Here is a 57,671-nt window from a genome sequence, read left to right as displayed (position 1 = left end):
TCGTCTTTGGTCAAATGATGGAAAACGGTTTTTATTTTGGTTTTCAATTCTGTATCTACCTCATGGTTGGGTTTTGTCTTGAAGATTTGTTTTGCCCATAAAAGGGCGTTGTTTTCTTCGATGCTTAACGCGCTTGGTTTTTTAAACTCGGTGAATTTGATTCCTAGTTCTTTTTCAAAATCGGCAATTTCAACTACTTCTTCCGGTTGTAAAACAGTCAAAGAAAGTCCCTTTGCTCCTGCCCTTGCGGTTCTCCCGCTTCGGTGAACATATGCTTCGTACACATCAGGTAAATGGTAATTCACCACATAAGAGATTTCCTTAACGTCTATTCCTCTTGCGGCTAAATCTGTTGCGACTAATATATTGATATGTCCTTCACGGAATTGCTCCATGATTCGGTCACGAATTCCTTGCGATAAACTGCCGTGCAAAGCGCCTGATGAAAAGCGATTGATGGCTAAGTTTTTGGCTAATTTATTAACCGCCGCTTTGGTTTTACAAAAGATGATTCCGCGTTCTCCATCTTTCGAATTCAAGAAATGCATCAAAACATCAAGTTTTTCAATAGGATCTACTACAATGTATTCGTGGTCAATGCCTTGATTTCCTACCGTTTCCATGTTGGCCCGAACTTCTACTACATTTTTATGTAAGTAATTCTGAACTAATTGTTTGATTGTTCCGGGCATTGTTGCTGAGAACAATATTGTTTTGTGTTCTTTTGGCAATTCGGCAACAATTTCGTCTAAGCTTTCTTTTAATATGGTTACCATTTCATCAGCTTCATCAAGCACGAGGAATTTGGTTTCTTTTAGGTTGATTGCTTTGCGCTGAATCAAATCGATTAAACGACCTGGAGTTGCTACCACAATGTGCGTAGCCAATGCAAGTCTTTCGATTTGTGGTTTTATTGGGATTCCACCACAAGTTGCTGCTATAGAAACTTGTGGTAAATATTTTGCAAAATCTTCTAAGTTTCTAAAAATTTGATGTCCTAGTTCGCGCGTTGGAACTAAAATCACAGCTTGTAATACTGGTAAATCAGTATCTATTAATTGTAAAATAGGCAATCCAAAAGCCGCCGTTTTTCCGGTACCGGTTTTAGCCAATCCAACCAAATCCGTTTCATTAGCTAAAAAAAGTGGAATTGTTTTTTGTTGAATTTCTGTTGGTACCACAATTTTCATTTCGGTAAGCGCTTGTACTAGTGGTGCTGAAATTCCTAAATCAGAGAATTGTTTTGGCATTTTTTTGGATTTTGTGTTTTTATAAAAAATAGTTGTTATGTTACGGTAATTTTTAGCCCCGATGGAAACGACATCCTGTTGTGGCGGGGTTCGCCACAACAGATATAGTGTACAGCGGGATTAGCTCCTAAAAACGGTTCTCTATACATTTTTTGTTTTGCTTCGCTACAAAAAAACACTTGAACTGATGTTATTGATACTTAAACCTGAGCGTTAGTGTTAATCTTCGTCCGGTTCGTTCATGATTTTTTCACGATATTTTTTCCCGGTTAACAATATCAGTTTCAATTTGTAATCGTCAACAAGCCACTCGCGGTAATTTTTGCTGCACTGACTTAAACATTTGGAGTAGCGTTTGATGCGGCAATCAATGTCATCCTCTAACAATTTTCCCAATATTTTGGCCTCTTGCAAAGTATCCGAATTATCTACACACATAGCAGCGTGTTGTTCTAAGGATTTTTCCAGCACTTCTTTGGAACGCAAATTTTGTTTAATGATGAGTTTGTGCTCTTCATCAACATCAAAGGCTACAACGGCCGTTTTGCTAAATTTTTCACGCAATTCAGGTGGCATGCTGTATTTAAAATACAATTCAATTTCCGTATCATCACGTAAATTTTCCAAGTAAAACTCGGGTGATTTAAAGATGTGTTGCCAGTTAACCGGCTCGCTCCACAGTCCAAATCTTGCCGCATTATTTCCTAAATCGATTACGTTAAAAACATCTTTATTAGGCAATTTTCTGGAACCACGACCAATCATTTGATAGTATAATGTCAAAGATTTTGTAGCTCTATTCAATATTATAGTTTCTACTGTAGGCTCATCAAAACCGGTGGTAAGAATCCCAACTGACGTTAAAATAGCATCCGGCGTGTGTTTGAACCAATGTAAAATATCTTTTCTCTCCTCGTTATTGCTGGTATTATCTAAATGGCGAATGGCATAACCGGCTTCTCTAAATGTTTCATAAACATATAATGATGTATTGATTCCATTATTGAAAATTAGGGTTTTCTTACCTAACGATTTCTCCGTGTAGGCATGCAATAATTTTTCCTGCATGGCCATATTGGTATATAAATCATCTGATGATTTTACCGTATAATCTCCGTTGATTCCTACTTTTAAGGAGGTCAAACCCACATCATAACTATATGTGACTGCTTTTGCTAAAAATCCATTAGCGATCAAAGAGCTAATGGTATCGCCTACGATTAATTCATCGTAGCTTTCATGCATTGGCAACTTAATATTTGAACTTAAAGGTGTTGCGGTAACTCCTAAAATGAAAGCATTTTTAAAAGAACTTAATAATTTTCTAAAAGAGTTGTAATGCGCCTCATCGATGATTACTAAACCTACATTATCTAAATGTAGTTTTTCATCGTTGATACGGTTTTTCAAGGTTTCAACCATGGCAACAAAACAAGAATAATCGTTTTGGTCCGGAAGTTCTTTTACTTTACTGTTGATAATTTTGTTTTTTACGTCAAAACCCTTCAGCATTTTTGAAGTTTGCTTGCACAACTCAATTCGGTGTGTTAAAACAACTACTTTTTTATCATGTTGTGATAAATATCGGCGAACGATTTCTGAAAAAACTACTGTTTTTCCGCCACCAGTAGGCAACTGGTATAATAAATGGTGCTGAGGAGGTGCATTATCTATGCGCTCAAATATGGCATCAATATCGCCTTTTTGATAGGCGTAAAGTTCTTTTTTGTCTTCGATTTCTATTTCTGAAGTGTTTTGGGACATTGCTTATTGTTGGATTTTTGCAAAAATACGCCTAAAAAACAGTTTAACTGTCACTTTTAATTAAAAAAAAAGGGGATAGATTAAATAAAATTCAATTATAACACCATTTAATACTCAATACGTTCTAAAACGGCATTAAATTCAGGTTCATTATACCATTTCTGGTTGATTGTTTGCTGATGAATGACTTTTAATCGGGATTTGAACTCCTGCAGTATTCCATTTGAAATCAAAAAAATAACGGCTTGTTCAAAGGAATTGAACATACTTTTAAAAAATAATTCGTGCTTGATTACATTTTCCAAAGCAAATGTTTGAGCAATTTCAATATTGTAAAGCATAACATCGGCAATTACAAAGGGATCTACACCCAAAAGAATGAAATGTTTGATGTATTTTTGAGCAACGGAGCGTCTCATTTTTGGTTTGCTGCGTCTCCCCGATTTTTTTAGAGGATAGTATTCGTTTGAAATTTTGAGTTTGCATTCCTGTAAAAGTGTTTCTTCCTTTGGATTAAAAACAAAATTATAATACACTTTTACGGGACTGAATTTCTCATACAATTCGATAATTTGTTCTTCGAGTTGCTCTTTATTTAATTCAGACAAATATTTTTTTAAATCGCGTTTGCTCATTATCAAAGTTTAAGGATACAAAAGTAATTTACTTTAGGAATCAATGTGCCGTAAATCAAGGATATTACTTAATTTTACACAAATAAAGGTAAATGTTCCTTTTTTCAAAACCTATTTTTTTACTTTTATACCTAAATTTAATCTTATGCTCAAAATTTTCAAAATTGTCGCTATACTCGAAGGCGTTTCTTATTTGGCTTTATTTTCAAATATGCTAGCCGTAAAACCAACTAATTTAGTTCTTTATAAAACATTGCTTTTCCCAATAGGAATGGCTCACGGAATCCTATTTGTAAGTTATATCATATTAGCTATTATGCTGAAATTTGAACAAAACTGGGATTATAAAAAATTTGGAATTATCAGTTTGGGTTCTCTAATTCCTTTTGGAACTTTTTATGTAGATAAGAAATATTTACAAAATGTATAAATTTATAGAGAAAATATTCACTTTTCTATATCCTGTTTTTCGTAAATGGGGATTGGGAAGCAGCACCGCTTCGTATCTTAGTTTAGTATTGAATATTATTGTTTTATGCTTGATGGCGTATGTCATCTATGTTATTTTTCGTCTTGTTTTAGTTACTATAATGGCCGTTATTGCTCAAAAAACTAAAACTAAATTTGACGATTTATTAGTTACAAATAAGACAGCCAAATATATTGCGCACTTAATTCCACTTTTATTTATTTACAAATCAGTTCCCATAATTTTGGATCGATTTGTTTATTGGGAAACTTTTTTTGGCAAGCTCGTCGGAATCTACATCATCATTTTAGTGCTATGGATTATACGCACTATTTTTAATGCGCTGCGGGATTACTTAAAGTTAAAACCCCGCTACAGCGATAAGCCAATCGATAGTTTTATTCAGGTCATTATGATCATGCTATGGGTGATTGGAATAACCTTAATCATTTCAAAATTGTTTGAAATTGATCAAAAAGAGCTATTGACGATTTTAGGAGCTGTTTCGGCGGTAATTATCTTAATTTTCAGAGATACTATTTTGGGTTTTGTATCCAGTGTTCAGGTTTCTATAAATGATATGGTTCGAATTGGAGACTGGATCACAATGGATAAATTTGGAGCCGATGGCGATGTCATCGAAATCAATTTAGCAACGGTAAAAGTTCGAAATTTTGATAATACCACCACTACTATTCCTACCTATAGTTTGAGTTCGGATTCGTTTCAAAACTGGCGAGGCATGCTGAATTCTGACGGTCGACGTATTAAAAGACATATACTTATTAAAACAAGTAGTATTCGGTTTTTAGAAGAAGCAGAATTGGATAATTTAAAAAAAATTCATCTAATATCGGATTATCTTGACAACCGAAAAGTAGAAATTGATGAATACAACGCAGCAAATAAAATAGACAAATCACTTGCAATTAATGGTCGAAACATGACCAATTTAGGCTTATTTCGAAAATATATAACAGAATATTTACTAAATTATCCTGAATTAAATAAAGACATGTTGATGCTTTGTCGCCAGTTGCAATCTACTTCGCATGGTGTTCCTCTGGAAGTTTATGCGTTTTCCCATGACAAACGATTTGAGAATTACGAATACATCATGTCTGATATATTTGATCATATTATTGCCTCAGTAGGTTATTTTGATTTGGAAATTTTTGAAACTATCTCTGAAACTGATTTCAAAATATAAAGAAAATACCAAACACGTACTACTTTAATTTACAATCATATAGCTTAACGTTGATATATTCTATTGCCGATTTTCCATGGGCTTTTGGTTTTCCATCCGCGTCTAAATCTACCATTGTAGTATGATCAAATGTGATAATCGTTTCGCGCTTCATCATGTTTCTTGCCTCACACTTTAAAGTCTGGGAAGTAATTCCAAATTTGATGACATCAATACCAATTTCGATAATATTACCTTGTCTCGCTGACTTCTAAAATTGATTTTTGACCTGTTTTTAGTTAAGATTCGGGTGTTTTGTAGATGCATAATGGTGTGCACAGCTAATTCTTCATCGATCCAAGTTCATAATTTACCTCAAAATAAAGTACCATTGGGGGTTTAAATCTTCGGATTTTACTCGTTTTCGGGTATGAAATCTCATAATTTTTTATTTATAAGTGTAAAATTAAGCTATTCCTATTTCATTTTTTTTTAATTTTAAAGAAAAAAAAATGAACACACGAGATACATTTTTAAATGATTTTAGAGGACAAACAATAGGTTCAGTAACCACACAATCTACAACAGAAGAATCATTTCAAAATGAGGTACTTCGCCCTATTCTAAAGTTACAAAATGACTTATTTATTGCTTCTTTCCTCAATTATGCAAGCAAAAATAAAACTGATTTTCAAACCTATACCATCGAAAAAAAAATGGCTACTATGGAAAATGCAGTACAAAAAGATACCAAGTTTAGAAATATCTTAAAAGGAATGGTAATCGGTTTATTTACCGCAACGGAATACGATATTTATTCAAAAAACGCCTCTAAAATAAACAAGCGAATGATGAGTATGTTAGTGGAACGATTAAAAAGTCAAGTACAACTCTTTGAAACAAAGTCAAAGTAGAGAAGCAATTTTCACCTTTTTTATTTTTATTACTTCAATTACATAAAAAGGAAATAATTGATTTAGTCAAGATGCTTAATTTTGGCTTACAAAATATTTTTTTTAGCATAACAAGCGGTTAAACCGATTTGGGTTTATTGATTTTAATTTAAAAAACAGGGCCTTATTTATCTAAAAATTACCATTTATTTCCAATTTGGTAATCCTAATCTCTTTTATAATAAATAGTAGTTAAGTATGCTATTATGTGCTTTTTGTATGATTTTTTTCATTATAATTGTTAAAAGTAAATAGTATGAAAGAAGAGTATTTCAAATGGTATTCTCCAAATTTAAATAGAGATATTGAAATGTTGGTTTTTGGACATACTGGATATCCTGTGATCTTATTTCCAACTTCGATGGGAAGTTACCATGAAAATAAAGATATGGGATTGATCGGATCCGCAAAATGGTACCTTGAGCAAGGTTTAATCCAAATATTTTGTCCGGATAGTATTGACAAAGATAGTTTTTACAATAAAAATATTCATTCTGTTCATCGCATAGAAAATCACGTCAGATATGACAAAATGATTTGCTATGAAATTGTTGAGATGATAAAAAACAATACTTCCTCAGGAAAAGTAGCTATGGCAGGTTGCAGTTTTGGGGGCTATCATGCCGCAAATTTTGCATTTAGACATCCTTGTTATGTAAGTCACCTATTTTCTATGAGTGGTGCTTTCAATATCAAGAGTTTCTTGGATGGTTTTCATAATGACGATGTATTTTACAATAGTCCTGAAGATTATTTGTATGGACTAGACGACCGCGAATTATGGAATATGGACATTGTTCTTGGCACCTCTAATTGGGACATTTGTTTTGACGCTAACCTAAAAATGAGTAAAGTGCTTACGGATAGAAATATCCACCATTGGTTAGACATTCGTCAGGAACGAAAACACGATTGGCCTGTTTGGCAAGAAATGTTTCCCCACTATTTATCAAGAATCAAGTTTTTTTAAAAGTAGCAAGAATCGAGTATTAAGTATAAAGACCAGCAACAAGATGAAAAAAATTGGGATATTATTTGGAATGGAAGATACGTTTCCACAAGCATTTATAGATCGTGTGAATTCAAAAAATGAAAAAGGAATAATTGCAGAAGCAGTCGCTATTGATAAAGTAGTTCAAAATAAAGATGGAGAATATGCTGTAATTATTGACCGAATATCACAAGATGTCCCTTTTTATCGTGCCTATTTAAAAAACGCTGCTTTAACAGGAACCAATGTAATCAACAATCCGTTTTGGTGGAGCGCTGATGACAAGTTTTTCAACAATTCATTAGCGGTCACGTTGGGCGTTCCATTACCTAACACTGTAATTCTTCCTTCGGCTGAACATCCTACAGACACGACTGGAAAATCATTTCGCAACCTAAAATACCCAATGGATTGGGAAGGAATATTTCAATATATTGGCTTTCCTGCGTATATGAAACCCTACGCTGGCGGTGGTTGGAAAAACGTATACCGTTTAGAAAACATTGAAGAATTTTGGGAAAAACATCAGGAAACAGGACAATTAGTAATGATGTTACAAGAGGAAATCGTTTTTACGGAATATTTTAGAGTGTACTGTTTGGGTTGCAAAGCCGTTAGAATTATGCAATACGAACCAAGGAATCCCCATCATTTGCGTTATGTAATTAATGGTCCTCCAGTAGATACAAAATTATTAGCCACTATAAAAGACTATACTTTAAAACTGTGTAAAGGCTTAGGATACGATTTTAATACCGTAGAATTTGCCGTTCGTGACGGGATTCCGTATGCGATAGATTTTGGAAATCCTGCCCCTGACGCTGAATTAACTTCAGTTGGTGCTGAAAATTTTGAGTGGGTCGTTGAAGAGGCTGCGAAAATGGCTATTGCTGCCGCAAAAAAACAAAAAGCAGGAAAGATGAATTTGACTTGGGGAACTTTTATTAAAGATGCAGTAAAATAGTTTTCAGCCACAGTATTCAGTAAACAGACTGAAAACTGCGACTGCGACTGAACACTAAAAAAATAATTATGTTAAAGAAACTACCTGTTTTTACACTTGGTGTAGAAGAAGAATACCAAATTATAGATCCTGTTTCAAGAGATTTGCGGTCGCATTTATCTAAAATTGTGGATGGTGCTAAAATTATTTTGAATGAGCAGGTAAAGGCTGAAATGCATCAATCTGTAGTGGAAGTGGGAACTAATATTTGCAATAATGTAAATGATGCTAAAAATGAGATTCGGTTTTTGCGCTCTAAAATTGTAGAATTGGCCGACAAACAAGATCTAATTGTTGGCGGAGCTGGTACACATCCTTTTTCGAAATGGCAAGATCAGCCTATCACTGACGATCCAAGATATCACGATATAGTCAATGAATTGCAGGATGCAGCGCGTTCTAATTTAATTTTTGGAATGCATTGCCACGTAGGAATTGAAAATCGAGAAATTGGTTTACAATTGATGAATCAGGCCACTTATTTTTTGCCGCATATCTTTGCGCTTTCGACTAATTCCCCATTTTGGGAAGGAAGACAAACCGGTTATAAATCCTTTAGAACAAAGGTTTTTGATAAATTTCCGAGGACAGGATTGCCAGAATATTTTGATTCTGTTAGTTCGTATGATAATTATCTGGAAACTCTGGTAAAAACTAATTGCATTGATAACCCTAAGAAAATTTGGTGGGATTTGCGTCTGCATCCGTTTTATAACACGATTGAATTTAGGATTTGCGATATGTCATTGACAGTCGATGAAACGATTTGCATTGTCGCTATAATTCAAGCAATTGTAGCCAAATTGTACAAATTGAACATGAACAATACTAGTTTTAACGTCTATCGATTGGCTTTAATTAAGGAAAATAAATTTCGAGCTGCACGCTACGGAATTGAGAATAACATGATTGATTTTGGTTTGCAAAAGGAGGTGGAAACAAAAATGCTAATTTTAGAATTACTAGATTTTATTGATGATGTAGTGGACGAATTAGGCAGTCGAGACGATATCAATTACGTTCATGAAATTCTGAAACATGGAACCGGAGCCGATAAGCAATTGGCTGTTTTTCAAGAAACAGGAAGTCTGTCAAGTGTGGTCGACTTTATAACAGGTGAGTTTACCAAGGGATTATAAAATATAAAGTACCTTTGCTTATTATTTTTTAGAACTACGATTATGTTAAATAAAATTATAAAAATTGCACTCTTAGATATGTACAACGGAGAACCCAATCAGGGCATGCGCTGTATTATTGATGTGGTGAACAGATTTAGTCCTGTAGTGAGTTTTGAAATATTTGATGTTCGAGGAAAATGCGAATTACCAGATATCAGTAAATTCGATATTTATATTTCTACTGGAGGCCCCGGAAATCCTTTGATAGGAGATGGAAATTGGGATACCAAATACTATGAATTCATTGATTCGTTGACAAAGTGGAATAATGAAAACGAAATAAAAAAGCATGTGCTGTTTATTTGTCATTCGTTCCAAATGGCTTGCTTGCATTTTGGATTAGCGACAATTACAAAAAGAAACGACACCTCTTTTGGAGTAATGACTATTCATAAAACAAAAGAAGGCATTACCGATCCTTTATTTGAAGGTTTGGCTGATCCTTTTTATGCAATTGATTCTAGAGATTATCAAGTGGTACAACCAAAACTCAGTATTTTCGCTAAAAAAGGAGCTAAAATTATCTCTTTGGAGAAAATTAGAGATCATGTGCAATACGAACGCGCAATTATGGCAGTTCGGTTTACTGATTATTTTGTAGGTACACAATTTCATCCTGAAGCAGATCCAATAAGCTTTGTTTCACACATGAGAAATAAAGATGCGAAGGAGAAAATCAAGAATATGAAAGGAAAAAAGAAGTTTCGCAACATGTTAGAGGATCTAATGGATGATGATAAAATTTACAGAACCAATGAAACATTAATCCCTAATTTCCTTCGGATAGCGATAAATGACTTGATGAAAACAAAAAAAATGCTTTCTAATTAATACCATCTATTTCAAATGATTGCAAAATATCGGGAGTTATTTAATACTCAATTTACAGAAAAAAAATATCAGGAATTCAAAAATGATATTGCTTCCGATTTTAATTATTTGCCTACATTCCGGTTAGGAGAAACCCCTTTTTTTATTTCGAAGGACTTAAAAAATCAATTGATTGAGGGCTGTAATGATGTTATAGCTTTTATTAAAAAGAATGACTTTAAATCATTTACAGACAAGTCTTTAGAAATAAATCAGAAAGTACCTAATGAAGATGAACACACTACTTTTTTAGCCATTGATTTTGGTATTTGCGAAGAAGACGGCGTGGTTATCCCAAAATTAATCGAGGTACAAGGATTTCCATCTTTATACAATTATCAAGTCAATTTGTATGAGAAATTTAAAAATCACTATCCCTTTCTAAAAGAGTTAACTCCTTTCATAACGGATGTTGATCAGCAAGAGTATATGTCTATTCTTGAAGACGCAATTTGCAACAATCATCCCACAGAAAATGTCATTCTGCTTGAAATAGAACCTGAAAAACAAAATACCAAAATTGACTTTTATTATTGTCAAAGGGATATCGGTATTCCAATAGTATGTGTTACAGAATTGATAAAAAAAGGCAAACAACTGTATTACAAAAATGATAACGGTGATGAGATTTTGATAAAACGAATCTATAATCGGGTTATTTTTGATGAATTAGATTTGCGTACAGATTTAAAACTTGATTTCAATTTCTCCGATGATGTTGATGTCGAATGGGCTGGTCACCCCAATTGGTTTTTCAGAATCAGTAAATTTATATTACCCTTTTTAAAAGGAAAATATTTTATTGAAACCACACTCTTAAGCGAGCTAAAGGAAATTCCTGAGGATTTAGAAAATTATGTTTTAAAGCCCTTATTCTCCTTTTCAGGAACAGGCGTTATTTTCCATGTTACTCAAGCGGATATCGAAGCAGTAGTAGAAAAAGAACTTTATATATTGCAAAAAAAGGTACACTACCTTCCTATTGTTCAATCTCCTGACGGCAAAGTAAAAGCAGAAGTGCGCATCCTTTGCGTTTGGAAGAAAGAGGATAAATCCCCTACTCTACTGTGTAATCTTGTAAGATTGAGCCGTGGTGAAATGATAGGCGTAAAGTTCAATAAAGATAAAGATTGGGTTGGTGGTACTTTGGGTTTATTTGAAAGATAACTATTATCCTCGTTGGGGTCTTACATTTTTTAAGAAACAAACTGAAATTTTATTTGTTTTTTTATCGTATTATCACGTTAGTTGATCTTAATTTACAAAAAAAATATTTGAACATCAATAGACTACATTTTTTTGGTGTAAATGTCATTTTAACGCATTGAAAGACTTTTTATCGAATTTATATCTATTTTTTATAAATAATAACTTGTTAATAAAGTATTAATTTAAATTTAATACTGACTTTTCTTCCTTTTTTAATTTCCTGAATGTAACTTTTTAGAAGATATCATCCATTTCAATGATACTTTAATGAATTTTTTTGTCTGATTTCCTTAATAATTTGAAAAATATGGAATTATTCAATATTTTAACATAAAAAAAATCAACCTGTTTTTTTTTTCTTTATTATTGTAAAGTTATACTAAATTTTGAATAATCATTAATTTTAATAATTAGCAAATGAATAGAAGAGAAGCACTTAAAAGCGTTGCGTTTTTAATGGGAAGCGCAATCTCCGCAACTACAATGGGAGTTTTATTTGAAAGTTTTACTTTGCCCGAAAAAGAGAAAAACCACGTGTCTTTTTCTGCTACGGATGAAGAAATTTTGGCTGAATTCGCCGACATTATTATACCAACTACAGCCTCTTCACCAGGAGCTAAAGCTGCAGGATTGGGTGCTTTTATTCCAATGATTATTAGAGATTGCTATCCTGCGAAGATGCAAGAAATTTTTGCATCAGGATTAAAAGCAATGCAATACCAAAGTTCAAAAGATTTTGGTAAAGATTTCTTGTCAATGTCTGTTGAAGAACGTCAAAAACTGATGACTTCCTTGCGTGATGAGGCAATTGCCAGCAACAGAGCTCCTTCTTTCTTTTTAATAGCTAGAGACTTAACGCTTTTAGGATATTATTCATCTGAAATAGGATGTACACAAGCGCGTGAATATTTACCTGTTCCCGGACGTTATGATGGAAATGCTACTTATGTACCAGGACAAAAAGCTTGGGCAACAAATTAATTGTCAGCGATGATCTTAAATTATTTTAATAAATAAAAAATACTACACGTGAATATAAATACCAATTTAAAAGCGGAAAATACATATGATGCTATTGTTGTAGGATCAGGAATTAGTGGCGGTTGGGCTGCAAAAGAACTTACTGAAAAAGGATTAAAAGTTCTGATGCTAGAACGCGGAATGAACATTGAACATATTACAGATTATGAATCTGCCATGAAAGCTCCCTGGGAATTTGAGCGCGCAGGTAAACTTACTGAAGAACAAAAACGAACACATCCAGTACAAACGAGAGATTATCCATACAATGAGGCTACCGAAAAATGGTGGGTTAATGATTTAGAATGTCCGTACACAGAAGACAAACGTTTTGATTGGTACAGAGGATTTCATGTGGGTGGAAAATCGTTGATGTGGGGTCGCCAAAGTTACCGTTTTAGTGACCATAACTTTGAAGATAATGCTAAAGATGGTCACGGTAACGACTGGCCTATTCGTTATAAAGACCTTACAAAATGGTACGATTATGTAGAAAAATTTGTAGGAATCAGTGGTCAAGCCGAAAATTGGCCATTATTACCAGACGGTAAATTTTTACCTCCAATGGATCTAAACTGTGTAGAAAAATCAGTTAAAGAAAGACTTGAAAAACATTACAATAAAACCCGAATTCTTACTATTGGACGTACCGCTAATTTAACGGTACCTCATAAAGGACGCGGTAGTTGTCAATATAGAAATTTGTGCAGCCGTGGTTGTCCGTTTGGAGCTTATTTTAGTACACAATCATCAACATTGCCTGCTGCTATGGCAACCAATAGATTAACTGTAAGACCCTACTCCATCGTAAATCACATCATTTATGACAAAGACACCAAAAAAGCAAAAGGTGTAATGGTTATTGATGCAGAAACAAATGAAACCATGGAGTTTTTTGCTAAAATTGTTTTTGTGAATGCTTCTACTTTAGGTTCTACTTTCTTATTATTGAACTCAACTTCAGAGGCACATCCAAATGGAATGGGTAACGCCAGTGGACAATTAGGACATAATTTAATGGATCATCATTTCCGTTGTGGTGCTGAAGGAAGTGCTGAAGGTTTTGAAGATAAATATACCTACGGAAGAAGAGCCAACGGAATTTACATTCCACGATACCAGAATGTAGGAAATGACAAACGTGATTATTTAAGAGGTTTTGGTTACCAAGGTGGTGCCAGTAGAGGATCATGGCATAAAGAAGTTGCCGAATTAGCTTTTGGTGAAAACTTTAAAGCGACTATGTCATTACCTGCTGATTCCTGGAGTATGGGATTAGGTGGTTTTGGAGAAATGCTACCGTATTATGAAAATAAAGTATATATCGATCATAATAAAAAAGACAAATGGGGACAACCTGTTTTGGCTATTGATTGTGAATACAAAGAAAATGAAGCAAAAATGCGCGAAGACATGATGAATGATGCTGCGGAAATGTTGGAAGCATCTGGAATCAAAAATGTACAAACCTATGATAATGATTGTTATCCTGGAATGGCTATTCACGAAATGGGTACTGCCAGAATGGGGAACGATCCTAAAGATTCTGTACTAAATAAGTGGAATCAATTACATGAAGTAAGTAATGTTTTTGTTACAGATGGTGCATGCATGCCTTCTATTGCTTGCCAAAATCCATCATTAACATTTATGGCTTTAACAGCAAGAGCCTGTGATTATGCAGTAAAAGAATTAAAAAAAGGAAATATTTAGGTTCATCATTATGAGAAAATTAAGAATGGGAATGGTCGGTGGTGGCCAAGATGCCTTTATAGGTGCAATTCACCGCTTAGCTGCCAATATGGATGGACTAATTGAATTAAAGTGTGGAGCATTAAGTATAAAACCCGAAACAGCAAGAGCCTCAGGTAAAGCCTTGTTTCTTCCGGAATCAAGAACATATTTAACGTATGACGAAATGATTAAAGCGGAAGCGGCTTTACCTGCTGACGAAAGAATCGATTTTGTCACTATTGTTACTCCAAATTTCGCACATTTTGCACCTGCAATGATGGCTTTGGAGCATGGTTTTAATGTAGTAATTGAAAAACCAATGACTTTTTCATTGGAAGAAGCAAAACTATTGAAACAAAAAGTGGAAGAAACAGGACTGATACTTTGCTTAACACATACCTACTCTGGTTATCCAATGGTCAAGCAAGCGAAAGCAATGGTTAGAGAAGGGAAACTGGGTAAGATCAGAAAAGTTTTAGTTGAATATCCTCAAGGTTGGCTGAGCACACTTTCAGAAAGAGAAGGAAACGCGCAAGCAGCTTGGAGAACGGATCCTAAAAAATCTGGAAAAAGTTCTGTAATGGGTGATATTGGAACTCATGCCTCACATTTAGCTGAATATATTATCGGTGCTAAAATTACTGATGTTTGCGCAGAATTAAACACATTAGTTGAAGGCCGCCTGATGGATGATGATGGCGCTGTTTTGCTAAAATTTGACAATGGTGCTAAAGGAGTTTTAATCGCATCGCAAGTTGCAGCCGGAGAAGAAAACGCTTTGAAAATCAGAGTTTATGGCGAAAAAGGTGGAATCGAGTGGTTTCAACACGATCCAAACACTTTAACAGTAAGATGGCTAAATGAGCCAGCTCAAATTTTAAGAGCTGGATCCAATTATAACTATTTATCATCTTTTGCAACTCATAATTGTCGTACGCCCGGCGGCCATCCAGAAGGTTATTTAGAAGCATTTGCTAATATTTATCGCAACTTTGCTTTAACATTAGGCTGTAAACTAGATGGCATCGAACCTACTCCTGAAATGCTAGACTTCCCTTCTGTCGAAGATGGATTAAGAGGAATGGCGTTTATAGAAAATGTAGTAGCATCATCTCAATCGGATAAAAAATGGACTCCTTACCTTTTATAATAAAGTAGGAATTCATAAAAGTTTTACACAAAATATAATATGACAACAATACAAGGTCCTGCAGTATTTTTAGCGCAATTTATCAGTGATGAAGCTCCTTTTAATTCCTTAGACGGAATTTGTAAGTGGGCAGTTGATATAGGTTTTAAAGGGATACAAATGCCTACAACTGATAGCCGATTTATTGATTTGCAAAAAGCTGCAGAAAGTAAAACCTACGCTGATGAACTCAAAGGAACAATTGCTTCTTACGGATTAGAAATCACTGAATTATCAACTCATTTACAAGGTCAATTAGTGGCTGTTCATCCTGCCTATGATGACTTTTTTGATGCTTTTGCACCGAAAAATGTTCATGGGAAACCAAAAGCAAGACAAGAATGGGCCGTTCAACAATTGAAATATGCTGCAAAAGCATCCCAAAATTTAGGATTAAATGCACACGCGACTTTCAGTGGTTCATTGCTTTGGCAATATTTCCATCCCTGGCCACAAAGACCTCCAGGTTTAGTGGAAGATGGATTTGCTGAATTGGCTAAACGCTGGTTACCCATTTTAAATGAGTTTGATCAAAATGGGGTTGATCTTTGCTATGAAATTCATCCAGGAGAAGATTTATTTGATGGTGAAACGTATGAAATGTTTTTGAAGGCTGTAAATAACCATTCTAGAGCTTGTTTATTATATGATCCCTCACATTTTGTATTGCAGCAATTAGATTACATTCAATATATCGATTTTTACCATGAAAGAATCAAAGCTTTTCACGTAAAGGATGCCGAGTTTAATCCTACCGGAAAGCAAGGAACTTTTGGAGGATATCAAAGTTGGGTAAACCGTGCTGGACGCTATCGTTCCCCGGGAGATGGTCAGATTGATTTTAAAACCATTTTCAGCAAACTGGCACAATATGATTTCAAAGGTTGGGCCGTTATGGAATGGGAATGTTGCATTAAAAACCAAGAAGATGGTGCGCGTGAAGGTGCCGAATTTATAAAAAATCATATTATAAAAGTTACCGACAAAGCATTTGATGATTTTGCTGCGGTGGAAACAAATAAGGCCTTTAATAAAAAAAACTTAGGATTATAAAACTTAAATTGAAATGAAAATGAAATTAAAATATTTGCTTTTTGGGGTCGCTTTAATTGGCTTAACCTCATTTTCTAATGATAATTCAGACACAAAATATACTACTGCAAGAAAAGGAACAAATACTGTTTTTCAAGCATCAGAAGGTGAAAAACTTATTGCTAAATCGGATTGTATTGGATGTCATAAATTAGACAAAAAACTGATAGGTCCCTCCTATTTAGAAATCGCTAAAAAATACTCTCTAACTGATAAAAATGTTGCCTATCTAACTGGTAAAATTATAAAAGGGGGTTCTGGAGTTTGGGGTGCTATACCCATGTCAGCTCATGCGTCATTAAAAAAGAATGATGCAAAATCAATGGCAACCTATATTTTATCACTAAAAAAATAATTTCGATACTGTATTCATACCAATAACACTTTTTAAGCTATTGAAGAACAGCTCTTTTATTACTATTAACTAACCGAATTAAAATAAATGAAAGAAAAAAAAGACGAAAATAAAATCATAAATAACCGACGTGATTTTATAAAGACCACTGCAATAGCAGCTGCAGCTTTTATGATTGTTCCGCGCCATGTTTTAGGTAGAGGATTTGTTGCTCCAAGTGATCGTTTATCAATAGCAAGTATTGGCGTTGGTGGAAAAGGAAAATCTGATATTGCGATGTTTGCTAAAAGTGGAAAAGCTGATATTTCTTTTTTATGTGATGTTGATAGCAGAAGAGCTGCTGCAAGTGTAAATGCATTCCCAAAAGCTAAATTTTACACAGACTGGCGTGAAATGTTAGACAAAGAACATAAAAATTTCGATGCAGTTTCTGTTTCAACTCCAGATCATAATCATGCCATTCAAGCACTTGCTGCGATGCAATTAGGTAAACATGTTTATGTTCAAAAGCCTATGGCACATGATATTTATGAAGCTCGTATTTTGACAGAAGCGGCAAAAAAATATAAAGTGGTAACCCAAATGGGAAATCAAGGTGCCTCAAATGATGGTACCAGAATTATGAAAGAATGGTATGAAGCGGGTTTAATTGGAGATGTTCACACGATTCATGCTTGGACAGATCGTCCGGTTTGGCCTCAAGGAATTCCTTGGTCTGCTAATAAAGCAGATATTCCAAAAGAATTAGATTGGGACTTATGGTTAGGAACAGCTCCTTATAAAGACTATGTAAATAAATTAGTTCCTTTCAATTGGCGCGGTTGGTGGGATTATGGCACTGGCGCATTAGGAGATATGGGTTGCCATTTATTAGAAGCTCCATTTAGTGTCTTGAACTTACAATATGCTAAAGACGTTCAATGTAGCGTAGGTTCTGTTTATGTAGATGAATTTCAAAGAGGGTATTTCCCTGAGAGTTGTCCACCTTCAAGTCACGTAACTTTAACTTTTCCAAAAACAGAAAAAACAAACGGTGACATAGCAGTACACTGGATGGATGGAGGAATTCAGCCTGAAAGACCTTCTGAATTAGGTCCGAATGAAATTTTTGGAGATGGTGGAAATGGAACCTTGTTCACTGGAACTAAAGGAAAAATGATGTGTGACACGTATGGTTTAAATCCTCGTCTGCTCCCTCTTAGCAAAAATGAAAATTTAAATATAGCTCAAAAGTACGCGAGGGTTAGTGATGGCTCTGAAGGCCACTATAAACAATGGGTTGAAGCTTCAATAGCTGGTTACGGAAAAAAAGAGTTGAGTTCTCCTTTTGAAATTGCGGGTCCCTTAACCGAAGCTTTGTTAATAGCAAATTTAGCAATTAGAGGATATGATCTAAAAATAGATGAACTTGGAGAAGATGTTTACCCTGGACGTTCTGCAAAATTATTATGGGATAATGACGCCATGAGAATTACAAATTTTGATGAAGTAAATCAATTTGTGAAACGTGATTATCGTCCAGGTTGGAAAGCTTTAACTTTATAAGCAAGATTAATTATTAATTCAAAAATAAAAAAATGATTAAAAATATTTGTACAACATTACTAGTTATGATATTGATTCAAACTGCAAATGCACAACAAGCACCCGTACCAAAAGGATTTAAATCAATATTTGATGGACAATCAACAGCCGGATGGCACAGTTACGGAAAAAAAACAGTTGGTTCTGGTTGGAAAGTAGAAGATGGCGTCTTACATTTTGATCCAACTGCTGCACAAAATGGACAAGGGGGCGATCTTGTAACTGACCTAGAATACGAGAATTTTCATTTGAAATTAGAATGGAAAGTGGCAGCAAATGCCAATAGTGGTATTATTTTTTATGTGAATGAGGATTTGACAAAATTCAAAAACACTTATGAAACTGGTCTTGAAATGCAAGTATTAGATAATAATGGTCATCCAGATGCTAAAATTGAAAAACATAGAGCTGGTGATTTGTATGATTTAATCAAAAGTACATCAGAACCAGTAAAACCAGTTGGAGAATGGAACTCTGTTGATATTGTATGTAAATTCGGAAAATTAACCTTCTTGCTAAATGGAGTAAAAATTGTAGAGACGACACTTTGGGATGCTAATTTCAAGACAGTAGTAGCAGGAAGTAAATTCGCTACTTGGTCAGGTTTTGCAGCATTCAAAAAAGGTAAAATTGCGCTACAAGATCATGGAGATAATGTATGGTTCAGAAACATCATGATTAAAGAATGGAATACTATGAAAATTACAACTGGATGTGAAGCCGGAATGTAAGTAATATTAGAAAATTAAAAAAATAACCAAAACCAAAAAATAAAAAACCAATCCACCAATGAATAGTACTATCCGAATTAAATTATCCATAATGATGTTCCTGGAATTTTTTATCTGGGGCGCATGGTTTGTAACTCTTGGAACGTTTCTGGGAAATAATTTAAACGCTTCCGGTTCAGAAACTGCCGCTGTATTTTCGACACAATCATGGGGTGCCATTATAGCTCCTTTCATTATAGGATTAATAGCCGACCGATATTTTAATGCGGAGAAAATTTTAGGAATACTGCATCTTATTGGTGCATTTTTGATGTACCAAATGTATCAATCCGAAGAAGTTGGAATGTTCTACACATACGTTTTTAGTTACATGATTTTATATATGCCAACATTAGCATTAGTAAATTCAGTTTCTTTTAATCAAATGAAAGATCCGGAGAAAGAGTTCGCAAACATTAGAGTTTGGGGAACTATTGGTTGGATTATTGCAGGTTTATCAATCAGTTATTTCTTTCATTGGGATTCTGCTGAAGGAATAAGTTCAGGTTTACTTAAAAATACTTTTTTACTAGCAGGTATTGCTGCATTTATATTAGGTGTGTTTAGTTTTTCATTACCAAAAACACCACCAAAGGTGAGTGATGAAAAAATAAAAATCGGAGATATTATAGGCCTTGATGCTTTAAAACTATTGAAAGACAAGAACTTCGCCATCTTTTTTGTCTCATCTATTTTAATTTGTATTCCTCTAGCTTTTTATTATCAAAATGCTAATCTCTTTTTAACGGAAGCAGGAGTTGAAAATCCCACAGGAAAAATGGCCATTGGTCAAATTTCCGAAGCCTTATTCTTATTATTGATTCCTGTATTTTTTACCCGTTTTGGTTTCAAAAAAACAATTTTAATCGGAATGTTAGCATGGGCAATTCGTTACGTTTTATTTGCTTATGGAAATGGTGATGATTTAAGCTACATGCTGATTATAGGTATTGCGCTGCACGGTATTTGTTATGATTTCTTTTTTGTTTCAGGGCAAATTTATACTAATTCAAAGGCGGGAGAAAAATATAAAAGTGCTGCTCAGGGTTTAATCACTTTAGCTACTTACGGTATTGGAATGTTAATTGGTTTTGCAGTTGCAGGCTGGATAACGGACAATTACAAAATGGCTAACGGTGCTGTAAACTGGCAAATGGTATGGATTATTCCTGCTGGAATAGCTATCGTTGTGTTTGTCCTTTTTGCTATTTTATTCAATGATAAAAACAAAGCAAAAGAAATTTCTTCTGCTGTATAAAAATAAAAAATGAGTACTAACGTAAATAGGAGATCTGCCATAAAAGGAATATTAGCCGGAACAGCTGTTTTGGGAATTCCATCTGGATTTTCTGCTTTGGCTTTGCCAAAAAATGATTCAGGAATTCCTGTAGGTTTACTGAAAGGAAATATTAATCATTCCGTTTCTCGCTGGTGTTTTGATAGTCTTGATTTGGATACACTTTGTATTGAAGCTAAGAAAATTGGAATTACAGGTATTGATTTAGTAGGTCCAAAAGATTGGCCCGCATTGAAAAAATATGATTTAGTATCGACCATGTGTAATGGTGCCGAGATTAATTTAGTGGATGGTTTTAATGATTTGAAATTCCACGAAACACTATTAAAAAACTATACTGAAATGATTCCGCTCGTGGCAAAAGCAGGTTACAAAAATCTAATTTGCTTTAGCGGAAGCAGAAGAGGAATAACAGATGAGGAAGGTTGGAATAACTGCGTTGTCGGTTTACAGAAACTGCTTCCACTGGCTGAAAAGCATGATGTGGTTTTAGTAATGGAATTGTTGAACAGCAAAATTGATCATAAAGATTATCAATGTGACCGAACATCATGGGGAGTAGAATTAGCAAAACGTTTAAATTCCGAAAACTTTAAATTGCTTTATGATATTTATCACATGCAAATTGATGAAGGTGATGTGATTAGAAATATTAGAGACAATCATCAATATATTGCTCATTATCACACGGCCGGCGTTCCTGGACGTAATGAAATTGATGACACACAAGAATTAAATTATGCTGCAATTATGAAAGCAATTGCAAAAACTAGTTTTAAAGGTTTTGTAGGTCAAGAATTTATTCCTAAAAACCCAGACAAACTAGCTTCATTGAAACAGGCCATTGCAATATGTGATATTTAACTAATCTAAAAAATAACCCATGATAAAAAGAAGAGAATTTTTAATAAATACTGGTTTAGCTTTAGGCGCATTAGCCATTGCTCCTTCATTTGCATTTGATTCAAAAAAGAAAGCTATTGGAATTCAGTTATGGACATTACGAGATACATTACCAAAAGATGTCAAAGGAGTTTTGTCCCAAGTTGCTAAAGCTGGATTTTGTGAAGTAGAAACTTTTGGTTACTCAGCTGATAAAGGTTTTTTTGGAACTTCAGTACGTGATTTTAAAATGATATTGGATGATAACGATTTAAAAGCTACAAGTAATCATTTTGATTTTAATTCGATGATCAAAGATGGTTCTACTAATTTAGTTCAAAATTACATAGAAACAGCTAATTTATTAGGCAGCGAATACGTAACAGTACCTTATATAGTTTCCGAATTGAGAGGAACTACAGGTGATGCCTATAAAAAATTAGCTTTACAAATCAATAAAGTGGGTGAACTTTGTAAAGCTGGAGGTTTAAAATTAGCGTATCACAATCATGATTTTGAATTTACCAAATTTGGTTCAACAAATGGATATGAGATTTTATTAAATGAAACGGATAAAAATTTAGTTGATTTTGAATTGGATTTGTATTGGGTAGTTCGTTCTGGAAATGATCCATTACAATTATTCAAAAAATATCCGGGACGCTTCAAAATGTGGCATGTAAAGGATATGGATAAAGTAAATCCGGATTGGAATGCTGAAATAGGAACGGGAACTATCAATTTTAAATCAATTTTTGCAGAGGCTAAACTGTCTGGAATGAAACGTTTCTTTTTGGAACACGAATCCAACTATAAACCAAATCCAATAGAATCTGCTGCAACAAGTTTTAATTATATTAAGAAAAACTTAATCTAAATATTTTATAAAAATAAAATAAAAAAGGGATACTCGACGTGTCCCTTTTTTACATTATTTTATAGCTTACTCCGTAATATTAAAACTGGCTACATAAAAGTTTTTATCTATTTCCAGTACGGAATTTTGAGTATTTGCGGGAACACGCTTCCATTCCATTTCTGGTTGAAGTAATTCTTCTTTTCCATTCAAAGTTACATTAACAGGCATATTAAATCCAGCAACACAATTCGTCCATCGATAGCCCAACTGATTATCCTTGAAAAAATATTCTAATGTTGGAATTCTCGTATCTCTTAAATACTGATTAAAAACGGTAGACAAATCAATTCCAACTTGCTGACTTAAATAATCCTCAATTTGTTTAGTAGTTACCGTTTGGTGATAAAACGTATTGTTCAAGCCTCTCAATATTCCTCTCCATTTTTCATCGCTATTTACTAATTGGCGTATAGTATGCAACATATTCGCGCCCTTAGGATACATGTCCCCTGAACCTTCATTGTTAACATCGTATTTCCCAATGATAGGTTTATCATTTTTTATTCCTTTTCTGGTTCCTCTAACATACTCGAATCCAGCTTCTTTTCCATAGTAGTATTCTACAAAAAGACTTTCAGAATAGTTGGTAAAACTCTCGTGAATCCACATATCAGCAATGTCTTTATACGTAATATTATTGGCAAACCATTCATGTCCAGATTCATGGATAATGATAAAATCAAATTTTAATCCCCAACCCGTTCCACTTAAATCGCGTCCTAAATATCCGTTTTGAAATTTATTTCCATAGGTCACTGAACTTTGATGTTCCATTCCTAAATACGGAGCTTCTACTAATTTATAACTGTCTTCATAAAATGGATAAGGTCCAAACCAGTGTTCAAAGGCTTTCAACATCTTTGGGACATCCTGAAATTGTTTTTTGGCTTTCGCCAAATTGTCTCGTAAAACGTAATAGGTACAATCTAAGTCGCCTTTTTCTCCTTTATACTTTTCTGAAAACGAAACATAGTCCCCTACATTTATATTTACTCCATAATTATTGATTGGATTAGAAACATACCAATTGTAGGTTTTGGTTCCGTCCTTTAATTGCTTAACACTTAACAAGCGACCATTGGATACATTTGTCAAATTTTTTGGAACATTTACACTAATCAACATATTCTCCACTTCATCATACATGTGATCTTTGTTCGGCCACCAAACACTGGCTCCCAATCCTTGACAGGAAGATGCAATAAAAGGGTTACCGTTATTGTCTTTCTTCCAAGTGATTCCTCCATCCCAAGGCGGATTTACAGCAACTTTTGGTTTACCTCCATAAAAAATCGTCAATTCTTTTACAGCACCTTTGGTTTGATGAGCAATTAAGTCGACAAAAAAAGCATTTCCTTCTCTGCTGTATTTTAGAGCCTTTCCATCCTGAATGACTTTATAAATTTGCATTGGATTTTGCAAATCAATTTGCATCGTCTTATATTCCTGAACAACTTGATATTTAATAGTATTAGAACCTGAAATAGTGCTATCTGCAGGATTTACTTTTATATCAAGATGGTAGTTTTTTACGTCCCACCACGCTCTTTCTTTGGTGATACTGCCACGTAAAGTATCTTGTCTGGTGAATATTTCCTCTTTCTTTTCCAAGAGTCCTTGCGCACTTACGCCATTAAAAATAAGGAAAGAGATAAAAATAAGACTGAAATGTTTTTGCATAGTGAATGTACTTTGGACAAAAATAAACTTTAAAACTGTAGAAATAAACTTCCTGAAATTTATTTTCCAGAATAGATTTGAACATATTCTTGCAAGAGCGCATTTTCTTTTCCACGAATTTCCATGATCACTTTATCATTTTTAAAGTCAAATTTTAATAAACCAAAATTAATGTCTTTGATAACTTCTCCTTTTACATAAGGATTCTCTTCTCCTGAAAAAGAAGAATAGGTATGCGTTAATCCACTTGAAGTAAAATCAATTAAAGGATAGGACAAACCACTTACCTTTTTAGAAGAAAATGTAGCAATATGGCGATCACCGGAGATTATAAAAGTACCTTTCGCTTTGGTGGAAATTATTAACTTTTCCATCTTTTCTACCTCATGAGGAAAATTCCCCCAAGCTTCAAAACCATGTTTATTGGAAATAAATTGAATACTGCTGACGATTACATTAAATTGTGCATCAGAATTTTGAAGTTCTTTTTCCAACCACTTCCATTGTGCATTTCCTAATACAGTTCCTTCACCATATGCATTGGGTTGGAAACGTTTTTTAGAATCAGTAGCACTTGTTAAGGCCGTTCTGAAAAAACGGGAATCCAATACAATTATTTTGACTTTATTTCCATTTACAGCAATAGTTTTGGCAGTATAAACGCCATCTCTTTTTCGCTCAGGATCACTTTTTAAAGTGCCTAAAAAATCTAAGAAAAGCTGTTGACTTTCTCTTTTAAAAGGATATTCTTCCCCGCCGTCATTTACACCAAAATCGTGATCATCCCAGGTTCCCAATACGATTTTGTCTTTTATAAATTTGAGATACTCAGCATCTTGTTTCTGAATTTCATAATTCTTTTTAAGAAACTGCATATCCTCAGTATCTGAATAGACATTATCACCGCCCCAAATCCAAACGGACGGATGATTTTCATCTATCACTGGCCAAAGTTCGTTTTTAATTTTTTGATCATCGCAAGAACCGAAAGCAACGGTGAAGAAAGTATTTTGAACCGGTTTTTTAGTTACAATAGTTGGTGTTGTATTCTGAGTTTTGCAACCAATAAAGGACAAAAAACCAAAAATAAAAAGTAATTTTTTCATGTGGTATTATTATAAAATCTATTTAAATTCTAAATTTTGCTACGAAGATATAAAAATCAGTTCAGTTCAACTTTAAGTAAAGTTTAATAAAAAAGCGACTATTCTTCATGAGATAGTCGCTTTTTATAGATTTAAACCAAAAATTAATGAAGGTTTGTCACTTTACTTTGTTCAACTACAGCAGTAAAATCATTTGCTAAGCGATTGCCATAATCCTCTAACAATTCTAAAACTCTTTCTTGCTTATCTGATTTAACAATAAGACCCGCATGATATTCTAGTGGAACTTTAAAACAAACTTCCGGATCTGAAAACGATGCTAAATTAGGATGTTGGAATTTTGACAATGTCAAAACAATACCGGCATATCCTTTTTTTACTTTTGGCAAAATGTATTTAGATTCTTTGACCAATCCATTTTCAATTGCTGCCCATTCATTCCATAAATTGATATTGGAAGCTTCCGCAACCATTTCGGCCAAATGTGCTCCTCCTACTCTTGAGGATGTTTCCAAAAAGTAAATCTGACCATCATCATTACTTTTTATAAACTCCGTATGAGTAGCTCCATGTTTCAAGCCAAAGCCTTTCATCACTTGCTCATTTAGTTTTTTTATCGCTTTGTCATCCTCTGAATTGTATTTAATATTAGCAGAACGGAAAACACCGCCTCCTTGTGAAATTTCCATTGGTGTAGCCAAATATTTTGATGCCAAACTAAAGATTACTTTACTTTCAGAAATCAAACTATCACAATGATATACATCGCCTGGTTTGAATTGTTCGATTAAATATTTGAATCTGTTGTTTCCCATTTCATTGATATGAATCCACAAGCTCTCTTTATCAAATACTTTTATAATACCCGATGCAGATGCTTCTGAACGTGGTTTCAGAACCCATGGAGCTTCAATTGTATCTGCGAAAGTGTTAATGTCATGATCATTATATAAGGAACAAAAAGCCGGAATAGGAATTCCACAACTTTTGGCTCTCATTCGCATGGCTAATTTATCCCTAAAATAACGTCCCGTGGTTTGTCCCATTCCATCAATGCGGAGATTTTCCCTAAGATAAGTTGCTTTTTCAACATCATAATCGTCCAAAGCGACGATGGCATCAATTTTAGTTGACTTCATAAAATTACCAACACCTAACAAAAGATGTTCTAAATTCCAATCGACATCCTGCCCTTCCATATAAAAAATTTCATCAATATACTGATGCGGCCATGGTTTATCCCTCAGTTTTTCGCTCGTCACTAAATAGACTTTGTTGCCTAACTTTTTTAAATTAATTAAAAAATCGGCCCCTTTGAAATAATTTGAAATACAAAGAAACGTTTTAGAATTTTCCATAGGTTATAAATTTTCAATGAATTTAGTTAATAAATGGACACCAAATGCTGTTGCATGCTTACTTTTAGCAAATTCATCATCGCCAAATGATACACCAGCCACATCCAAATGAGCCCAAGCTTTATGTTCCTGTGTAAAATATTCTAAAAATTTAGCCGCACTTATTGCTCCAGCAACGGCTTTTCCACTAAAATTCTTGACATCGGCAATATCACTTTCTATATCTGATTTGTATACATCCCAAAGCGGTAATGGCCACAAACGCTCCCCAATTGCATCTCCGTTTTCTTGTAGTTTCTTAGCCATTTCTTCGTTATTGGTAAACAAAGCACCGCATTCAAAACCAAGTGTAGCCACGCTGCTTCCCGTTAATGTAGCAATATCAACAATATATTCTGGTTCGAAATTTTTAATCAAATAGGACAATCCATCAGCTAAAACAAGTCGGCCCTCCGCATCTGTATCGATTATTTCTATAGAATGTCCGCTGTAACTGTGGATTACATCACTGGGCAAAAATGATTTTGCATCCACAGCATTTTCGGCACAAGGTACAATTGCGGTTACTTTTACAGGTAATTGCAAATCAGCAATGAGTTGCATCGCACCAAAAACAGCGCCGCCGCCAGCCATATCACATTTCATGTGGACCATCCCGGCTGTTTTTATGTTTAATCCTCCGGTGTCAAAAGTGATTCCTTTTCCAACAAGTCCAACATGTTTTAGGTGTGGCACTTCTTGTTTAGGAGTATAATTCATGATAATGAACTGAGGCTCATTTTCACTTCCTTTTCCAACTGCTAAAAAAGCACCAAGACCAGCAATTTTTGAAGCATCGTAGCCCAGAACTTCAACTTCAAATCCATATTGATCTCCTGTTTCTTTAGCCCATTTTGCCAAATATTTTGGATTAACAGTATTTGGTGGCAAATCGACTAAGCTGTATGTTGCTAATTGTGCTTTGGCAATTTTAAGTCCTTTTTTGGCTGCAGCCAAATGATCTTTTTCTGAAATCAAACTCAAATTAAAATCGGGTTCTATAAAGGGATGTATTTTTTTGTCTAATTTAAAATGACCTAAATCATACGTACCCAAAAGCAAACCTGAAACCATAGCTTCAATCTGGTTTTCAACGAATTCCTCCGGTATAACTAAACCTACATTCGAACTGAAATTATCTTTTTGTTTCGATGAAATACGTCGAAAAGTAGTTTTCAAAGATTTATAATCTATAGTTTTTCCTAATCCAATGAAGAGATATGTATTGTCATTTGCTTCAGCTACATAGTGTGAATCTTTTTTTCCATAAAAAACTTTAGAAGAAATTTCTAAGGAATTAAATGCGATAGGAACTATACTTTTTGCATAAGTCTCAAAAACCGGAATTATAATTGTTCCTGAAAAATTATCTAAGTTTTTAATGGTATTTATTTTCATGATTTCGATTTTTAGTTATTTAGAAAACTCAATATGTAGTTATTTATTTCTCTTTTTTGTTTTCTGCTGCCGTTATCATTCATATCATTATGAATGGTATTGTTAAGTTTAATTATAGTCATTTCAAATTTTTGTTGTTCTTCAATGGTTGGTAAAACTCCTTCATCAGCAGGTTGATCCATAGACCGTAGCGAATAAATTTTCGGATGTATTGTTCTCGGTATTTTCATTCTGCGATTGTCCAATGAAATTATTTTATCAACTAAATCTGGATATTTTTGTGCAAACAAAACGGTCATATCGCCACCATTAGAGTGTCCTATCAATATTAAATGCTTAAAATCTAGTTCCGAATTCTTTTCTTTTATTTCCTTAATAACCAACAAAATATTTTCACTACCTCGTTCCCAGAATGGTAGTCAAACAAGTTGAGGAATACCCGTTTTAGGGATTAATTCATCTGTTGGTAATTCGTGCTGTATGCTTACTACAAAATATCCCTTAGATGCTAAATTTTCCGTTAAATAAGAATAGGCTTTATTTGCTCCAAGTCTGTTTTCTGCATATCCATGGCTAAAAATTACTACTTTTTGGTCAATAATTTTCTTCTTTGTTTTTGGCAAATAAAAAGCAACTGGAATTAATCGCTTTCTTAAAGTATCGTATAAATTTATGGAATCTACTCTGATTTCAAATTTTTGAGTTGCAATTTTAGAATTTGGAACCCTCTTATTGGAAATACAACTAATTAACAGTATGCAAAATAATAGATGTATGTATTTACCCATATTTATAATTACTTTATTTGATTCTTTAGCATCCGTTAGCAAATAAACAGACTTGATAAATAGTGTCTTAATATTATTTTGTTTGAAAAAACAACCATTCAATTGCTTTTGGAAATTCATCACTCCAATAGGTTTCACTGTGCTTTCCTTGTCTGTTTATACTCAAATTAATCTTCAAATTGTCTTTAATAAATTCACTGTCAATCAAATCTTCCTTAAGCTTTTTTGTATGCTCGATCATAGTTGCGCTTTCGTCGCCGCCAGCATACAAATAGATTTTCGTATCCTCAGCATTAGTTTTTTTATGTTTTATTTTTAAATCTTGTATTACCCAAAGTGAAGGCGAAAAAATCATCAATTTGCCATACACTTCAGGATTTCTTAAACCACTAAAAATACTTACTAATCCACCCATCGAACTTCCTCCTATTCCTGTGAATTCACGTTCCTTTTTGGTTCTAAAATGACTGTCTACATAGGGTTTTAATGTGTCCGTTACAAAGCGAATGTATTTCTTACCTTGTCCTTTTCCCAGAATTGTTTTCCCAACATTGTATTCTTTTATGCGATCTTCTTCAGCGTGTTCTATTGCAATAATTATAATTTTTCCAATTTTATACTCAGACATAACTGCCAATTTCTTATCAATTTCCCAATTGCCAAATTCAGCTGTTTCATTGAATAAATTTTGGGCATCTTGCAAATACATCACCGGATAACTTTCACTTGAATTGTCATAATCATGTGGTAAAAGTGCCCAAATTTTTCTAGTTTTGTTGAGTTGCGGAATTTCAAATTCATCAGATATTAACTGCACTTGTGGCAAAAAAGATTGTTTAAAAGGCAACCAATTTTTTCTCCATCTTTCAACGTGTTCTTTTTGAATGCCGGTATGCGCTAATGTAGAACGATTTTCGGTTCGATTTCCATGGCTGTCAATCTCTACTTCACTCCAATCCCCTTTTGTAAATTTATATAAAAGCTCAGCTGGGTAATCAAAATCATGTGAAAATTTATAATGATACGAACTATTTCCTATTTTCTCCATCAGAAAATCTTTGTCCTGCGTGCGCCAATTATTAAAATTTCCAGAAATATAAACCGGTCGCGCATCATCTTCATCAGTAGTCATGATTATATGCAGTCCGGTATTTATTGTGGAATTATTTAAATCAGGATTAAATGTGGTATTATATGAATTCATTACTTGCATGCGCTACTTTAAATTTTTAAATAATAGTAAATATAGTGGATTGCATTTGGAAATAAAAGAAAAAAGAAAACCCAATAGCAGATCAATTTTGCTATTGGGTTTTTATAAATGAAATTTAAATATACTAATTTTTCTTTTGCCGACTTTTCAAAACTTCAACAACATCATCTAGTTTAAATCCTTTGGCTTGCAGTAAAATAAGATAGTGAAAAAGTAAATCGGCACTTTCTCCTAAAAATAAATCGTCGTTGTCATCTTTGGCTTCGATAACCACTTCTACTGCCTCCTCACCTACTTTCTGTGCGATTTTGTTCATCCCTAATTTGAATAACGAAGCCACATAACTTTTTTCAGAATCCGCATTTTCTTTTCGGAGTTGGATGGTATCTTCTAAATCTGAAATAAAACCATATTTCCCTTTATTTTCACCATTCCAACACGTATCTGTACCTTTATGACAGGTTGGCCCTTCTGGTTTAACCTGAATCAATAACGTATCATTATCGCAGTCGTTTTTGATGTCAATCAAATTTAAAAAGTTACCACTTTCCTCTCCTTTTGTCCAAAGTCTTTGCTTGGTTCGACTATAAAATGTTACTTTTTTAGTGTCAACTGTTTTTTGGTAGGCTTCGGCATTCATAAAACCTAGCATCAAAACCGTTTTAGTTTCGCTATCTTGAATTATGGCTGGAATTAATCCATCGGTATTTTTTGAGAAATCTATGTTCATATTTTTAGTCTAAAGTTTAAAGTCGAATGTCTTAAAGTCAAAAAATTAAATCCGTACTTCGATATTGTTATTTTTAAGGGCTGTTTTTAATGTCTTGATTTCAATTTCTTTAAAATGAAATACGCTCGCGGCCAATGCTGCATCTGCTTTTCCATCCAAAAAAGTATCTACAAAATGTTGTATGTTTCCCGCACCACCAGAAGCAATAATAGGAATATTTACTAATTCCGAAAGTCTAGACAAAGCTTCATTAGCAAACCCGTTTTTAGTTCCGTCATTATCCATTGATGTGAATAAGATTTCACCCGCACCGCGATCTTCGACTTCCTTTGCCCAATCAAATAAATTCAAATTTGTAGGCACTTTCCCTCCCACTAAATGCACCATCCATTGACCATCAATTTGTTTGGCATCAATTGCAACAACTACACATTGGCTTCCAAATTTCTGTGCCAAATCATTAATCAACTGCGGGTTTTTGACTGCCGATGAATTAATAGAAACTTTATCCGCACCATTCTGCAATAAAACTTCAACATCTTTTACAGATGAAATTCCTCCTCCTACAGTAAACGGAATATTAATAGTTGAAGCGACTTTACGAACCAAATCAACTAAGGTTTTGCGTCGTTCTTCGGTTGCTGAAATGTCTAAAAACACCAATTCGTCTGCTCCTTCATCAGAATAGATTTTAGCTAATTCTACGGGATCACCAGCGTCACGCAAATCTACAAAATTTACACCTTTGACGGTACGTCCGTTTTTTATATCTAGACAAGGGATAATTCTTTTTGTTAACATCGTTTTATTGTTTTACGTAGAGACGCACTGTAGAGACGCACTGCAGTGCGTCTCTACTCAACCTACATTATGATATATTGTTCCAATTGTTTCAATGAAATTCGTCCTTCATAAATTGCTTTACCTATTATTGTTCCTTCGCAACCTAATTCGGCTAATTTAGGCAATTCATCAAAAGTAGATATTCCTCCCGAAGCAATTAATTTAATGCCATTAACCCGCGCCAACTTCTCGACTGCGCTCGAAGAGACAGTGCATTCATCAAGTATTTTTTTATATAAATCAAAACTTGGTCCTTCCAGCATGCCGTCTTTGGCAATATCCGTACAAATGACGTACTGAATTCCTTTGCTTTGATAGTCTTGGATAAATGGAATCAAATCTTCGTTTGAATCTTCCAACCAACCTGAAACAGCTACTTTTTCATTATTAGCATCTGCTCCCAAAATGATATTATCCGAACCATATTCTGCAATCCATTTTTCGAATAGTTCTCTATTCTTCACGGCAATACTTCCGCCAGTAATTTGATTGGCACCACTTTCAAAAGCAATTTTCAAATCGGCATCCGACTTTAATCCACCGCCAAAATCTATTTTCAGCTTGGTTTGCGTAGCTATTTGTTCTAAAATTTTATAGTTCACAATTTGGCTTGACTTAGCACCATCCAAATCAACTAAATGTAAGTATTCAATTCCGTGCGCTTCAAAAGATTTAGCCACTTCAAGCGGATTTTCATTGTAAATGATCTTCGTATTGTAATCGCCTTTCGACAAGCGAACACATTTTCCGTCGATGATATCTATTGCTGGTATTATTCTCATTTATTTATAATTTAAAGATTTAAAAATTGAATTATTTAAAGATTGACATTGTTAGTCAAAGAAATTTTTGACTCTCTAATTTTTCAATCTTTGAATTTTTCAATCCTTTAATTTTAAGAAATTTGCCAAAATTTTCTCTCCAATATCACCACTTTTTTCGGGGTGAAATTGTGTACCATAGAAATTATCTTTCTGCAGAGCCGATGCGTATTCCAATTCATAATTAGTAGTTGCAATGGCCTCATCACAACGTGGCGCATAAAAACTATGCACTAAATACATATATTCATTTTCAGCAATTCCTTGAAATAAAGGAGATTTCAAATTGTAAATTTGGTTCCAGCCCATCTGTGGCACTTTAACTTTTGGTGTAAATTTAATCACATCAACATCAAAAATACCTAAACCTATGGTATTTCCTTCTTCTGATTTGTTGCACATCAATTGCATGCCCAAACAAATTCCCAAAACAGGTTGTTTTAAAGTTGGAATTAATACATCTAGCCCGCTATCCACTAGCATTCGCATGGCAGAACTTGCTTCGCCAACACCGGGAAAAATCACTTTATCAGCAGCTTTGATTTCCATCCAATCATTGCTTAAAACAGCTTGAAAACCCAATCGTTCTATGGCAAACATAATGCTTTGAATGTTTCCTGCTCCGTAATTTATGATAACTATTTTCATTTAACTTTTGTTTCAAGTTTAATGTTTAAAATTTAAAGTTGCTCGAGTCAACCTGAAACGTTAAACTTTAAACAATTTTACAGCATTCCTTTTGTTGATGGCAAAATCATCTTTTCTGTGTCGCGTTTTACCGCAACTTTTATCGCTTTGGCAAAAGCCTTGAAAATGGCTTCAATCTTATGATGCTCGTTTGTACCTTCCGCTTTGATATTGATGTTCGCTTTTGCGCCATCTGAGAATGATTTGAAAAAGTGGAAAAACATTTCCGTTGGCATTTTACCTACCATTTCCCGTTTGAACTCGGTTTCCCAAACCAACCAGTTTCTGCCTCCAAAATCAATAGCAACTTGTGCCAAACAATCGTCCATGGGCAAACAAAAACCGTAGCGTTCAATCCCCAATTTGTTGCCTAATGCTTTAGCAAAAACTTCACCAAGCGCAATCGCCGTATCTTCGATTGTATGGTGCTCATCAACCTCTAAATCTCCTTTTACAAGGATTTCTAAATCCATTTGACCGTGACGGGCAATTTGGTCCAACATGTGATCAAAAAAAGCAATACCAGTTTCGATTTTACTTTTCCCTGTTCCGTCTAGATTTAAATTGATAAATATATCGGTCTCATTTGTTTTTCTTGAAATGGTAGCCGAACGTACCTCTAATTTTAAAAATTCGTAAATTACTTTCCAATCTGTGGTTTGTAAAGCAATAACCGAATCCAATTCATGTCTTTTTGAAGATATTTCATTACCACCTAAGTCTTCATCTCTATTAATAAAAATCGCTTTCGAACCCAAGTTTTTTGCTAATTCAACATCGGTTATTCTGTCTCCAATGACAAATGAATTCACTAAATCGTATCCCGCATTACCAATATATTTCGTTAACAAACCAGTTGCTGGCTTGCGAGTGGGTGCATTTTCATGCGGAAAGGTTTTGTCAATTAGCACATCACTAAAAACCACTCCTTCATTCTCGAAGGCTTTCATAATTAGATTGTGAACCGGCCAAAAGTTGGCTTCCGCATGTGAATCCGTTCCTAAACCGTCCTGATTAGTAACCATGACAAGTTCAAAATCCAATTCTTTAGCTATTTTTCCCAAATACTGAAAAGCATTTGGATAAAATTCTAATTTTTCGAAACTGTCTAATTGATAATCATTTGGTTCCAAAACCATGGTTCCGTCACGATCTATAAAAAGTATTTTTTTCATTAAAAAAAGTTTAAAGTTTAAGGTTTAAAGTTGTTTTAACACCTCAATTAATTTCATGTTTTCTTGTTCTGTTCCAACAGTAAAACGCAAACAATTATTGCATAGCGGTTGGGTTGTTCTATTTCTGATTACAATTCCTTTTGCAATCAACTCTGCGTATCTTTTATTGGCATTATCTACTTTTACCAAAATAAAATTGGCTTCGGTTGGATAAATTTTTTCGACAAAATCTACATCAAGTAATACTTTAAGTAACACTGACCTTTGTGTTATAATAGATTCGATTTCAGATTTTATTTTTTCAGGTTTATCCAGTCGATCCAAAGCTCTTTTTTGAGTCAATTCATTTACATTATACGGTGGTTTTATTTTATTTAAAACCGAAATTACTTCCGCAGATGCATAGCAAATACCCAGTCTAATACCTGCTAAACCATACGCCTTTGATAGTGTTTGAGTAATGACAAGATTTGGATACTCATCTAATTCATTGATCCAACTGTCTTTCTTGGAAAAGTCAATGTATGCTTCGTCAATTACAACCAAACCTTTGAAATTTTGCAAAAGATACGCAACACTTTCATCCGAGAATGAATTCCCGGTTGGGTTATTTGGAGAACATAAAAAGATGATTTTAGTCTTTTCATCAACAGCCTCCATGATTTTCTCAATTTGCGGTTGAAAGTCTTCTGAAAGTAAAATTTCTTTGTTTTCTACGGCATTAATATTCGCCAAAACGCCATACATTCCGTACGTTGGTGGCAAAGTGATTACATTATCTGTTTTTGGTTCACAAAAAGCTCTGAATAATAAATCTAATACTTCGTCACTTCCATTCCCCAATAAAATTTGATTCGTTTTGACATTTCTTTGTTTTGCCAAAACCTCTTTTACACTCATTTGTAGTGGGTCAGGATACCTATTCACACCATTTTCAAACGGGTTTTCATTGGCATCCAAAAAAATCATATCAGCAGTATCAAAATCCTCAAATTCATCGCGAGCAGAGGAATACGGCTTCATTGTTTTTACGTTCTCTCGAACCAAATTATTGATATCAAAACTATTTCCCATTTTCCAGTGCTTTTAATCGTAATGTAACTGCATTTTTGTGCGCTTGCAACCCTTCGGCATCAGCCATAATTTCGATTGCATTGCCAATGTTTTGTATACCTTTTTCAGATATTTTTTGGAAAGTCATTGTTTTTGTAAAACTATCTAGATTGACACCACTGTAATTTTTAGCGTATCCATTAGTTGGTAAGGTGTGATTGGTTCCTGAAGCATAATCACCCGCACTTTCTGGAGTGAAATTTCCAATGAAAACAGATCCTGCATTGCACACACCATTGCTATAAAAATCATCAAATTCAGAACAGATTATAAAGTGTTCTGGTCCGTATTCGTTGATTAAATCCAGTGCTATTTTATCGTTTTCAACAAAAATTAATTTAGAATTAGCAATTGCTTTTTCGGCGATGGCTTTTCTCGGTAAAGCCTCGATTTGGATTTGAACTTCCGTTTCCACCGCATCCATTAATTTCTTGGACGTTGAAACTAAAATTACCTGACTGTCTGCTCCGTGTTCTGCTTGTGACAATAGATCCGAAGCCACAAAAGCAGGAACTGCAGTATCATCAGCTACAATTAATAACTCAGATGGACCCGCGGGCATATCAATAGCTACACCAAATTGTGTGGCTAATTGTTTTGCAACTGTTACAAATTGATTTCCTGGTCCAAAAATTTTATATACTTTTGGAATTGTTTCTGTTCCAAATGTCATCCCAGCAATAGCTTGAATACCACCTACTTTTAAAATTTTAGTTACTCCACATAAATTTGCGGCAAACAAGATTGCCGGATTTATATTTCCGTTTTTATCCGGTGGCGAGCACAATACAATTTCGTTACAACCTGCAATATCCGCTGGAACAGCAAGCATCAATACGGTTGAAAATAGAGGTGCTGTTCCTCCCGGAATATACAATCCTACTTTTTGAATCGGTCTTTTCTCTTGCCAACAATTCACACCTTCGATTGTTTCCACTTCTATTCGATCTGTTTTTTGAGCAGTGTGAAATTTAGTGATATTGGCTTTTGCAAGCGCAATCGCCTCTTTTAACTCATCTGAAACAGTAGCGATAGCAGCCTCAATCTCCGCTTTAGAAACTTCAATATTTGCAACGGAAGCGCCATCAAAAAGCGACGTATATTTGGCTACTGCCTCATCCCCTTTTTTCTGAACTTCTTTGAAGATTTCTTTTACCGTAGCTTCAATATCATCTACAGTTTTGGTTGGCCGTTCTAAGATAGCGGACCACGTTTCTGGTTTTGGATTGTATATTTTATTCATTTTAATTGTATTCAAAGATTAAATGATTCAAAAATTGAATTATTCGGTTTTAAAACTCATAATTCATAACTAATAATTTAAAATTCTTACAGTACCATTTTCTCGATAGGACAAACTAAAATTCCTTCGGCTCCTGCTTCTTTTAATTGATCGATCACATCCCAAAAAGTATCTTTATCGATTACAGAGTGTACACTACTCCATCCTTCTTGTGCTAATGGCAATACTGTTAAACTGCGCAGTACTGGCAGAATTTTACCTACTGCTTCAATTTTGTCATTAGGAACGTTCATCAAAATATATTTTGATTTCCTTGCTCTTAAAACAGATTCGATTCTGAATTTTAAAGTATCAATTATTTTTTGAGATTCTGGTGTTACTTTTGGTGAAACCGCTAAAACTGCTTCACTTTTAAAAATAACTTCCACTTCTTTAAGATTATTTTTAAATAAAGTACTTCCGCTAGACACAATATCAACTATCGCATCTGCTAAACCTATATTTGGGGCTATTTCTACCGAACCTGAGATTTGGTGAATATCGACTGTAACTCCTTTTGAATTGAAAAAATCAAGTACTGTTTTAGGATAAGAAGTGGCAATACGCATTCCGTTTAGATCCTGAACCGATTTGTAATCAAATGCTTTAGGTACGGCAACAGATACTTTACATTTTGAAAAACCTAATTTTTGTATTACTTCAATATCATTTCCCTTCTCCACTAGCAGATTATCCCCAACTATGGCAATATCTACAACTCCGTCAATTAGGTATTGAGGAATGTCTGAATTTCTTAAATATAGAACCTCTAAAGGGAAATTTGATGCTTCGGCTTTTAATTGGTCTATACCATTGTCGATTGAAATACCCGCATCTTTAAGAATTTGAATGCTATCTTCGTTTAAACGTCCTGATTTTTGAATTGCAATTTTTAATGTACTCATTTTGTTTTTTTTTATTTAAAATATTATGATTGAGTACAAACATTGGGAAATAAAAAACCCGCTTGATGTACTCAAACGGGTTTTTAGAATATGATGATTTACATCCATATCATTAACACATCGCTTGAGAGCAATAATGGAAATGATGATGATGCAATTGATTTGTAAACATTTTTATATTCAGTTTTATACTTGTGCAAATATAGTCTATAAAACATTTACAAAGCAATTTTTATTTTAACTTAAGCTTATATTTTTGTTAAATTAATTTTAGTCCTTATCTTTTTCCTTTTCAATAAAAGCATCTTTATTCCCAATAGGAGAAACGGCGCTGTCATTTCTAATTTCTGTGTGACGAATTTCTCCTCCTGTCGTTCCTGTTTGCTGCGCAAAATAAACGGCAATCAAAGCAATACCTAAAGCGATATAGGAAACTACATTGGCTTTGGTTTTATTTTTTAAATTAGTATAAATCCCAAAAACAGAAGTAAGGGCTAGTGCGTACAAGACTAATGCTAATTTCTCTGCTACTTCTTCATGTTCATGAATTATAGCTTTGCCGATTCCAGGAAAGTCTTCTACCATTTCTTCTGCACCTTCACCAGTTGTTATACTTAAAAAACCAAAAACAGCTGCAATTATAAATAAAACATAGGCTGTGTTTTTAACAGAATTGTTTTTTAGAAGTAATCCAACTACTAAAATTCCAAATCCAAAAATGGTTCCGATAATCGGAAAATGGTTTACCACCAAATGTAAATGAGCGTCATTCATATCCTAATTTATTTAAGTTTTTAATATTCAAACTATATAATTCTAATCTATTTTTTTTCTCGCTAAGCATTAGAGACCGGTAATTGCTAGTTTATCCTGCTAATGAAACGCCAATCAGAGAGCCAATACCGTAAGTTATTGCGGCAGCGCCCAAACCAAAGCCAACTTGTCTAAATCCGGAGAACAAAATACTTTTTCCGGTCAATAATGTGATAGCTGCTCCAATACCAAATAGTCCGATAACACTGCTTCCTACGCTTAATAATATTGCATTTTTTCCATCTAAAAACATAAAAGGATACAAAGGAATTATGGCTCCAATGGCGAAAAGAACAAAAGAAGCTGTTGCTGCTTCCCAAGCTGATCCACCTAACTCATTTTTGTCGATACCTAACTCTTCCGTTATAATAGCGTCAATTGCCGTTTGAGGATTCTCAAAAGCTTTATCTGCTAATTTTTGTGCTTCGATAGCATTCATTCCTTTGGCTTGATACAGTAAAACTAATTCTTTTTTTTCTTCTTCTGGTGAAGCTTCTAATTCTTCGGTTTCCAAATCAATTTGGCGTTGGTTTAATTCTCTCGAACTTTGCACAGAAAGCCATTCGCCTAAGGCCATCGAAATAGCACCAGCTAAAAGCCCGGCAATACCTGTTAACAATATCGTATTGTTTGAAACTGCTGCCCCAGCTACTCCCATGACCAAACTCATATTAGAAACTAGGCCATCATTAGAGCCTAAAACAGATGCGCGCAATGCATTTCCACCCACTGATTTATGACGGCTTTCAAATTTAGACAGCAAGCCACCGGAAACATTGAGTGCGGCATTATTGTTTACGGCTTCGATGATATTGAGATGATTGTGCTCAAAGCCCGTTGGCTTTTCTCCATTTTTAATTTTATTTTTAATTGAATTTACTGCAAACTGCTTCTCTATATTTGAAAGACTGCTTATGATGGAGGTGTAACCAAATATTTTACCTAGTTTTAATTGAAACTTGGCTCTAGAAGAAGGCGGAGGCATTTTATACGCTGGTTCGACTGTTAAAACTTTATCATGCATGTGTTTCGCATGACCTTTTTCAATTTCGCTAAGGCTACGCAACACTCTTGTTAATGCATCATCAGACTGAATTGCAGCAATACTATCGTATAAAAAGGCGGTATCAACTTCCGTTTGCAATTGATCTTTTAGTTTATTTAAGTCCATCTTTTCTTATTTACTTTTCTAAATTAATAATTTTGTGTATCAATATTTTTTGTAGTATTCATTCCACTAATTTAAAAATTTTAATTTTAAAAACTATTCCATTTTGATCATAAATCTAACCTTTTATTCCTCTAAATTTTTCATTTTCATCAAAAGCGAATAAGACCCTTTTATAACAATATTTACGTCTTTTAAATTTTCATTGGAAACAATTTCTACATATTCATTTTCTGATGTTCCGGTTGTTACTTCTTTCATTTCAAAGAGTTTCTTTCCCTTTTCTATAAAGATATAATTTTTGTTTTCATAATTTACAATAGCCTCTGATGGCAAAACATTGGATTGCTGGCTTTTTAACTGTATTTCGGCATTCATGTACATTCCCGGCAATAGTGTTTTATCGTATTTAGCAAAATGGCAATGCATTTCTGTACTTCGGTCTTCGGAAAAATCTTTTCCTATTAAAATAATTTCGCAGTGATATTTTTTTTCTGGATTAGTATTATTAAACGCTATAACTGACTGACCAATTGCCATTTTGTTAATGTCTTTTTCGAATACGGTTAGTGCCAAATGAATATCAGAAGGATTTACAATCTCGAATAAAATGTCGCTAGGAGCTACATATTTTCCTGTATTAACATTCACTTTGGACACATAGCCGCTTATTGGCGAATAAATATTGATGCTTTTTGAAATGTTCTTTGTAGAAACATTATTCGGATTTATCCCTGCGAATTTTAATTTTTCACCATACGATTGTACCATTACAGCAAGCGAATTATATTCGGCTTGTGATTGCTGATATACTTTATCGCTACTGGCTTTACTTTGGTTGAGTTCTTTTTGACGTTCAAACTCAGCTTTTGCATACCCAATTTTTGCTTTTGCTAAAAGGTAATCTTCCTGCAATTGAATGTATTGTTGATCTTCAACAACGCATAAAACTTGTCCTTTAGTAACATGCATTCCTTCTAAAAGTTTGGTGTATTTCAAATATCCTCCCATTGGAACACTAATGGACACTAAATTTTGAGGGGGCACATCTATTTTTCCATTTAATTTTAATATTGATGAGATTTCTTTTTGCTCGATTTTACCCATTTCAATACCTGCATTTTTTATTTGTGCATCGGTAAGTGTTGTTGTGTTTTTAAAAGCTGGAGTAGCTTCTGGAACGATCTCTGTTTTTTTATTACCACACGAGTAAAGAAAAAATAAACCTATTAAAGTAATCACTGTGTTTTTCATTTATTTTGATATTAAATTTCCTAATTTAAGAATTGTTTCATTCAATTTCCGAACAGCTTCAATATAATTACTTTGAATTTCTGTACTTTGATTAATAAGCATTACCCATTCCAGATAATTGATATCACCATTGATAAACTTATCATTGGCGGCTTTAGTTACTAAATCGACATTTTTCAGCGCTTGACTTTCGTAATAGGCAATAGTTTCTTTGTATTTTTTCGATTCTTGTATTAATTCCTTAAATTGACTTTGCAATCTTAATTTTTCATTATTCAAATTATTTTCTGCAATTTGACTATTGATTTCTAATGCTTTTTGTCGGTTTCTTACAGCGGAATTGAAAAGCGGAATTGCCACTCCAAATTGTCCGTAAACGCCATTATATTCATCTTGAAACGCAGTATTAGTGTTGAATGTCTGCCAATAAAGGCCGCCTATTAATTCGGGTAATTTTTTAGATTTTTCAAGTGAAATTTCCGCTTTGTTACTGCTTGCTGCTTGCTCAAATAATTTTACACTTGGTTGGTTAGCAATTGTATTTTCATTTAATGTTTCATTAAAATCCAATTTGTATAAATCTGTAAATGGTACAAATTCATTATCGACATTAAGCAAATATTTGAATTGTAATTGTACTGTTTTATAATCACTTTGTAACTCCTGAAGTTGTATTTTTATTTGTCCTGATTGATTTTCGGCAGTTGCTTTTTCTAATATATTGCTTTCTCCTTTGTCAAAACGCAGTACTGATTTTCGTAAAAATTCAGAATAAATACTATCGCTTTTTAGTAACAGCTTTTCCTTTTCTTTTAGATACATCATTTCGTAAAATACGATTGTTACCTGTCTGGTCAATTCCTTTCTTTGCAAGGCTTCGTTCCATTCGCCCATTTTAGCAGCTTCTAATAAAAGTTGTTTTTGTCTTTTGTAAACCGTAGGGAATTTTATACTTTGTGAAATACCAATTTTTACATCGCTACTATTACTGTTAAACTGACCGTACTCCCCCAAAACACCTGTATTTGAGATGTCATATCCCGTCTTGGTCATTTTTTGTAAATATTCAGAATTTAGTTTTCCGTTTTTTATTTTTATATTATTCTGCAATGCGGTTTCAATGGCTTTTTCAATAGAAATTTTTTCTTGGGCAACTGTATTTTGAAAAGAAAAAAACAGTCCCAATACTATGATTGTTGTAATTGAATTCCTTTTTTTTAATTTTAATTTAATTCCTTTTTCAAACATGATATACAAAATTGGTAAAATAAATAAGGTTAAGAATGTGGCAACCAATAATCCTCCAATCACCACAGTTGCTAATGGCTTCTGTACTTCGGCTCCGGAACCGTTGCTTAATGCCATGGGTAAAAATCCTAATGATGCTACAAATGCAGTCATTAAAACGGGTCGTAAACGTATTCTAGTTCCTTTTAAAACAATAGCTTTCAAATCGGTTTCGCCTGATTTTCGAATGCTATTAAATTCTGCAATTAATACTAATCCATTCAGAACTGCTACACCAAATAGGGCTATAAAACCAACTCCGGCACTGATACTAAACGGCATTCCCCGCAACGCTAAAAAGAAAATACCTCCAATTGCCGAAAGTGGAATAGCGGAATAAATCAATAGTCCTTGTTTTACTGAATTGAATGCAAAATAGAGTAAAATAAATATTAATAGTAATGAAATCGGAACAGCAATCATCAATCGATTTTTGGCTTCGTTTAAGTTTTCAAAAGCACCTCCATACGTAGGATAATAACCTGTAGGAAATTTAATTTGGGCTTCGACTTTACCTTGCAATTCTTTTACAATACTTTGTACATCTCGGCCTCGAACATTAAAACCAACTACAATTCTTCGTTTGGCGTCTTCTCTTTGTATCTGATTTGGACCTTCAGTAATTTCAACTTTTGCCAATTGAGATAAAGGAATTTGCAAACCAGTTGACGTTGGAATTAATAAGTTTTGAACATCTGCCAGATCCTGACGTTTTTCGCCTGTTAAACGAACTACTAAATCAAATCTTTTTTCGCCTTCGTAAACGACCCCCGCGCTCTGTCCTGCAAAGGCAGTGTTTACTATTCGATTGATATCCTGAATATTCAATCCGTATTGTGCAATGGAGGCTCTATTATAATCAATTACCACTTGTGGCATTCCAGTAACTGTTTCTACATAAAGATCGGAAGTTCCTTCGACGGTATTTACAATTTTACCTAATTTATTGGCATATAACGCCAATGTGTCTAAATTTTCTCCAAATATTTTACACACTACATCTTGCCTTGCGCCTGTCATTAATTCATTAAAACGCATTTGTACCGGATATTGAAAACCAAAGGAAACCCCTGGAACAGCCTCCAATTCCTTAGCCATTTTTGCTGATAATTCATCAAAAGTTGCAGCAGAAGTCCATTCGCTTTTGTCCTTTAAAATAATCATCATATCACTGGCATCAATAGGCATTGGATCAGTTGGTACTTCGCTGCTCCCTGTTTTACCAACAATTTTTTCCACTTCAGGGAATTTTTCTATTAGTATTTTTGCACCTTGTGAAATCGCCGTCATTGAAGTTTGAAGATTACTTCCCGGTAAAACTCTGGTTTCTACTGCAAAGTCACCTTCTTCTAATGAGGGCATAAATTCACCACCCATAAACGAAAGTGTAATCAATGCCAAAACAAATAACCCCAAAGTTATCGCAATAATGGTTCGAGGAATTCCCAATGCCTTAGTTAAAAGTGGTTGATAGAAATTTTCTAATTTTTCCATCATTCTATCCGAAAATGTTTTTTTGTGAGATATGTTTTTATTCAAAAATAAAGCAGTCATCATGGGAACATAAGTCAACGAAAGTATAAAAGCACCAAACAGAGCAAATGAAATGGTTTGTGCCATTGGTAAAAACATTTTCCCTTCAATACCTCGCAAAGTAAAAATAGGGATATAAACAATTAGTATAATTAACTCCCCAAAAACAGATACATTACGCATTTTTATTGACGTTTTTAATACAGTATTATCCATTTCTTGTTGTGAAATTTGAGCAGTTTTCCTCTTGTGTAAACTAAACAAACAAGCTTCGACAATAATAACGGCTCCATCAACAATTAATCCAAAATCTAAAGCTCCCAAACTCATTAAATTTCCGCTAACGCCAAATAAATTCATCAATATGACTGCTATCAGCATCGCCATTGGAATAACTGATGCTACAATTAATCCAGCTCGTATGTTTCCCAAAAAGAAAATAAGAACAAAAAGTACTATTAGTGCCCCTTCTAATAAGTTTTTTTCTACTGTTGAAATAGAACTATTAACCATTTTTGTGCGATCTAAAAATGGTTCTACAATAACACCTTCAGGCAGCGTTTTTTGTATTTGCTCTATACGCTCTTTAATTTTTTTTATAACCACATTGCTGTTAGCGCCTTTTAGCATCATCACTACAGCACCAGAAACTTCGCCGGATTGAACTCCTTTTTTATTAAAAGTCATTGCTCCATAACGAATTGCACTCCCTATTCGAACATCTGCCACATCACGAATAAATAAAGGACTTCCGCTATTAGTATTTTTTATAGAAATATCTTTTATATTTTCTATAGTATTAATTAATCCTTCGCTTCGGATGTATAATACTTTAGGGCCTTTTTCGATATAAGCACCGCCTGTATTTTGATTGTTTTTTTCTAAAGCAGTAAAAACATCTGTAATCGTAATATTATAGGATTGCAATTTATTTGGGTCAATAGCAATTTCAAATTGCTTCAGTTTTCCACCAAAACTACTTACTTCTGCAACTCCTTCAACACTTAATAATTGACGGCGAACAATCCAATCCTGAATGGTTCTTAACTCCGTTATATCATATTTTTTTTCATAACCAGGTTTTGTTCGAACGGCATATTGATAGATTTCACCGAGTCCTGTTGTGACCGGTGCAAGAACTGGATTTCCAATGCCGGTGGGTATTTGGTCTTTTACAGCACTTAATCGTTCGGTTACTTGTTGTCTGGCCCAATAGACATCAATTGCATCATTAAAAACAATGGTAACCACTGATAAACCAAAACGAGAAAAACTACGAATTTCTTTCAGTCCAGCAATATTGCTGTTGGCTTGTTCAATTGGAAAAGTAATCAGACGTTCAATATCGGTTGCACCCAGTGATGGTGCTGAAGTAATTACTTGTACCTGATTATTCGTAATATCTGGAACGGCATCAATTGGTAATTTGGTAAATTGATAACTCCCATATCCGATGAGAGCAACAATAAAAAGACCAACGATAAGTTTATTTTTAATCGAAAATTCAATTATTTTATTCAGCATAATTTATAATTATTAATTATTTTTATAAAAATATTTAGTACTAATAACCGTCATCAATGTATAAACAAAGATGAATTGTAAAAAGCACTAAAATAATTAATAATACTCTGGTGGTCTCCAAATAGATAGTAGAACATTTGAAGAAAAATAGTTTTGCAAAAAAGCAGTTTTTTGTGGTTCTTTAAAATAGTAGTTAGAAATAAATTTGAATAATTTTATTTCTAAATTTATTGCTAAATTTTGATTAAACGAAAAATTCGAATGGCTATGAAAAGGTAAATCTCCATGGTCATCCTGCTGCTCATTATGATGTTTGTCTAAATAATGACCTGTCAAAAAATGGATGAGAGTAGCACCTTTTTGATTATGAGTGTGTTGAATAAAATGTGAAAATAAAATAGGTAACCGTAAACTAACCTTAACAAAAAAAGGAGCTGTTAGTTGTAGACAAATAATTAGGGCTATTATGTTTTTAAAAAATTTCACGAAACAAATATAAGTACTTTTTAGATTTTATTTTAAGTTGAATACTAAACTAAACTTCAGTTATGGTTAAATAAAAACCTTGTTTTAAAGAAGATTAATCAGCAAATAACTTATTTTAAAATTGACATTGTTTAAATGCCGTTAAAAAGTATAAATGTAAAGCATAATCTGGAAGATTACCTTAAGAATTCCTTAAGGTATCCTAATTAAATATAAAATAAAAGTACTCCCTTTACTGAGTTCACTATGTATTTCAAATCCAATATTAAGCAATTGTGTAATTCTTTTTACTATTGATAATCCCAAACCATAGCCCTTAATTTCAGGATTATTTGTTGGACTGGAGCGATAAAATGGATTAAAAATTTTGTCTAAATCTTCTTTGGCAATTCCTATTCCTTTATCAGATATTGAACAAATAATTTTATTGTTTTCTTCCGAAAGCAAGATTGAGATTTCTCCATTTTCAGAAGAATACTTTATTGCGTTAGAAACAATATTACTAATTATAGTTACTACTAAATAATTATCGGATTCTATAAAGTAATCTTTTAAAAACGAATATTTTACATTGATTTTTTTATTATTTATTTTACCGGAATACAGTGTTAGCGTATCGAGTATTAAAGCATTCAAGTATACCTTTTCAATTTTTAAGGTTTGCTTTTGGTTTTCAAATCGCGCCAATAGGAGAAGCTGATCTACTAAGTGATTCAACCGATTCACTTCTTTTACACAAAAATTAATCTTTTCTTGGTATTCAGCAGCATCTCTTGGTTTTCGTGTTAAAACCTCCAAAGTACCTTTTATAACGGTTAAAGGAGTTCTTAGTTCATGAGATGCATCGGAAGTAAATTGTTTCTCCCTTTCAACGGCGGTTTCAATACGGTCTAATAAATTATTGATTGTTTGAGACAAAACAAAAAGTTCATCTCTATTTTGGGGCATCGGAATTCTAGAAGTCAAATTGTCTTTGGTAATAACATTGGAAGTTTTAATAATAGCACTAATGGGTTTGATACTTCTTCCAGCAATAAATCGAGCAATGAAGAACAGCAAAATTAAAATTAAAGGATATACAATAATAAGCACTTCAGATAAATTGTTAAGCACTAATGAGGCGTCTTCCAGTGACATCGCTATAAGTATATAACCAATTACCTTGGTCTTTTGATAAATGGGGACCTGAATTTGACGAATAGTGTTTGTTTCTAATTTTGTGTCAAAAACCTCATTATCAATTTTTTTAGAAAAATAGGTCAAGGTTTGTTTTTTGAGATTGGGAGATTTTTCAATCACAACTCCTTTTTTATCAATAAATTGAATAAATACTGGATTTACATCAAGTGTATTGTGCTCCCGTTCCTTCCACTCCTCTTCATGAATCAAATGAAAACTAGTACCCACAACTTCAATTTCAGTAAGATGTTTTTCCACTTCAATGTTAATATCAGTATTTACATGGCTGTAAACACTAAACCTAACAATAGAATAGATAATAAAAAAAACTACAAAAATTAATAATGCAGTAGTTATAATATAATGTGAAGCAATTCGATTTTTAAAGGAAAGTTGTAGCATTTTTTTAGTCATTAGCAATATAACCTACACCGCGGACGGTTTTTATATAATCTTCTTCTATTTTTAAGTTTAATTTTTTGCGTATGGCATTTATAAAAACATCGATAACACCAGTGTCATACTCAAAATGGATGTCCCAAACATCTTCAATAATTTGAGTTCTAGTGCATACTTTTCCTTTGTTTGTTACTAAATAACTTAGGAGTTCAAATTCACGTTGTGTTAGTGCTACTTCGTTTTTATTGATCAAAACCTGATGTTTGACGGTATCGATTTCAATAGCACCAAGAGTCAGAATTTCGTTTTCTTTATGGTTTCTAAAATGAATTTTAATCCGTTCCACTAATTCATCAAAACTAAACGGTTTCTTTATATAATCGTTAGCGCCTGCTTTGAGTCCTTCAATAGTTTCTTGAATCGTATCTTTAGCAGTCAAAAATATAATTGGAGTACTGTTGTTTTTCAATCGAATGGCTTTACACAATTCTAAACCAGTCATTTTTGGAAGCATCCAATCCAGCAGAATAAGATCAAAATTCTCTTTTTGAGTTAACTGAAAACCCATTAAGCCATCAGAAGCACTAGTAATCTTATATCCTTCTTCTTCTAACCCTTGCTGAATAAATTGAACAATGCCCGCTTCATCCTCTACAATTAATATGTGCATTTTATACTTTTTTTGTAAATTTAAGCTTTATTGCATTACAAACTTGAAACCAATTGTAGCAATATTAGCCTTAAGATTATCACTTCGTTCATAGTGATTGAATCTAAAATCAATGTTTTTCAAACCAAATTTCCATACTTTCGAGGCTGTAAAAATATCCGTATAGTTGATACCAAAACCGTATTGATTAGCATCAAATGTGGCTAAATCCGCATCAGAAGTATAAAATTTTTCTGTGGATAAATGTGTTTCGTACGGTGCGTAATATTTAGAAGCTATTTGTGTATAGTACCGATACATTGGAAAAACAGTAAACTTGTCTGATAATTTCACCGGAAGTTCAATAGTAGCGGTATGAGACCGAATGTCCCAATTATCTGAGTAAAAACGATAATACGTTCTTAACAAGAAACGTTCGTTAATATAATAATTTAAACGGGCTCCAATAGGTAGTTTGAAACGAGAATCTGGTAATCTTTCGATATCGTCTGCTAATTTATAGACTCCAGCATTGCTTGTACTTTCATAATTATTAATGTATTGTGCTTGTCCAATATAAAAATTAGCTTTGTCGGCAAAATAGATTCGGTGATATGGGGAAGACAATAATCCTTGCTGCTGCAATACATCAAAGAATATGGAAACTTGTAATTTTTTAGATAAAACCTGAGAAAACCCTACGGATGCTGAGAAAGAGTTCCTATTTACTGCATTTATCTTTTGAAATGCTGATGGCAAATAATTGGTTGTAGATTGTCCATTTTGATCTAAAACCGTTACCCCATTAAAATAGCCTTGGTTTAAAAAATTAGAACCATATTTAGAATATTCATGCAATTCCGTTGGATAAATTGGTCTCCATTGATCTAAATATGCATTTACTTTCAAGCTTAATTCTGTATTTTTTTCATTAAAAAGACCTGCAATTCCTCCTCCAAACCCAACAGAAGTGTAATCGTATTCATTGGAGAAAGAAACATCTGTATTCCAAATAAAATTCCTGGAATCGCTGCTATGACTGTAATTTGCAACAACAGAAACTAGCTGGTCACTTTTTGAAGCACCGGAGGAAGCTTGCCATGGTGTTCCGGTAGGTCCCGTAGCCGCAGCTTTTTGACCGCCAGCAATTCTATCATCGTCACCACCTCCTCCGCCAGAAGCACCAGTGGAATTAAATGGATTAATATTACTGGAAGAAGCTGATGAATAGGCTGATATTCCCAAATCAATAGTCAAAACATCATCATCATTTAATGGCATTGCCACCACAATATTTGAGGCTACATCTGTAAGTTTTTCAGATCCTATACCGCCTGAAACAGCTGATCTTGAACCATTTTGATCGTAGTAACTGGCTAAAAAGTCAACTTCCGTACTTTCTAGCACTCTTTTTTTGAATACGGGCTCTTTATCTTGTGCAAAAGCAGCGGTAGTCAGTAGGAAAAAAAAAGATAAAATTTTTATTTTCATTTTTTGAAGGATTGAAATTTAGGATCTAAATTCATAGTTTTAATCAGTTGCATCCGCAACCTCCACCAGATTTTCCTCCATTGGCTCCGGCAGCAGCTTCCCGATACACTTGAAAAGAAGTCTCATAACGTTCCGCCGTTCGTGCTGATAGTTTCATATCAGGATCGTTAATATTTTCCTTCTCATATTCTTTCACGGAGCTGCAGGATTGTAAAATCAATGCTGTAAAAAACACAAAGGCTATTTTCTTTATCATCTTCACTGTTTTTATTTAATTATATTTTTGAACATCAATACCATTGGAGGAATGAATCTTGCCTTTATCATCTACAATAATACATTCAACACCTTTTATTTGATTTACTAAATCCAACCCAACATCCACCCCAAGCACAAAAATCCCAGTAGCTAAAGCATCTGCGATTTCAGTTTTTTTAGCAAAAACGGATACACTTACTACTCCTGTCGCCGGATAACCTGTTCTAGGATCAATAATATGAGAATAGCGCATGCCATTAAAAATAACGTACTTTTCATAACTACCAGATGTTTCTACGGCGCTATCTTCAATAGGAAAAGTTGCAAATATTTTATTTTTGTTCAAAGGATTTACTATTCCAACATTCCAAGATTTTCCGTCTGGTTGTTTTCCCCAAGCATTAATATCGCCAGAAACATTTATAATTCCGGAAAGACAGCCTTTTGAAAACAATAAATCTTTCACTTTATCTGCAATATATCCTTGACCAATACCACCCAATCCTAACTTCATTCCTTCAGATTTCAGAAAAATGGTGTGTTCTTTTTTATTTAAAATAATGTTTTTATATCCAATTTTATCAACTGATTTTTTTATGGCTTCCTGCGTTGGCATAGTTTTCATACTACCGTCAAATTTCCATATTTTATCCATGGAAGCGTACGATATATCAAATGCACCATTGGTAATTTGAGAAATTTTGATGGAACGTTCTACCAATTCAAAAACTTCGGCATCTACTTTTACTGGTTTTATTCCTGCATTTCTATTTACTTCAGAAATTTGTGTTGTGGGAATCCAATCAGAAATTAAATTCTCGACACGTTTTACTTCGGCTACAGCCAAATCAATATATTCATTGGCTTTAATAGTGTCTTTTGCAACAGCAGTAACCTCAAAAGGACTTCCTAACATAAACAACTTTCTCTTGTGCGTAATTTGAGCAGTTGCTAATACCGTTATAAATAAAAAAACTATGAAGAGTATTTTTTTCATTATTTCTCAAAGGAATGAATGATTTGTAAGTATTCTTGCGGAGTTACATTTTTGTAACCAGTGATTCCTAAAACACTTCCTGATTGATCCAAAAGCAACACTAAAGGAAAATTTCCTGATTTGTTGTATTGTTCTGCTAATTTTTTATTGCTGGCAGTAAGCTCTGCTGACAATAAATTTGCCTTCTTCTTAGGAAAATCAGCTTTATAAATTACCCATTTCTGTTCTGCTTCTTTTTTAAAATCTTCAGACTTCCAAATTGTATTTTCTAATTTGATACATGGTGCACACCAATCAGATCCAGAAAACACGAGTATAATATTTTTATTTTCCGCAATAGCTTGCGATTTTGCTTCTTCAAAACTAGATTTCCAGTTTTGGGAATGTCCTAATGTTCCTATAAAAAGAAACAAGAACATGACTTGTTTTTTCATCTTTTAAATCTGTTTTAACACTGTAAAAGTATTTATTTCTAGTGAAGTATGGTTTTCTGATTATGAAAATTAAGACAGAATTAATTTTACGGCTTTTTTACAGATATATATGATTCTTTATAGGGCTAGACCATAACGGTCAAAGTTGTTCCTGACAAAGTTGTCTGATATTGTTTTAAATTAGAAGGAGCTGGTCCTGAAATAACGGTACCTGTACTTGTAAACTGAGAATTATGTCTTGGACAAACAAATACATTCCCTGACTTATCATAACCAAGCGTTACACCTTCGTGAGTGCATGAAGAAGATACTGCCAGAAAAGTTCCTGTATTAGTCCTTGCAATTATAATTCCATTCATAACTATAAAACCTCCATTTGTAGCCAAAGCTCCAGTGCTGGTATCAACAGTAAAATTACTTGTAGCGGTTGGTGTTGAAGAACCACCATTACTTGATTCATCTGAGCTGCAGCTCGTAGCCAAACCGGCTATACAAGCTGGCAATAAAACAGTTGCTGCTCCAAATCCTACTCTCGCAAAAAATTCTTTTCTAGTCATGATTATTTTATATTAGGTTGCTTCATATACTTACATACGCAAAAAAAATAGTTTTAGTTTTATTTTTAAAAATAAAAATACCCGTTTAAAGATTCAAAATATTTTTACGATAGTTTTAAAATTTAATAGTATTCATTTAAAATTGATAAATATATTTATACTAAGACAGCTTTTTAATGAAAAATTAAGCTATTCTTAAAAAATAGGTTTGAAAATTAATTATATTTTTACACAAAAATATAAATACATGAATTTATCAAAAAAAGTCTCTCCATTCTATTACTTATTTCTTTTTTATATTACCGTTAGTTTTTTTTTAAGAATAATTCTCTTTTTTCATCCTATAACTCAAGCTACCTTTTCTTGGGTGGATACCGTATCCTTATTTATCTTTGGCTTTATATCTGACTTTTTTGTTTTTGTGCTAGTAAGCGGCTTCTTATGGCTATACCTTATTTTTATATCTAATTCCAAATATTTTAGACCTTATGGCTATTTAATCCTTGCATTATTCGTTGCACTGTTACTTTATATTTCCTTTGGAAACACGGTGCTCAATGAATATGGAAGTGCTTTACCCAAAATCGTAATTGCCTTTCTTTCGATAAAAACAATTTTATTCGCATTGCTTCTTTTTTTACCTAGATATAGGAGCCAAATTCGGTATTGGCTGTTTTCCTTTGTGATCTTTTTATATGTGGTTTTAATTTTGCAAAACGGGATCAGTGAATACTTTTTTTGGAATGAATTTGGAGTGAAGTACAATTTTATAGCTGTAAATTATCTAATTTATACCAATGAAGTTATAGGAAATATTATGGAATCGTATCCTGTTATTCCCATATTTTCAGCCCTTTTCATCATTGCTGGACTAGTAACGTACGTTATTGTAAAAAAATCGAAAGTTTATATCGAGAGTATTCCTGATTTCGTTGAAAAAATGAAAATTTCAGGAATTTATTTCCTTCTTTTTGGACTGTCACTTTTTGCTATTCCAGCTTTATCAGTTAAGGAAAATTCTCAAAATATTTTTGCAAATGAATTGCAAGCGAACGGAATTTATAAGTTTTATTTGGCATTTATGAATAGTGAACTAGACTATTTTAAATTTTATAAAACCGTTCCTAGTGCTGATGCCTATGCACAATTAAAGCAGCAGATTCCGCAAATATCGGGAGAAACGACCTTGAGACAAATTCAAAGTAAAGCTGCTGAAAACCATAAGAATGTGGTTTTGATAACGATCGAAAGTTACAGTGCGGAATTTATGAAAATGTATGGAAACGAAAAAAACATCACTCCTTTTCTAGATAGCTTAGCAACAAAAAGTTTTGTTTTTACGAATCTTTATGCGGTAGGAAACAGAACGGTTCGCGGTCTTGAAGCGGTTACTTTATGCTTTCCTCCCACAGCAGGCGAAAGTGTTGTAAAAAGGAAAGACAATAAAAATAAATTTTCAACTGGAGCTATATTTAAAGAAAAAGGATATGCAGTCAAATTCATGTATGGAGGCGATGCTTTCTTTGATAATATGGAAGATTTTTTCGCAGGAAATCAATACGAAATTGTAGATAAAAAGACGTTTGCACCAAACGAAATTACTTTTGATAATATTTGGGGAGTTTGTGATGAAGATATGTACAATAAAGCTATTGGGATTATGAATAAAGAGGCTTCTACTAACAAGCCATTTTTTAATCATATTATGACGGTGAGTAACCACAGACCCTTTACTTATCCCAATGGAAAAATTGATATTCCCGGCGATGCAAAATCGCGAGATGGTGGTGTAAAATATACTGATTTTGCCATCAAAAAATTCTTTGAAATGGCTAAAAAACAGCCTTGGTTCACGAATACTGTATTTATCATTTTAGCAGACCATTGTGCTTCGAGTGCTGGCAAAACAGAACTTCCGGCAGATAAATACAGAATTCCTGCTATGATTTTTAGTCCTGGATTTGTAGCACCTCAAAACTACACTAATTTAATGTCACAAATTGATGTTATGCCAACCGTTTTAGGGCTATTAAACTTTAAATACCAAAGTAAATTTTATGGTCAAGATGTGTTAAAACCAGATTATAAACCTAGAGCCTTGATTGCTACATATCAGGATTTAGGATTAATAAAAGACAATATTTTGACGGTTATTTCACCTAAAAAAAGCGTTAAACAGTTTCAGCTAGCGTTGAAACCAAACCAGACAGTACCACTGGATTTCCAAATATTCTACGAACAAACGCCATTAAAAAAAGAAAGATCAGATTTAGTAAACGAAACTATTTCGTACTATCAAACTGCCTCGGATATGTTGAAGAAAAAGAAATATCAAAAAATAAATTAGCATAAAAAAACGGGTGAAATTGAAGTTTCACCCGTTTTTCATTTAGAAATATAGCGTTACTCTTTTTCGTTTGACAAACCAAAAAGATTCCCTTTTTCAAAAGTTTTTAAATCCTTTTTTAACGTTTTACTATTGCGTTTTGTAAGTTCTGCAGCGTCAAGAGTACTTAAATCCGGTTTTCCTGCATTTACCCAAGCCGTGTACCAAAAACTTGCTGTAGCTGTAATGGCCTTTTTCATTTGTTGTTCTACCATTCCATTCAAATCTGTGTGTAATTTAGCAGCATACTCATCTGAATATACTGTTCCTCCATATTTGTTTTTGACAACATTTCCAGCTGCATCGGTTACATACATTTTGTTTTCAGCGGTTGCGGTTCTTAGTTTCTTATCGGTAGCCAATAAAGGTTCCACTAGACTGTGCGTGTCAAAAATGATATCCCAAGTAGCCTTGTCCACATTTTCTAAATATTTTCCTTGTGCTACATTCAATTTATAGTTTTTTACAAATAATTCTGGCAAACGACTTTCCCATAGGGAATGAATTCCTTTTTGATTGGTATTTTGTCCATCATGATTGTCTGAAGTATGCAATGGCATGTGTGCATCTGCAATATAATGACCTAAATCACCCGCAATGAAAAGGATTTCGTTTTTTCTTTTATCTTTAAAAGCTTTAGTCAATTTGACCATCATATCCTGAATATACCAAGGTAAAATTCCGTTTTTAGTCAAAAATTTCTCATCGTATTTAGACTTTGCTTCTTCCATAGTTTTAGGAAAAGTCTCTACTGCACCAAAATTCTCCATGTCAAAATAATGACGCGGCGGCTCCATTTTGTCATTTAAGATGTTCCTTCTTAAATCTGGAACAGTGGATGCTTGTGTAATGAAATCAATGTGATTGTAAAAAAAAGTTTGCAAAGGTTTTGGCAATGCCATTACAGCTGCTCTGTTAATTCGTTCATGACCGATAACTCCCCATGACAAAAGAAGAAAGGCAACGCCAAGAGCAGATAAAGTGATAAGTGTAGGTCTAATTTTAAAATTTTTCATTAAATTTATTTTTTTGAAGTACAAATGTATTTCTTTAAATCGTTATTAGAAAAAATTGAGTTTAAGATTCTGTTAATTAAAAAAAGAAAAGGACAACTATGTTTCGACATCAAGGAAAAAACAGAACTTTTATTCACAACCTGCGCTTAGCCACTTTACTCTCTTTTGTTGCCGGAATTGTAAATGTAACTGGAGTTTTATCCGTACACACATTAACCACTAATGTTACGGGACATTTTGCCTATTTTGCCGAAGAAATAATGAAACAGAATTATATAGCTGCCATTACCTTTTTTGTTTTTACTATTTTCTTCTTGTTAGGCGCTTTTACCTCTAATTTTTTAGCAGAATTAATTTCTAAAAAACATCCCGATTTATCTCATGTCATTCCTATTTCCCTGGAAATGATTATTTTAATTGGTGTTGGTGTTTTTGGACTAGCGTCTGAATTATCCAGCATTGAAGGGAAATGGATTGCTTTTTCGATGCTTTTCGCTATGGGAATACAAAATTCTTTAGTAACTAAAATTTCACAATCTACTGTTCGAACAACCCATTTAACCGGGCTTTTTACTGATTTAGGAATAGAATTATCTCAATTGTTCTTTTATAAACAACCAGAAGAAAACAAAAAATTAAAAATTAGTATTTATTTGAGATTGTCCATTATTATTTTCTTTTTCATGGGCTGTATTCTAGGTGGTTTTTTGTATAATTTACTAGAAATGAAAACACTTTTTGTAGCCGCAACCTTTTTATTGTTTGCACTTTTGTACGATTATATTAGATTGCAATTTCACGTGATCAAACGAAAAACATTTCATCGTAAAACTATTTTAAATAAATAATTGAAATTAAAGTTTCTTAATTTTTAACCACATAGAAACATAGATTTTAAAATTTTAGAAGGCGTTTCACTTGTTCTGAGAAATTAAAGGCTTTGTGAAACTAAGTACTGTGCTACCCTGCTTTTATTTTCTATGTGTTTCAATTTTTATTTTTAAAACGAATTGAAATTTTTATTAATTACTACCATTGACTATTTTAAATAAATAATAGAGACCAAAGTTGCGATTGCTATAAATGTCCAAAGCAAAATTCCCTGTGCGAGCGGTTTCAATCCAACCGATTTTAAAACAGTTCTATTTAGTCCGGCTCCAATAAGAAACAAAGTTACTGTTAAGCCTATTTTGGAAACGGAAACCAAGTGTGGCGCTATACTCTCCATTTGTGGCAAATACGTATTGGCAATCATTGCCAAAATAAACAATCCTATAAAGTAAGGAATTTTTATTTTTCCGGATTTATTTTTAAAAATATATGCCGTAATCAGTGCTACCGGAATAATCCATAACGATCGGGCTAATTTTACTGTTGTGGCTATTTGCAAAGCTTCAGGTCCAAATTTACTCGCTGCTCCTACTACAGAACTCGTATCATGAATGGCAATGGCACACCATAATCCGAACTCTTTCTGCGATAAATCCAACCAATGACCCACGGCAGGAAATAAAAATAGCGCTACCGAATTCAGAATGAATATCACTCCTAAAGCAACTGAGGTTTGTTTTTCATCCGATTGGATTACGGGAGCAATCGTCGCAATGGCACTTCCTCCGCAAATTGCCGTTCCACAGGAAATTAAATGAGATGTTTTAGTATCCGTTTTAAACCATTTACCTAAAAAAGTTCCTAAAACTAAAGTGCTCACAATAGATGCAATTGTAAACAAAAAGCCCTCTTTTCCTGCAGACACTGCACTGTGAACATTCATTCCAAATCCTAAACTAACGACTGAAAACTGCAACAGATAATTAGTGGCTTTATGATTCAACTCTAAAAAAGGATGTCCAAAAAGGTTGGCGACAATCAATCCTAATACTAAAGCAATCGGCGGAGAAACAAAAATTGTGGTACAAAACAATAGCAAGACAACAAAAATAAGTTGCTGCAAAGGGGCATTTACTTTAAAAAAAATAAAAGATTCTTTTTGTATGACTTTTTGATGCGTTTCCAATGTAAAGTTGTTGAATTAGTACAGTACAAAGGTCAGCAGATAAATCTATTTAAGCCAATCGCAAATTATAATCTGCTATAACTTTAAATTATAATGATTGGAAATATTCTGGATAAACAAATTAGATAGCGAATCCGTTTTTCCTTGTAATGTAATAATATAAAAGAAACGTTCTATAACTAAATCTTTAATATCTAATATAGCCAATTCATTGTTTTGAAGTTCTTTTTTTATCGCATGAATGGATATAAAAGCCACGCAGTCAGAGTTTATCAAATAGGATTTTATACTTTCGGTACTTCCTAATTGCATTTCAATTTGTAGTTCTGAAAGTTTAATTTCAAATGGTTTTAACGCATGTTCAATAACTTCAAGTGTTCCAGAACCCTGTTCCCTCATTAAAAAATGCATGTTTTTAAGATCTTCCTGAGTCACTTCATCAAGACTTACTAACGGATTGGAACTCTTACAAACTAGAACCAATTCATCTTTTAAAAACTCGGTATATTTAATAGATTTATTTTTTGATTGCCCTTCAACAATTCCTATTTCAATTTCCTGATTTAGTAAAGCATTTTCTATTTGTTCGGTGTTTCCATTAAGTAAACTCACTTTTACATCTTGTAATTTTTGGTGGAAACGAGCTAAAAGTGGCGGAATTATATACTGAGAAATCGTTGTACTAGCGCCTAATCGCAACAATCCGGAACGTTGATTAATAAGCGTGCT

53 protein-coding genes and 1 pseudogene (2 of these 54 only partly in view) are annotated in these 57,671 nt (G+C 33.6%); 20 read left to right on the top strand and 34 right to left on the bottom strand.

Annotation, left to right across the window (positions count from 1 at the left end):
• From BLS90_RS06530 to BLS90_RS06520, 3 genes are all read right to left on the bottom strand, one after another.
• Positions 1-1,250 carry the 5' portion of a DEAD/DEAH box helicase gene (locus BLS90_RS06530; RefSeq protein WP_091256824.1) on the bottom strand. Its footprint begins 88 nt before the window's first position, so only the first 1,250 of its 1,338 coding nucleotides appear in the window; it begins with the start codon at positions 1,248-1,250; its stop codon lies off the left edge, out of view.
• 219 nt (positions 1,251-1,469) lie between these two features.
• On the bottom strand, positions 1,470-3,014 hold the full coding sequence (locus BLS90_RS06525; RefSeq protein ID WP_091256627.1) for a DEAD/DEAH box helicase: 1,545 nt from the start codon (positions 3,012-3,014) through the stop codon (positions 1,470-1,472).
• Positions 3,015-3,121: 107 nt separating this feature from the next.
• On the bottom strand, positions 3,122-3,649 hold the full coding sequence (locus BLS90_RS06520) for a DUF6155 family protein (RefSeq protein WP_091256626.1): 528 nt from the start codon (positions 3,647-3,649) through the stop codon (positions 3,122-3,124).
• 145 nt (positions 3,650-3,794) lie between these two features.
• On the opposite strand from BLS90_RS06520, the gene BLS90_RS06515 reads away from it, so the two are divergent.
• Together BLS90_RS06515 and BLS90_RS06510 are read left to right on the top strand one after the other, a co-directional pair.
• Positions 3,795-4,079, top strand: a complete 285-nt coding sequence (locus tag BLS90_RS06515) for a DUF3817 domain-containing protein (protein ID WP_091256624.1) — start codon at positions 3,795-3,797, stop codon at positions 4,077-4,079.
• Entirely contained in the window at positions 4,072-5,328 is a 1,257-nt protein-coding gene (locus BLS90_RS06510; RefSeq protein ID WP_091256622.1) for a mechanosensitive ion channel family protein, read from the top strand. Before BLS90_RS06515 ends, BLS90_RS06510 begins: the two co-directional genes overlap by 8 nt.
• A gap of 19 nt (positions 5,329-5,347) precedes the next feature.
• On the opposite strand, the pseudogene BLS90_RS06505 reads toward BLS90_RS06510, so the two are convergent.
• Positions 5,348-5,749 (bottom strand): annotated as a pseudogene (locus BLS90_RS06505) (acyl-CoA thioesterase).
• 70 nt (positions 5,750-5,819) lie between these two features.
• Here BLS90_RS06505 and BLS90_RS06500 point away from each other — a divergent pair.
• From BLS90_RS06500 to BLS90_RS06425, 16 genes are all read left to right on the top strand, one after another.
• On the top strand, positions 5,820-6,221 hold the full coding sequence (locus BLS90_RS06500; RefSeq protein ID WP_091256619.1) for a glyoxalase: 402 nt from the start codon (positions 5,820-5,822) through the stop codon (positions 6,219-6,221).
• Between the two features lie 295 nt (positions 6,222-6,516).
• Positions 6,517-7,230 (top strand): esterase family protein, encoded by a 714-nt coding sequence (locus BLS90_RS06495; protein ID WP_091256616.1) that lies wholly within the window; start codon positions 6,517-6,519, stop codon positions 7,228-7,230.
• A 43-nt stretch (positions 7,231-7,273) separates the two neighbouring features.
• Complete coding sequence (locus BLS90_RS06490) at positions 7,274-8,215, top strand: ATP-grasp domain-containing protein (RefSeq protein WP_091256613.1); 942 nt, start codon at positions 7,274-7,276, stop codon at positions 8,213-8,215.
• 68 nt (positions 8,216-8,283) lie between these two features.
• On the top strand, positions 8,284-9,393 hold the full coding sequence (locus tag BLS90_RS06485) for a carboxylate-amine ligase (RefSeq protein WP_091256610.1): 1,110 nt from the start codon (positions 8,284-8,286) through the stop codon (positions 9,391-9,393).
• Between the two features lie 42 nt (positions 9,394-9,435).
• Positions 9,436-10,266, top strand: a complete 831-nt coding sequence (locus BLS90_RS06480) for a type 1 glutamine amidotransferase (protein WP_091256608.1) — start codon at positions 9,436-9,438, stop codon at positions 10,264-10,266.
• Between the two features lie 15 nt (positions 10,267-10,281).
• On the top strand, positions 10,282-11,472 hold the full coding sequence (locus BLS90_RS06475; RefSeq protein WP_091256605.1) for a hypothetical protein: 1,191 nt from the start codon (positions 10,282-10,284) through the stop codon (positions 11,470-11,472).
• 459 nt (positions 11,473-11,931) lie between these two features.
• Positions 11,932-12,495, top strand: coding sequence for a gluconate 2-dehydrogenase subunit 3 family protein (locus BLS90_RS06470; protein ID WP_091256603.1), 564 nt, complete (start codon positions 11,932-11,934; stop codon positions 12,493-12,495).
• Positions 12,496-12,543: 48 nt separating this feature from the next.
• Positions 12,544-14,247 (top strand): GMC oxidoreductase, encoded by a 1,704-nt coding sequence (locus BLS90_RS06465; RefSeq protein WP_091256600.1) that lies wholly within the window; start codon positions 12,544-12,546, stop codon positions 14,245-14,247.
• Positions 14,248-14,257: 10 nt separating this feature from the next.
• Complete coding sequence (locus BLS90_RS06460; RefSeq protein ID WP_245705056.1) at positions 14,258-15,418, top strand: Gfo/Idh/MocA family protein; 1,161 nt, start codon at positions 14,258-14,260, stop codon at positions 15,416-15,418.
• 39 nt (positions 15,419-15,457) lie between these two features.
• Entirely contained in the window at positions 15,458-16,510 is a 1,053-nt protein-coding gene (locus tag BLS90_RS06455) for a sugar phosphate isomerase/epimerase family protein (protein WP_091256595.1), read from the top strand.
• 19 nt (positions 16,511-16,529) lie between these two features.
• Complete coding sequence (locus BLS90_RS06450) at positions 16,530-16,904, top strand: c-type cytochrome (protein WP_091256822.1); 375 nt, start codon at positions 16,530-16,532, stop codon at positions 16,902-16,904.
• An 87-nt stretch (positions 16,905-16,991) separates the two neighbouring features.
• On the top strand, positions 16,992-18,449 hold the full coding sequence (locus tag BLS90_RS06445; RefSeq protein ID WP_091256592.1) for a Gfo/Idh/MocA family protein: 1,458 nt from the start codon (positions 16,992-16,994) through the stop codon (positions 18,447-18,449).
• A gap of 32 nt (positions 18,450-18,481) precedes the next feature.
• Positions 18,482-19,219: a 3-keto-disaccharide hydrolase gene (locus BLS90_RS06440; protein WP_091256590.1), complete on the top strand. Its 738-nt coding sequence runs from the start codon at positions 18,482-18,484 to the stop codon at positions 19,217-19,219.
• 58 nt (positions 19,220-19,277) lie between these two features.
• Positions 19,278-20,516: a nucleoside permease gene (locus BLS90_RS06435; protein WP_091256588.1), complete on the top strand. Its 1,239-nt coding sequence runs from the start codon at positions 19,278-19,280 to the stop codon at positions 20,514-20,516.
• Between the two features lie 9 nt (positions 20,517-20,525).
• On the top strand, positions 20,526-21,419 hold the full coding sequence (locus tag BLS90_RS06430; RefSeq protein ID WP_091256586.1) for a hydroxypyruvate isomerase family protein: 894 nt from the start codon (positions 20,526-20,528) through the stop codon (positions 21,417-21,419).
• A 19-nt stretch (positions 21,420-21,438) separates the two neighbouring features.
• Positions 21,439-22,314: a sugar phosphate isomerase/epimerase family protein gene (locus tag BLS90_RS06425; protein ID WP_091256585.1), complete on the top strand. Its 876-nt coding sequence runs from the start codon at positions 21,439-21,441 to the stop codon at positions 22,312-22,314.
• 66 nt (positions 22,315-22,380) lie between these two features.
• Here BLS90_RS06425 and BLS90_RS06420 read toward each other — a convergent pair whose 3' ends face one another.
• From BLS90_RS06420 to BLS90_RS06295, 27 genes are all read right to left on the bottom strand, one after another.
• Positions 22,381-24,036, bottom strand: a complete 1,656-nt coding sequence (locus BLS90_RS06420) for a M1 family metallopeptidase (RefSeq protein WP_091256583.1) — start codon at positions 24,034-24,036, stop codon at positions 22,381-22,383.
• Between the two features lie 59 nt (positions 24,037-24,095).
• On the bottom strand, positions 24,096-25,142 hold the full coding sequence (locus BLS90_RS06415) for an alkaline phosphatase D family protein (RefSeq protein WP_091256581.1): 1,047 nt from the start codon (positions 25,140-25,142) through the stop codon (positions 24,096-24,098).
• Between the two features lie 143 nt (positions 25,143-25,285).
• Positions 25,286-26,500, bottom strand: a complete 1,215-nt coding sequence (locus tag BLS90_RS06410) for an ATP-grasp domain-containing protein (RefSeq protein WP_091256579.1) — start codon at positions 26,498-26,500, stop codon at positions 25,286-25,288.
• Positions 26,501-26,503: 3 nt separating this feature from the next.
• Complete coding sequence (locus tag BLS90_RS06405; RefSeq protein ID WP_091256577.1) at positions 26,504-27,937, bottom strand: leucyl aminopeptidase family protein; 1,434 nt, start codon at positions 27,935-27,937, stop codon at positions 26,504-26,506.
• A gap of 11 nt (positions 27,938-27,948) precedes the next feature.
• Entirely contained in the window at positions 27,949-28,320 is a 372-nt protein-coding gene (locus BLS90_RS16815) for an alpha/beta fold hydrolase (protein ID WP_175455440.1), read from the bottom strand.
• 36 nt (positions 28,321-28,356) lie between these two features.
• Positions 28,357-28,725: an alpha/beta hydrolase gene (locus tag BLS90_RS16810; protein ID WP_175455439.1), complete on the bottom strand. Its 369-nt coding sequence runs from the start codon at positions 28,723-28,725 to the stop codon at positions 28,357-28,359.
• Positions 28,726-28,798: 73 nt separating this feature from the next.
• On the bottom strand, positions 28,799-29,938 hold the full coding sequence (locus BLS90_RS06395) for an alpha/beta hydrolase (RefSeq protein ID WP_245705055.1): 1,140 nt from the start codon (positions 29,936-29,938) through the stop codon (positions 28,799-28,801).
• Between the two features lie 124 nt (positions 29,939-30,062).
• A complete protein-coding gene (gene hisIE / locus BLS90_RS06390) occupies positions 30,063-30,668 on the bottom strand; it encodes a bifunctional phosphoribosyl-AMP cyclohydrolase/phosphoribosyl-ATP diphosphatase HisIE (RefSeq protein ID WP_091256575.1) in 606 nt (201 codons plus the stop codon).
• 45 nt (positions 30,669-30,713) lie between these two features.
• Positions 30,714-31,469: an imidazole glycerol phosphate synthase subunit HisF gene (hisF, locus tag BLS90_RS06385; protein WP_091256573.1), complete on the bottom strand. Its 756-nt coding sequence runs from the start codon at positions 31,467-31,469 to the stop codon at positions 30,714-30,716.
• Positions 31,470-31,531: 62 nt separating this feature from the next.
• Complete coding sequence (gene hisA, locus BLS90_RS06380) at positions 31,532-32,293, bottom strand: 1-(5-phosphoribosyl)-5-[(5-phosphoribosylamino)methylideneamino]imidazole-4-carboxamide isomerase (RefSeq protein WP_091256570.1); 762 nt, start codon at positions 32,291-32,293, stop codon at positions 31,532-31,534.
• A 99-nt stretch (positions 32,294-32,392) separates the two neighbouring features.
• Entirely contained in the window at positions 32,393-32,980 is a 588-nt protein-coding gene (gene hisH, locus BLS90_RS06375) for an imidazole glycerol phosphate synthase subunit HisH (protein WP_091256568.1), read from the bottom strand.
• A gap of 77 nt (positions 32,981-33,057) precedes the next feature.
• Positions 33,058-34,194, bottom strand: a complete 1,137-nt coding sequence (gene hisB / locus BLS90_RS06370) for a bifunctional histidinol-phosphatase/imidazoleglycerol-phosphate dehydratase HisB (protein WP_091256566.1) — start codon at positions 34,192-34,194, stop codon at positions 33,058-33,060.
• A 24-nt stretch (positions 34,195-34,218) separates the two neighbouring features.
• A complete protein-coding gene (gene hisC / locus BLS90_RS06365; protein WP_091256563.1) occupies positions 34,219-35,268 on the bottom strand; it encodes a histidinol-phosphate transaminase in 1,050 nt (349 codons plus the stop codon).
• On the bottom strand, positions 35,258-36,550 hold the full coding sequence (hisD, locus tag BLS90_RS06360; RefSeq protein ID WP_091256561.1) for a histidinol dehydrogenase: 1,293 nt from the start codon (positions 36,548-36,550) through the stop codon (positions 35,258-35,260). The genes hisC and hisD overlap by 11 nt, the downstream gene beginning before the upstream one ends.
• Positions 36,551-36,636: 86 nt before the next feature.
• Positions 36,637-37,494, bottom strand: a complete 858-nt coding sequence (gene hisG / locus BLS90_RS06355; protein ID WP_091256559.1) for an ATP phosphoribosyltransferase — start codon at positions 37,492-37,494, stop codon at positions 36,637-36,639.
• 270 nt (positions 37,495-37,764) lie between these two features.
• Positions 37,765-38,268 (bottom strand): hypothetical protein, encoded by a 504-nt coding sequence (locus tag BLS90_RS06350; RefSeq protein WP_091256557.1) that lies wholly within the window; start codon positions 38,266-38,268, stop codon positions 37,765-37,767.
• 91 nt (positions 38,269-38,359) lie between these two features.
• Positions 38,360-39,478, bottom strand: coding sequence for a VIT1/CCC1 transporter family protein (locus BLS90_RS06345; protein WP_091256555.1), 1,119 nt, complete (start codon positions 39,476-39,478; stop codon positions 38,360-38,362).
• A gap of 123 nt (positions 39,479-39,601) precedes the next feature.
• Complete coding sequence (locus BLS90_RS06340) at positions 39,602-40,729, bottom strand: efflux RND transporter periplasmic adaptor subunit (RefSeq protein WP_091256551.1); 1,128 nt, start codon at positions 40,727-40,729, stop codon at positions 39,602-39,604.
• A complete protein-coding gene (locus BLS90_RS06335; protein WP_091256549.1) occupies positions 40,730-45,073 on the bottom strand; it encodes a CusA/CzcA family heavy metal efflux RND transporter in 4,344 nt (1,447 codons plus the stop codon). It abuts the gene before it with no gap.
• A gap of 96 nt (positions 45,074-45,169) precedes the next feature.
• Entirely contained in the window at positions 45,170-45,559 is a 390-nt protein-coding gene (locus tag BLS90_RS16990) for a hypothetical protein (protein WP_091256546.1), read from the bottom strand.
• A 192-nt stretch (positions 45,560-45,751) separates the two neighbouring features.
• A complete protein-coding gene (locus tag BLS90_RS06325; RefSeq protein WP_091256817.1) occupies positions 45,752-47,140 on the bottom strand; it encodes a sensor histidine kinase in 1,389 nt (462 codons plus the stop codon).
• Between the two features lie 4 nt (positions 47,141-47,144).
• Positions 47,145-47,807 (bottom strand): response regulator transcription factor, encoded by a 663-nt coding sequence (locus BLS90_RS06320; RefSeq protein WP_091256543.1) that lies wholly within the window; start codon positions 47,805-47,807, stop codon positions 47,145-47,147.
• A 27-nt stretch (positions 47,808-47,834) separates the two neighbouring features.
• Positions 47,835-49,277, bottom strand: coding sequence for a DUF3570 domain-containing protein (locus BLS90_RS06315; protein WP_091256541.1), 1,443 nt, complete (start codon positions 49,275-49,277; stop codon positions 47,835-47,837).
• A gap of 43 nt (positions 49,278-49,320) precedes the next feature.
• Entirely contained in the window at positions 49,321-49,533 is a 213-nt protein-coding gene (locus BLS90_RS06310; protein WP_091256538.1) for a DUF4266 domain-containing protein, read from the bottom strand.
• A gap of 15 nt (positions 49,534-49,548) precedes the next feature.
• On the bottom strand, positions 49,549-50,532 hold the full coding sequence (locus BLS90_RS06305) for an FAD:protein FMN transferase (RefSeq protein ID WP_091256536.1): 984 nt from the start codon (positions 50,530-50,532) through the stop codon (positions 49,549-49,551).
• Complete coding sequence (locus BLS90_RS06300) at positions 50,532-50,966, bottom strand: thioredoxin family protein (RefSeq protein WP_091256535.1); 435 nt, start codon at positions 50,964-50,966, stop codon at positions 50,532-50,534. Before BLS90_RS06300 ends, BLS90_RS06305 begins: the two co-directional genes overlap by 1 nt.
• 125 nt (positions 50,967-51,091) lie before the next feature.
• The gene (locus BLS90_RS06295; RefSeq protein WP_091256533.1) at positions 51,092-51,523 is read right to left on the bottom strand and encodes a QcrA and Rieske domain-containing protein; all 432 of its coding nucleotides are present in this window, start codon (positions 51,521-51,523) and stop codon (positions 51,092-51,094) included.
• Between the two features lie 247 nt (positions 51,524-51,770).
• Between BLS90_RS06295 and BLS90_RS06290 the strand changes: the two genes are divergently transcribed.
• The gene (locus BLS90_RS06290; RefSeq protein ID WP_091256531.1) at positions 51,771-53,870 is read left to right on the top strand and encodes an LTA synthase family protein; all 2,100 of its coding nucleotides are present in this window, start codon (positions 51,771-51,773) and stop codon (positions 53,868-53,870) included.
• 56 nt (positions 53,871-53,926) lie between these two features.
• Here BLS90_RS06290 and BLS90_RS06285 read toward each other — a convergent pair whose 3' ends face one another.
• Positions 53,927-54,925 (bottom strand): zinc dependent phospholipase C family protein, encoded by a 999-nt coding sequence (locus BLS90_RS06285; protein WP_091256529.1) that lies wholly within the window; start codon positions 54,923-54,925, stop codon positions 53,927-53,929.
• Between the two features lie 98 nt (positions 54,926-55,023).
• Here BLS90_RS06285 and BLS90_RS06280 point away from each other — a divergent pair, with 98 nt between their 5' ends.
• Positions 55,024-55,773, top strand: a complete 750-nt coding sequence (locus tag BLS90_RS06280) for a YoaK family protein (RefSeq protein WP_091256526.1) — start codon at positions 55,024-55,026, stop codon at positions 55,771-55,773.
• Positions 55,774-55,964: 191 nt separating this feature from the next.
• Here BLS90_RS06280 and BLS90_RS06275 read toward each other — a convergent pair whose 3' ends face one another.
• Together BLS90_RS06275 and BLS90_RS06270 are read right to left on the bottom strand one after the other, a co-directional pair.
• Positions 55,965-56,879, bottom strand: coding sequence for a YeiH family protein (locus BLS90_RS06275; protein ID WP_394331024.1), 915 nt, complete (start codon positions 56,877-56,879; stop codon positions 55,965-55,967).
• A gap of 138 nt (positions 56,880-57,017) precedes the next feature.
• Positions 57,018-57,671, bottom strand: partial view of a LysR family transcriptional regulator gene (locus BLS90_RS06270; protein WP_091256811.1) — the 3' portion only. The gene runs 243 nt beyond the window's last position; 654 of the gene's 897 nt are visible here — the last part of the coding sequence; its start codon lies beyond the right edge, outside the window — the gene reads right to left on this strand; its stop codon occupies positions 57,018-57,020.

The organism is Flavobacterium omnivorum (genome assembly GCF_900099915.1).
Taxonomy (GTDB): Bacteria; Bacteroidota; Bacteroidia; order Flavobacteriales; family Flavobacteriaceae; genus Flavobacterium; species Flavobacterium omnivorum.
The sequence above is the reverse complement of the archived record's forward strand: the minus strand, read 5'-3'. Positions and strand labels throughout refer to the sequence as shown.

Coding starts and splice junctions, on each gene's coding strand:
- BLS90_RS06525 (WP_091256627.1), bottom strand. CDS start 3,014: ATGTCCCAAAACACTTCAGAAATAGAAATCGAAGACAAAAAAGAACTT.
- BLS90_RS06520 (WP_091256626.1), bottom strand. CDS start 3,649: ATGAGCAAACGCGATTTAAAAAAATATTTGTCTGAATTAAATAAAGAG.
- BLS90_RS06515 (WP_091256624.1), top strand. CDS start 3,795: ATGCTCAAAATTTTCAAAATTGTCGCTATACTCGAAGGCGTTTCTTAT.
- BLS90_RS06510 (WP_091256622.1), top strand. CDS start 4,072: ATGTATAAATTTATAGAGAAAATATTCACTTTTCTATATCCTGTTTTT.
- BLS90_RS06500 (WP_091256619.1), top strand. CDS start 5,820: ATGAACACACGAGATACATTTTTAAATGATTTTAGAGGACAAACAATA.
- BLS90_RS06495 (WP_091256616.1), top strand. CDS start 6,517: ATGAAAGAAGAGTATTTCAAATGGTATTCTCCAAATTTAAATAGAGAT.
- BLS90_RS06490 (WP_091256613.1), top strand. CDS start 7,274: ATGAAAAAAATTGGGATATTATTTGGAATGGAAGATACGTTTCCACAA.
- BLS90_RS06485 (WP_091256610.1), top strand. CDS start 8,284: ATGTTAAAGAAACTACCTGTTTTTACACTTGGTGTAGAAGAAGAATAC.
- BLS90_RS06480 (WP_091256608.1), top strand. CDS start 9,436: ATGTTAAATAAAATTATAAAAATTGCACTCTTAGATATGTACAACGGA.
- BLS90_RS06475 (WP_091256605.1), top strand. CDS start 10,282: ATGATTGCAAAATATCGGGAGTTATTTAATACTCAATTTACAGAAAAA.
- BLS90_RS06470 (WP_091256603.1), top strand. CDS start 11,932: ATGAATAGAAGAGAAGCACTTAAAAGCGTTGCGTTTTTAATGGGAAGC.
- BLS90_RS06460 (WP_245705056.1), top strand. CDS start 14,258: ATGAGAAAATTAAGAATGGGAATGGTCGGTGGTGGCCAAGATGCCTTT.
- BLS90_RS06455 (WP_091256595.1), top strand. CDS start 15,458: ATGACAACAATACAAGGTCCTGCAGTATTTTTAGCGCAATTTATCAGT.
- BLS90_RS06450 (WP_091256822.1), top strand. CDS start 16,530: ATGAAATTAAAATATTTGCTTTTTGGGGTCGCTTTAATTGGCTTAACC.
- BLS90_RS06445 (WP_091256592.1), top strand. CDS start 16,992: ATGAAAGAAAAAAAAGACGAAAATAAAATCATAAATAACCGACGTGAT.
- BLS90_RS06440 (WP_091256590.1), top strand. CDS start 18,482: ATGATTAAAAATATTTGTACAACATTACTAGTTATGATATTGATTCAA.
- BLS90_RS06435 (WP_091256588.1), top strand. CDS start 19,278: ATGAATAGTACTATCCGAATTAAATTATCCATAATGATGTTCCTGGAA.
- BLS90_RS06430 (WP_091256586.1), top strand. CDS start 20,526: ATGAGTACTAACGTAAATAGGAGATCTGCCATAAAAGGAATATTAGCC.
- BLS90_RS06425 (WP_091256585.1), top strand. CDS start 21,439: ATGATAAAAAGAAGAGAATTTTTAATAAATACTGGTTTAGCTTTAGGC.
- BLS90_RS06420 (WP_091256583.1), bottom strand. CDS start 24,036: ATGCAAAAACATTTCAGTCTTATTTTTATCTCTTTCCTTATTTTTAAT.
- BLS90_RS06415 (WP_091256581.1), bottom strand. CDS start 25,142: ATGAAAAAATTACTTTTTATTTTTGGTTTTTTGTCCTTTATTGGTTGC.
- BLS90_RS06410 (WP_091256579.1), bottom strand. CDS start 26,500: ATGGAAAATTCTAAAACGTTTCTTTGTATTTCAAATTATTTCAAAGGG.
- BLS90_RS06405 (WP_091256577.1), bottom strand. CDS start 27,937: ATGAAAATAAATACCATTAAAAACTTAGATAATTTTTCAGGAACAATT.
- BLS90_RS16810 (WP_175455439.1), bottom strand. CDS start 28,725: ATGGGTAAATACATACATCTATTATTTTGCATACTGTTAATTAGTTGT.
- BLS90_RS06395 (WP_245705055.1), bottom strand. CDS start 29,938: ATGCAAGTAATGAATTCATATAATACCACATTTAATCCTGATTTAAAT.
- hisIE (WP_091256575.1), bottom strand. CDS start 30,668: ATGAACATAGATTTCTCAAAAAATACCGATGGATTAATTCCAGCCATA.
- hisF (WP_091256573.1), bottom strand. CDS start 31,469: ATGTTAACAAAAAGAATTATCCCTTGTCTAGATATAAAAAACGGACGT.
- hisA (WP_091256570.1), bottom strand. CDS start 32,293: ATGAGAATAATACCAGCAATAGATATCATCGACGGAAAATGTGTTCGC.
- hisH (WP_091256568.1), bottom strand. CDS start 32,980: ATGAAAATAGTTATCATAAATTACGGAGCAGGAAACATTCAAAGCATT.
- hisB (WP_091256566.1), bottom strand. CDS start 34,194: ATGAAAAAAATACTTTTTATAGATCGTGACGGAACCATGGTTTTGGAA.
- hisC (WP_091256563.1), bottom strand. CDS start 35,268: ATGGGAAATAGTTTTGATATCAATAATTTGGTTCGAGAGAACGTAAAA.
- hisD (WP_091256561.1), bottom strand. CDS start 36,550: ATGAATAAAATATACAATCCAAAACCAGAAACGTGGTCCGCTATCTTA.
- hisG (WP_091256559.1), bottom strand. CDS start 37,494: ATGAGTACATTAAAAATTGCAATTCAAAAATCAGGACGTTTAAACGAA.
- BLS90_RS06350 (WP_091256557.1), bottom strand. CDS start 38,268: ATGAATGACGCTCATTTACATTTGGTGGTAAACCATTTTCCGATTATC.
- BLS90_RS06345 (WP_091256555.1), bottom strand. CDS start 39,478: ATGGACTTAAATAAACTAAAAGATCAATTGCAAACGGAAGTTGATACC.
- BLS90_RS06340 (WP_091256551.1), bottom strand. CDS start 40,729: ATGAAAAACACAGTGATTACTTTAATAGGTTTATTTTTTCTTTACTCG.
- BLS90_RS06335 (WP_091256549.1), bottom strand. CDS start 45,073: ATGCTGAATAAAATAATTGAATTTTCGATTAAAAATAAACTTATCGTT.
- BLS90_RS06325 (WP_091256817.1), bottom strand. CDS start 47,140: ATGCTACAACTTTCCTTTAAAAATCGAATTGCTTCACATTATATTATA.
- BLS90_RS06320 (WP_091256543.1), bottom strand. CDS start 47,807: ATGCACATATTAATTGTAGAGGATGAAGCGGGCATTGTTCAATTTATT.
- BLS90_RS06315 (WP_091256541.1), bottom strand. CDS start 49,277: ATGAAAATAAAAATTTTATCTTTTTTTTTCCTACTGACTACCGCTGCT.
- BLS90_RS06310 (WP_091256538.1), bottom strand. CDS start 49,533: ATGATAAAGAAAATAGCCTTTGTGTTTTTTACAGCATTGATTTTACAA.
- BLS90_RS06305 (WP_091256536.1), bottom strand. CDS start 50,532: ATGAAAAAAATACTCTTCATAGTTTTTTTATTTATAACGGTATTAGCA.
- BLS90_RS06300 (WP_091256535.1), bottom strand. CDS start 50,966: ATGAAAAAACAAGTCATGTTCTTGTTTCTTTTTATAGGAACATTAGGA.
- BLS90_RS06295 (WP_091256533.1), bottom strand. CDS start 51,523: ATGACTAGAAAAGAATTTTTTGCGAGAGTAGGATTTGGAGCAGCAACT.
- BLS90_RS06290 (WP_091256531.1), top strand. CDS start 51,771: ATGAATTTATCAAAAAAAGTCTCTCCATTCTATTACTTATTTCTTTTT.
- BLS90_RS06285 (WP_091256529.1), bottom strand. CDS start 54,925: ATGAAAAATTTTAAAATTAGACCTACACTTATCACTTTATCTGCTCTT.
- BLS90_RS06280 (WP_091256526.1), top strand. CDS start 55,024: ATGTTTCGACATCAAGGAAAAAACAGAACTTTTATTCACAACCTGCGC.